This window comes from Lacticaseibacillus suilingensis, from assembly GCF_016861845.1.
Taxonomy (GTDB): domain Bacteria; phylum Bacillota; class Bacilli; order Lactobacillales; family Lactobacillaceae; genus Lacticaseibacillus; species Lacticaseibacillus suilingensis.
Genome location: NZ_BOLV01000016.1, coordinates 1 through 57,671, shown reverse-complemented (window position 1 = coordinate 57,671; position 57,671 = coordinate 1). Strand labels below are relative to the sequence as shown.

The window sequence follows — 57,671 nt, the reverse complement described above, 5'->3', positions numbered from 1 at the left end:
TTTTTGATCTGCTTCCTTCATGAAACAGCCTCGATTCGTCAGTATTATGTTTCAAGTATCACGCATCAATCATATAAAGAAAAGCGCCAGTCTCGAAGTTCCGAAAACTGACGCTCACAAACATTAGGACACATCTCTATATTTTAAGTGAATTCAACTTTGAGCTTTTTTCCCAGTGCAAAGGCAATCTTGCTCATGGTATCGAAGCTAGTATTCTGGCCATGTTCAATTCTTGCAATCGTTGACTGCGGCACATCTGCACGCTCTGCCAGTTCCCGTTGGGTCAAGCCAGCACGTTCACGCTCGTTCATCAACGCCACCGCACTCTCAAGTTTAGCAGATTCGGCATCAAAGCCTGCCTTGAATTCAGGGTCTTTAAGTTGTTCAGCGAGATAATCGTCAAAAAGAATGTTCTTTGCCATGTTACTTACCTCCCAAATTATCGTAGTATTCTGTCCTGAGTTCTTTGGCATGATTAAGTTCAGACACCGGCGTCTTCTGGGTCTTCTTCGTGAAGCCATGCGTAATCACATAATGCGGACCTTCAACGTGGAAGTACAAGCCGCGCTGGATATTAGATCCCGTTGTCCGAAGCTCAAAGATGCCATCTGAGATTTTTCTGATCCACATTTGGCGCGCCGCCACCTGCAAACCGAATTTCTGTGTCTTAGCAATAACGGTGACCAGCTTCTGCTTTTCCACCGGTTTCAAACTATCTAAGAATTCTTGGAATTCATTGTGTCCACTGGGACGCGTGTAAAACTCGAACTTAGGATTTTCCATGAGTTCAGTATACACCCAGCGAGTCATAATATCAATATATGCTATCAGCATTCTAAAATCCACATTTCAAAACTTCGTAGTCTCTAAATGAGTGAATTAAAAGATCAGCGCACTCGGGAACGCTTGTTCGAGAATCAACCATATAAGCCTTCTACTCTGCTATAATACGTATGAATCAATAAAAATTATATAGATAAGGCGGAACACACATGAAGAAAAACCTGCCACGAAAAATCATCTACTTTGATGAAACCTCCGCTGTAGATTTATTACAGGTTCGTCAAAAAGGACATCTGACGAGAACCGAGGAAACAATTCGATCTATGACTGGGAAAATTGGCGCAGATGCTGACATAAAAGCACAACTAGACGAAGGCGTCGGAGTCAATAAGCTGATGAGTCATATCTCTGGCTTATCCGCCGGCATCAACTCAATGATGGGAGCAAACGGATCTCTCAACGGAAGTAAAATTGCCAGAACCGTCATTGAGAATTCTTTGCTTTATGATTTCTTGGAGGCCGCTGAATCGAAACGGGGAACGCCATTATTAGATATTAAGGAAGGCTACGCACTCTCAATTCCGAAGGATTCAATGACTTACTTCGCAACCATAGCACCTCTAACAGAGATGATGGAGGGACATCAGCAGCTCGACAATCCAGAAATTACCATGGCAATTTCAAAAATGAACAGCGGCATCCGAAACTCTAAAGGTTACTACGAAGTAGTCGGAGAAAAAACTGATTCAAAATTTGGTAAATCCATCATCACTCAAAAAGTATTTCGTTTTAACATTGATGCTTTTAAGAACAATTACCGCATTCAGGATTTGCCTAAAATGAACTTAGTTCTGTATGCTATTCACGTCGGTACAACAAGGCTATCCCAACTCGATTTTGAAACAGAATTCAATCTTGACAGTCAGCAGTCCGAAGTCGGATTTAGCGGTTTAGCCAAGCAGGCTCAATCCCATCAGGATGCTGATTCTAACGACGAAAAATCGCTTGATGTTTTCGATGTCGTTTTAGCGGGGGTTCGCTAATGGCAAATATTCAATTATTCTACGGATCGAGCAAAGATTTCCACTCTCTACTTAATCGAAATCAAGTAGAGGACAATTACACACCATTTATGGAGCTGATTCGTCAATATAACGTAACAGTCCGCGCCAACGATACTATGGGCAACAAAGATGCTGAATTTAGCCGCGATGAAATTGACAACGTAGTAATTTTTGCTGATGACTTTGCATCGGTCACAGAACACGTAATCTCAAATTTCTCGAATATTGTACTACTTGGTCACGAGATCGAAAACTTGTATATTCAAAACCCTCCGAAACGAGTTGAATACTCTATCAGATCCAACTTTGATGAAGATGAGATTGATGAAGCAAGGTCGCCATATTTTTCACCCAGTACGACCGAAGTCACAAAACTTTACTCTCAACTACTAACCGGAAAAGTTGTTGGCCAAAACAACGCTAAACGTGAATCGTGCGTAGGATTGTATAAAGCGGCGTACCATCATCAGAAAAAACCTACCGTCATGATGTTCTACGGTCCCTCTGGCGTAGGGAAAACTGAATTAGCTAAGAACATTAGCAACTTCTATCATGGTAAGTTAACACGAATTCAGTTTTCAATGATGCAAACCGAGGAAGCCTTCAAATATGTTTTCGGTGATGAACATGCTCGGCCATCCATGGCTAGGGACTTACTATCGCGCGAATCAAACATAGTCCTTATCGACGAATTCGATAAGGTATCCCCCAGCCTATATAACGTATTTTATCAAATGTTTGATGAGGGTATTTTCGAGGACATCAATTACAAAGTGGACGTATCTAGTTGTATATTCATCTTAACGTCTAATTTCAACGATGAGGAAACTATTGCGTCCACAGTGGGCCTTCCAATATATTCAAGAATTGATCAAAAGATTAAATTTGAAAAACTAACCAAGGAGGAAATCTCCACGGTCATCTCTAATGCCTTCAAGCGAATTCTGTCAGAACTCACCCCGGAGGATCAGAAATTTATTAGCGCCTCAAAATTAGAAGAACACTATCAAGGAAATTTGCAGATTTTTTCAAACGTTCGCATGCTTGATTCATTTATCGAAAATGACGTATATACCATGTTGCTTGAGCAACAAATAACAGTTAACTCAAGTTCAGATGAATAGTAGTACCCGACCCCACAAAAAGAGCCATATCTCAAGCAATTCGCTATGAGTATATGGCTCTTTATTTGGCAGGATTTTGGCAGGGAACCAAGTAAATTCTACCCATTTCAACCCGTTTCACTTCGTCTGAAATGCCGTTAAACCAAGCTTTTCACTTCAAGTGATACCTGCATTTTATTCCCATTCAATCGTTGCCGGCGGCTTGGACGTGATATCATACACGACGCGGTTAACATGCCCCACTTCGTTGACGATCCGGGCCGAGATCTTCTGCAGCACATCCCAATCAATGCGGGCAAAGTCGGCGGTCATGCCATCGATCGAAGTGATGGCACGAATGGCAATGGTGTAGTCATACGTGCGGCCATCCCCCATGACGCCAACGCTGCGGAAGCCTGGCAGGACGGTGAAGTATTGCCAGATACTCTCTTGCAGGCCGGCCTTAGCGATTTCATCGCGCAGGACCCAGTCGGAGTCGCGGACAATTTCCAGCTTGTCCTTGGTCACTTCACCGAGGACGCGAATGCCGAGGCCAGGGCCAGGGAATGGCTGGCGCCACACGAGGTCATGGGGCAAGCCGAGGCGTTCGCCGAGGTCGCGGGCTTCATCTTTGAACAACTTGTTCAGCGGTTCGATGAGCTTGAACTTCAGGTCTTCTGGCAGACCGCCGACGTTATGGTGCGACTTGATGGTTTGGGCCGTATCGGTACCGGACTCCACCACGTCGGTGTACAGCGTGCCTTGGGCCAGATAATCGATGCCGTGCAGCTTACGGGCTTCATCATTGAAGACCTCGATAAAGTCGCGGCCGATGATTTTACGCTTTTGTTCAGGGTCGGTCACGCCAGCCAGGTCGCCGAGGAAGCGGTCTGCGGCGTCCACCTTGATGATTTTGACCCCGAGGCCTTTGCCGAGGCTGTCCATGACTTGGGCCGCTTCGTTCTTGCGCAACAGGCCGTGGTCAACGAAGATGCAGGTCAGCTGGTCGCCGATCGCCTTGTTGAGCAGCGCCGCGACCACGGAGCTGTCCACACCGCCAGAGAGGCCGAGCAGGACTTGCTGGTTGCCGACTTCAGCGCGGATTTCAGCGATTTGATCATCGATGAAGTCGCCCATGTTCCAGTTGGCTTCCGCGTGGCAAATATCGAAGGCAAAATGGTGCAGGATTTCATGGCCATACTGCGTGTTTTGCACTTCGGCGTGGAACTGGATGCCGTAGAACTTGCGGTCATCATCGTCCATCGCGGCAATCGGGCAGTTCGTGCTGGTGGCGGTGGTGCGAAACCCTGCCGGCACCGCCTGCACCAAGTCGCCGTGGCTCATCCACACGGTTTGCTTTTCAGGCAAGCCGGCGAAGACTTTGGCGGTCGGGTCGGTGACGGTGATGTCGACTTTACCATATTCGCGGTTGTCAGCGGCTTCCACGTCACCGCCGAGGCGCTGCGCCATCAGCTGCATGCCGTAGCAAACCCCCAGAATCGGGATGCCCAGCTTGAAAATCTCGTCGTCGACGCCAAGTGCGCCTTCGTCGTACACCGAGTTCGGGCCACCAGAGAAGATAATCCCTTTTGGCGCGAGCTGGCGGACTTCTTCTGCTGTGATCGTATGCGGCTTAAGTTCGGAATAGATGCCGAATTCACGAATGCGTCGCGTGATCAATTGATTGTACTGACTGCCATAATCAAGGACGATAATTTTGTCGTAGTCCTGGGCCTTGGTTGCCAAGTTTTGCCACACTCCCTTTATTGAATTGTTACTATTCTATGCAAAAAACGCCGGCGGGTCAATCTGGGATGAGAATCTGCTCAGATTACCGACTAGAATTTCCGCAGCCGCACTTCATCGATCAGATGATGGGCGGTTTTGTGCAAAATGACATCCGCGCGATTTTTGGTTGGCAGAATGTACTCGGTCAGGTTTTTCAGGTTGACATCGCGCCAAACCTGTTTGGCCATTTTGAACGCGTCTTTGCGGTCCCCGATGGCGTACTGATAGTAGTAGTTGGTCGGGTCAGTGAAGGCCGTGTCCAGCAACATGCCGAAACGTTCCAAGTACCACTGCTCGATGTTCTTAGGATCAGCGTCGACGTAAATCGAAAAGTCGAAGTAGTCGCTCACGTAAATCGGCGCCTTGCTTGGCAGCTGCAGGACGTTGATGCCTTCGACAATCAAGATGTCCGGATGGTCGATGACTTCTTCTTCCCCCGGCACAATGTCGTAGATCTGATGGCTGTACTTCGGTGCCCGCACCACACCGTTGTTGTTTTTGACGTTGTTGAGGAAATGAATCAACAAGTCCATGTCGTAGCTTTCCGGGAAGCCTTTGCGGTTCAATATCCCACGCCGTTCCAGCTCCTGGTTCGGGTACAGGAAGCCATCGGTGGTGATCAGCTGAATGCGCCGGTCCGGGTACGCCCGCGAAAGCAGCAGCTGGAGCAGGCGGGCGGTGGTGCTTTTGCCTACCGCCACCGAGCCGCAAATACCGATGATGAACGGCCGGGCGTGATACGGAATGCTCAGGAACTGACTGAGGGTCCGAGCATCGTCTTGGTAGTCGTTGTAGCGGATATGAATCAGGTGGCGCAGCGGTGAGTAGACGGTTTTGACATCGTCCATGCTGATGATATCGTTCAGCGATTGCAACTGACTCAGTTCGTCGTCAGAGACGGAAGCAAAGTTGTGGGCGTGGAAATTCGCCCACTCGTCGCGGCTGAACTTGTAGTAATTCATTTCGGATTCCATAACTGCTCCTTGAGGCTGAGATTTACTCTAGTTTAGCGCTTTCGCCGCCGGTTTTGGGGATTTCGGGGAAAACAGTTGCCTGGTTACGGGAAAAATCTGCGGCGCCGCAATAATACAGTACACCCAACTTGATGAAACGGATGCGGCGGCGGTTTTTCTGGCGACGCCGGCCTCATGCCAGTGGCTTTTGCCACAGGTGGCGGGCGCTGTTTATGATCAGCCGAGATGAGACCGACCATCAACCGTTAAAATTTTTATTTAAGATACATGTTGCCGCTTTCATTTGGCTACTTCGTTCTGGTACACTTAGGTTTCTATACCAACCCGGAAGGAAGTCATTCCTGATGAAAATCACTGCTTTCGGGGTGCGGCCAGATGAGCGCCAGCACTTCGAGCGATGGACGAAACACACTGGCGATGACATTCGCCAAACTGCAGAGCTGTTAACTCCGGAAGCCTTGGCGTTGGCCAAAGGCAGTCAAGGCATCACCAGTTTTCAAACCGTTCCCTACGCCGCCGGCATTTTCAAAGCCATGCGGCAACTCCACATTCCTTGGCTCGCGCTGCGCAACACCGGCGTGGACAATGTCGATTTTGCCGCTGCCGAGCGCGAAGGCATTCGCATCACCAATGTTCCGGCTTACTCGCCGAACGCCATTGCCGAGTTTGCTTTGGCGGATATGCTTTACCTCCTGCGTCAAACCGGCCTGGTGCAGCGCGACTTGCATGCCAATCATTACCAGGCCGCGACCCATCATATCGGCCGCGAGCTACGCACGTCCACTGTCGGCGTCATCGGCACCGGCCGCATTGGCCGTAGCTTGATTGCCAGCCTTAATGGCATTGGTGCCAAGGTGCTGGCCTTTGACCCACATCCCAAAACGGATGCCAGTTTACAGTATGAATCCGTGTCGTTTCAGACCTTGCTGAAGCACAGTGACATTGTGACGTTGCATGTGCCTGGCACGCCAGCCAATACCCATTTGATCGACGAAGCGGCACTGGCGTTAATGAAACCAGGCAGTCTCCTGATCAATACCGGTCGACCGAATTTGATTGATACCACCGCCGTCATTAGCGCCTTGCAAAGCGGCCAACTGGGCGGCGTCGGCATTGACACTTTCGAGCACGAGGCCGATGACTTGCTGGCCCTAGACCAAGCTGGCCGGTTCAATGATCCGCAGTGGCAAACGCTGCTGGCGATGCCGAATGTCATTTTGTCGCCGCACATTGCCTACTACACTGACACTGCGGTGCGCAACATGGTCGAATGCGCCTTGCAGGCGCTCCATGACCTGCAGGACCACCAGGCCAGCAACTGCGAGGTTTACCCGGAAGGCATGGCCAAAGCGGAATAAACTGAAGACCCGTCACCAATTTTGCGGTGGCGGGTCTTCGTTTGTTTGCGCTCTAGCCTACAGTGACTGTCCAACCAGCCGGCGCTGGCACATCGCCGAATTGGATGCCGGTCAGCTCATCATACAGCCGCTGTGTCACCGTTCCAATGCCACCATCCCCGAATTGATGGACTTGGTCATGGTAGGTGATGCTGTCGATTGGCGTAATCACCGCCGCCGTGCCGCAAGCCCCGGCTTCGGCGAAGTCAGCGAGGCTCGTGATGGGAATCTGTGTCTCCTCAGCATCCAAGCCAAAGCGGTCGCGGGCTAAGGCGAGCAGGGAGCACCGGGTGATGCTCGGCAAAATCGACGGCGACTGCGGCGTCAAGAACCGTTTGCCGTCCTTGGTGATGGCAAAGAAGTTCGCGCTGCCGACTTCTTCGATGTACTTGTGCTCGATTGGGTCGAGGTAAATCGCATCCCCGTAGCCATGCTCATGAGCATATTTGCCAGCTTGCAAGCTGGCTGCATAGTTGCCGCCGACCTTGCTTTGCCCGGTGCCATAATGCGCCGCGCGGTCGAAATGATCGGCCACGATGAACTTAGTCGGCACCATGCCGCCTTTGTAGTATGCGCCGACTGGCATCGCAAAAATCGTGAACAGATATTCCTTGGCCGGCGCCACCCCGATATTTGGCCCGACGCCGAGCAGCAGCGGCCGCAGGTACAGCGTCGCCCCGGTACCGTATGGCGGCACATAGTCAGCGTTGGCGGCCACCACCTGCTTAGCCGCGACGAGAAACTGATCAGTCGGGACTGGCGGCATCAAGAGCTTGCTGGCGGAATCTTGCAGCCGCTGGGCGTTGAGATCCGGACGAAACAGCTGGATGGTGCCTTTTTTCGTGCGATAGGCCTTCAAGCCTTCAAAGGCAGATTGGCCATAATGCAGCGCCGGGCTGCCGACGTTCAGCTGCAAGGTATTGCCTTGCACCAACCCGCCTTCATCCCACGCGCCGTCCTTGAAGTGCGCCTCATAGCGATAAGGCAACTCCATGTAATTAAAGCCTAATGCATTCCAATCGATATCTACTGCCACGCTGCTTCCTCCTCTGAAAGACTCGTCTGTCCGCATCGTACAAAGGAATGCGCCCACTTGCAAGCGATTTGGCCAAACCGCAATGCGTTTTTAATGATTGATCATGGTTAATCCAGAAAACCCATCTGCTTGAAATACAAATCTATTTCATCCTGTGCGGCCGCTTTCAGGCTAGAGTCCAGGAAAAACAGGGCCTCGCACACCCGCTTAAACGTGCTCACTCGGTAATAATACTGAACAGCCGCCGGAGCCTGCTTGTAGCTGGTCCAAACCTGCTGGCTGCACGCCTGTAGCTGGCCAATGACTAACGCTTCGCCACCCGGCCGCTTGGCGATACTGCACCACACCACTGCTAGGCGTTCCTCTTCATCATCGGTGAAAGCGGCAGTCGTGGCAAGCAGGACTGTGCTGACCGCCTGCGCCGCGGCCCCCAGTTCCACTGCTGGAAACGCGGGATGCTGCACCGCAGCGTCCAGGAAATCACTGCCATGCGCAATCGCATGCGCCCAGCCGTGGCCTGGCACATAACCGCGGCGATCGGTTTCGCTGGGCAGATACTTCAGCGCCTGCGCAAACCAGACCTGGCGCTGCTCATCGGTCAGAAACGTTGATTCAGCATCTGCACTTAGTATTAAGGCGCCGAGCAGCGCTGTGAAACTGCGGGTGAAGATCAAATCAGACTCGAGGCCCTGACCGGCAAAAAGGACCTCATTGCCCATGGTTTGGCGAGCAATCGCCTGCTTTTGAGCGCCGGTGAAGCCGCCGGCCATAAAACCGCGAGCCAACAGCGTATAGGTCAGGCCATCGCGGATGGCACCGTCCGGATCACCAATGTGGGCCAGTAGCCATTGGATTTGAGCATCGGTGAAAGACAACGGATTAGGCTGAGCCAGCAACTGGTCAAGTTCATTTTGCATGCATAGTCTCCTCGCTTCCTCAATGTTGCTTGGATTATACCAGATCCTTCAGCGGGCGCAAAAAGACATCCGCCGCAACGGATGTCTTCAAGCATACTTCAGTTAATCGACCCGGTTGATCAAGGCATCGTTGATGCGGTCCTTGAGTAGCTGCGTGCGTTTTGGATTGAGCTCACGCAGCTGCTGACAAATCAGGTCGATAATGGTGAGCTGGCCAAGCACCGGCAGAAAGTCGGAACTGTCACGACCACTGCCAGCAGGCGGGGCCAATGTGAAGTCGCTCGCTTGGGTCAGCTTGGTGTTCAGGTAGTTGGTAATGGCAATGATGTCCACGCCGAAGCGCTTGGCGATAGCGACGTTTTGGAGCAAATCGCGGGTATTACCAGTATTAGAAATCGCGACCACCACATCATCCGCTTGCAGCAAGGCAATATCGATAGCTTGCAGGTGAATGTCTGGGTCGAAAATCACCGCGACCCCCATCCGCGTCAGGCGAGTTTTAAAATAGTTCCCAACCATGGCGGAAATACCGGCACCGAAGATGCACACGGCATGCGCCTGATCGATGGCTTTAGCCACTGCTGCCAAATGTTCCGGCAAAACCGCTTTTTGTAGCCGTTTCAGGTACTCCACATACTCGCTGGTGGGCAGCTCGTCTTTGTCGTCCGGGGTTTCCTGATTGACCGAGATCACCGCCAAATCGCGAGCGAGCTGCAGTTTGAAGTCTTGGAACCCTTTGAAACGCAACTTGCGACAGAACCTGATGACGGTAGTTTCCGCAACTTGGGCCTTCGCCGCTAAGTCGCCAATCGATAGATGTTGCACATCTTCTGAATTGACCAGCACATACTGGGCAATTTTCCGTTCGGCTTTCGTAAGTGATGGATAAAAGCCGTTAATCGTGGTTAAAACATCCATCCTGTTCACCCCTTCACTCTCTGCTATGAATTATAGCACAGCGGAGGGACTAGCTTAGTCCTTGGTGCGATTAGCGAAGCGAACGAATGGGAAGTAGATTAGCGTCCCAATGGCAATCAAGATGATTTGCAAAATAGAAGCGCGCCAGTCACCATTCGTGGCCAGATAGCCGGAAATGACTGCAGGCGTGGTCCATGGCGTCATGACAGAGGTGCGGGCAACCAGACCAGCCGCTGTGGCGAAGTAGGCAATGGTGGTGGTCACCAATGGCGTGATGACCAGCGGAATACCCAGAATTGGGTTGAAGACCACTGGCATCCCAAACATAATCGGTTCCGAAACGTTGAACAGTGATGGCACCAAACCAACCTTAGCAATGGTCCGGTAGTCTTCACGCTTGGAAGCGAGCAGTACGGCCAAAATCAGGCAAAGGATCATACCACCGCCACCGCACCAAGCAAAGGCATCCAAGAATGGCTTGGTCACAATGTTAGGCAAGGCTGCATTGGCCTTCAAAGCGTCCATGTTTTGCTGCAGAGACGTCAGCAGCACTGGTTCGCCGATGGAGCCCAGAATGAAGGTCCCGTGCAAACCAAAGGCCCACAGGAAGTTACTCAAGAAGACATACATCAAAATCCCGGCCAAACTCTGGAAGCCGCCAACCAGTGGCGCCTGGAAGAATTTGACAATCAGATCTGGCCAATTGGTGTTCAATCCGACTTCAACGGCGAAGTCGACCACACCGAAAATCAAGGAAACCAGGAAGGCTGGAATCAAGACGTTGAAGGACTTAGCCAATGCTGGTGGCACCGAGTCTGGCATCTTGATGCGCAGTTTGTCGATTTTGTTGAACTTGCACAGCAAGGTCACCCCAATCAAGCTGGAGATAATCGCTAAGAACATGCCAGTGGCACTAGTTTCGTTCTGGGAGAAAATCGCCGCGACGGTTACATTCTTACCAGTGGCCGTGGTCACCGCCAAGCTCGCTGGCAAAAGCACGAAGAAGCTGATGACGCCGAAGACCCCACCGAAGGAAGGATCATCGCCTTTGTACGCACGAGTCAGGCGTTCGCCAATCGTGTACGCAATCAAAATCGCGAGGATGCCGAGTGTCGCATTGTAAACCTGGCCGCCAATCAAAGTCAGCTTAGCCGCCCAGGCAAACTTACCAAGGAGACCATTAGCGCCGAGCACCAGGTTATTAATCAGGACCCAAAATGACGCAATGATGGTGGCAGGCATCAACGTGATGAAACCATCACGAATCGCCATGATATGTTTCTGTTCCGAGAACTTATTCGCGCCGACCAGCAGCGCTTGAACAAAATGATTGCTGTCTTTATTTTCCATGTTTATCACACCTCCAAGGTGGTATAGGCACAATTAATTTCAAACATGCGGTTCCAAGGAAAACTGATTTGCGGCTGGAGCTTGGCCCCAGCCAATGAATGTTGCAGCGTGGTGGTAGCCAGCGCTTCAATCTGCTTGGCCACTTCGGCCCCCACGGCATCGGCCTGGTCTTTTAGGTCGAAGTAATTGAGTCCAAACCGAGGCAGCCAGTTGTCGGTAACCTCGCCGCGGACGACGCTTTGATAAAACGCATCATCCAAGAGCGCGGTCAAAATCTCATGCCAGCGTACTGCCGGCTTTGCGTTACGCTGAATCATCGCGGCACTAATGGTACTGCCCAGCGTGTTGCAATTGGTGTTCCAGCCGCGGTAAGCCGCCAGCTTGGGTAGCAAGCCTTGGGTGTCCAACATCTCGATGAGCTCCAGATCGGCGCCATTGGCATAGGCACTGTCCGCCACTGCCACGGCTTTGCCGGCATCCAGTAACCCACCAATCTGCGAAACAAAAGCGCGAAGATTGCGGTAAGTATCATAGGTGACATCGGCATGGGTACGCTGATCACGTGCTTCAATCATCTGCTTGCCTGGCGTGTTCACTGCCAAGATCAAATCAGCGCTGTCTGGGCTTAAGGCGACTTGCGCCCCAGCCGACAGAATGTGCGACTTCACACTTTCGCACAGCGGCCGATCTTCATAAAGAGGAATTTGAGTTTTACCAATCTCACTGGCATACAGCGGATAGATGCTGAAACTGCCACCGGTCAAACCTTGCACCGCCCGCGCCAGCAGGGTGTATCCTGCTTCATCGGCACCAGGATAGGTACCGATGCGTGCTTGCAGTCGCGTTTTTTTGATCAGCGGATAAACGGCGGCCTGGTCATGTGCGGTATAGCCATAAGGGGCGCTGTCATCTTGCGGAATAGCCAGATAGTCAATCACGCCGGCCCGAACCAAATCGATATTGGCCAAGTTGACCTTGAGATTATTCTCGCGGCGCTGCTCATAGTCGGCGATATCCTCTGCCGGCACGGTTCGGCTTAATTGCCGCTCTTCGGCGCGCTCGGCGTCATCCAGGCCTTCGCGGTTTTCCTTATCAATCAGCCAACCGTAGCGAAAAATCTCCGCGCCATAATCTTCATAATAAGCTGGCTCCTCATCCCCACTGCTGTAGCGCGGTGTGCGCATAATCAAGTTCGATCCGTACAGTTTCAGCGCTGGATTGGTAGTCTTCAGCCCTTTCAGAAAGGCTTCATAGTCGGCGATGTCAGGTTTGTCCGCTTCAGGATAAATCCGGGAAGGCAACAAGCCGCCATAAGCCAGCATTTCAGTGGAATACACCACCGCGTCGGCATCGACGCTTTCCGCCTTCAAGAAATCCCGTAAAGCGCTCACATTTGCTGGTAGCTTTTTGTGGCCCAGCAAGGCTGCCGGTGGCGCGACCACCGTCACGTCATCCAGCTGGGTAAACAGCCGCAAAGGATAAGCGAGATTGCATGGCCGCTCATCCAGCGGAATATAAACAATTTTGCTCACAGGTTAAGCCATCCTTTCAATCAATACGGCGATGCTATCGACATGTGCGCTGGCGGCGGCAATCGTTGGCGCGTCTGCCAACTTACCCACAGCGAAGCTATTCGGCGTCAAGCCAAACATCGTCGTGTCGTTCTCAGCATCCCCGGCCACATAAACTTGCTTAGGGTCAAACTGGCGCTGCTCGATTAGGGCTTGGACGGCTTGGCCTTTAGAGGCTTGCGGCGAAAAGATTTCCAGTGAACTGGGACTGGTTTGTTGCACATTGACTTGATTTCCTAACGCCGCCTTGAGTGCTTTGATCAGCGGCTTAAAGGTGGCGGTATCACCAAAAATCAAGTAAATGACGGGCTGGAAGCTCGGCTGTTCGATAAAGCCAACCAAGTCGTTTTTGACAATGGAAGTATCAACGAATTCAGCGACCTGTGAAGGATCGCGAGGTGATGGAAAATAGCGATGGTTGATATCGGAGACTTCGACGCGCAGACCTTGGCCAAACACAATGCCGTTTATCGTCGGGACCAGTGCATGAGGAATGGTCGCTTGACTCACTAGGTCGCCAGCTTGATCACGCACCACGGCGCCATTTTGACTGATACGATAAGCCCCAGCCACGCCGATTTGACGCTCAACATACTTGATGTCTTCATCGAGTCGGCCGGTGCAAACGACGAATTCGTTGCCGGCTTGCACATAGCTTTTCAGCCGTGCCAAGCTGGCGTCATCAATCTGATTATGGGAATCCAATAATGTCCCGTCTAAATCACAAACCAATAATTTCTTCAATATAATCAACCTATTTCTATTTAGCGTTATATGCAGCGATGGTCCTAGTGTAGCGCGCGGTAATCTGCTGCGGCCGCGTGATGGCACCGCCGACAACGGCGGAATATGCGCCCAATTCAAACGCGTGGGTGACATGTTCGGGTTCATACGTGTGACCTTCCAAGATAATTGGGGTGGTCACTGCTTGCGCCAGCTTGCTCAACAAGTCAAAATCCGGCAAATCCCGTTGCGGCGTGTACGGCGTGTAGCCTGACATGGTCGTCGAAATCAGATCAAAGCCCAGTTTGCTAGCAACCACCCCTTCGTCGAAGTTCGAGATATCTGCCATCGCCAGCCGACCCGCGGCGTGAATGGCGGCCACGAGATCTGGCAGTTGCTCATCGTGCGGCCGCTTGCGATTCGTGGCATCAGTGGCAATCACCTCTGCCTTGGTCCCGTCAATCAGTTCACGTACCTCTTTCATCGTGGCGGTGATATACACCTCCGAATCGGGGTAGTCGCGTTTGATAATACCAATAACGGGCAAATCAACTTGCCGCTGAATTTCTTGAATATCCGGCACCGAATTGGCACGAATGCCCTTAGCGCCACCTTCTTTGGCCGCAATCGCCAGCCGTCCCATGATGAAACTGCTGTGCAGCGGTTCATCCGGCAGCGCCTGGCACGAAACAATCAACTGATGATGAATCTGATTCAAGTCCATTTGACCTCCTCCTTTCACCGCATATGGTACCCTGTTTTAGTTTGGAAGTAAATATCCTTTTTATATATATTTATGGAGTATAATTGCATTATTCATCCTTGGTACCTGACAATGCTTGATAACACACGCTTTGGCGTATAAAAATAACGGCCAAATTCGACCGCCATTCTCCGTTTCTTCGTCAGAAAGGTGCCCAGCACCTTTTTAACTCAGCTGTTGCGTTAGCTCTAGTTGTTGCAGCGCCGCTTGCACGGCCGGTGTTTGCGCCTGACCTTGCGCAATGACATGCCCCTTTTCCAGCACAATAATTTGGTCTGCTTGGGCAAAGGCCGCCTCGTTATACGTATGCGTGATCATCAAAAAGCCTTGGGCCATGTCAAAAAGGTCGCGCTGCAATCCCGCTGCGATGTGCGGATCCAGACCAGTCGTCAGTTCATCAAAGATATAATAGGAATAATCCCGTAGAAAAATGCGGGCGAGCGCAAGGCGCTGCTTTTCCCCACCTGACAGCAACGGACTGTCGGCACTCACCATGGTGCCTAAACTGTGCGCAGTCAGCCAGCCGCTGAGCCCCGCCCGCTTCAACGCCGTGGTCATGGCTTCATCGGTAAAACTCTCAGTGAACAAGCTCATATTCTCGCGGACGGTACCAGTGAAAACATGCCCCGCCTGCGCCATGAAGCCAATCCGCTGGTACACGGCGTGCCGCGCCAGCTCTGCGGCTGGTGCACCAAACAACAGGGCCTCGCCTTGCGATGGCATCACCTCCCCCAACAGCAGTCGCACCAAAGTCGTTTTTCCACTACCGCTAGCACCAACCAACAGCACTTTCTGCCCCGGGGTGAGCTGGAGTTTCACGTGATTCAAAATGGTCTGGCCACCAACGGCATAACTCGCATCGATGCACGCTAGTTCGGCATGCAGTTGCGGCAGCGCCTGGCTTCGCGCCTTAGCATTAGGCGAGGCAATGAACAATTCCAGTTGCCGCGCCGCTTGAATACCGCCAATCAACGTCGGCAAGTCCTCAGTCAGTGACATCATGGGGAAACTCAGGTAGCCTGTCAGCGTGCTAAACACCACCATTTGCCCCATGTCCATCTGACCGGCGCGGACCATAATCGCCCCAACGAACCAAGCCGCCATGTAGGTCAGGTCGTTCAGAACCGAAGAAATCGCGTTGCTGATGGCTTGAATGCGCGTGTTCCGCGTTTGGGCAGCGACCAGCGCATCATCGGCCTGATCATGCTGGCGCGCCGCAGCCTGCCCAGCCAACGCGAATTTTAAAGTGGTGAACCCGCTGAGCAAGTCCGTGGCCTTGGCCGTATAGCGGTCGATGGCCGTCACCTGGGCCTCGGAAGCCTGCTGCAAAGCCTTTTTGAGCAAAAATGGAAACACGAGCGAGGGCAAGGTCAGTACCACGATCAAAAGCGTGACGCTGGGGCTGATACTGATGGTTGCCAGTGTGGCCACAATGATTTGCACGCCGAGATAGAACAGCCACAACCACTGGCCAAAGTAACTCTCAGTGATGTTATCGACTTGTTTCGTCAACTTGCCCACCATGCTACCCACGCCAACTTCACCGAACGCTGCGGGCGACAGGGCCAAGGCTTGGGCCATCAGCGCTTTGCGCGCCCGGCCCGCCGCGGCCCATTTCAAACTGGGCCGCAAGTAGCGGTCAAACGCTCCGACTGTATCCATCACCACCATATACAGGACCATCAGTCCCGCCACCGCAACCAGACTGCCAGTCCGTTTGCCAGTGGCGATATCGACGACGATTTGCAGCAGAAAACTCCAGCCCACATAGCCACACACCGCCATGACCGCTACCGTCATCGTCAGGGCGAGTTGACCCTTTTTTGCCGTTAAATATTTCAGCATCTTTCGGCTCCTGGTGCCGCCAAATACACAAAAAGCAGCCTCTGGCGAGACTGCTCCGCTCAGAGTGATCATTCGTGCACTAAGACGACACAAAACCACAGCCACCGGCAAGCCGGTGCTGACTGCAACTTTGCAATGGCGTCTTAGTTCAACACGAATGGATCCCTCTTCTCTGTTAGATTTACCTGCAGTGTAAGCTACGCGTCACGAAAAGGCAAGCCTAAGCATTAAATCACGCAAAGATGACCCGAATCCAGCTGCAGTCTGGACTCAGGTCATCAAGTGATTGATTCATTTAGGCGGTATAATTTATGCTGGTAGATTTGACAGCTTCCTTTGTTTTAGCTGCGACGACGCTTACGCCAGTTAATGCCGAGTAGACCGAGCAAGCCTAGGCCCAAAGCGGCGAGACCACTTGCAGCCACGCTACCAGTTTGCGGAAGCGTGTCATCGCCTGTGCTAACAACATCTTTGGTATTAGCATTTTCACTCACCGCTACGCCAGCCTCAGTGCTGGTGCTTGAGCCGCCGGTCTCAGTGCCACTACCATTGTCACTGTTCCCGTTATTGGCATCGCCACCACCAGTTGACAACTTGGTAAAGTGTACTGTTACATCCTCAGCGTTGGCCAGTTCGAAGATCGGATTACTCGTGTCAATGTGTTGGGCGTCCACAGTCGTCACCTCTGCCTTGTAGCCAGGAACTTCAGGCACAGTGAAGGCCTCAAAGTGATTTTGCGGTAAATAAATCAGCGTTTCCTCATCATCACGTGCGATTCCCCGATAATCTGCACCTGGCCAATACCAGTTCCAATGCCACTTCACTTCCTGAACGACATCTTCGAGCGTACCTGCAGGCAAACCCGTAAAAGTGATACGCCGAGTCGTAATCTTAGGTATTTGTTTGATACCAACGCTTCTGTACTCAATATTATTGTCATCGTTGACGGCCAATAATTCTATCTTTTCACTAGGATCCACAAGTTCATAATCCGTTGGCAGGTCAAGTTGACTGAGGTCTGCCATCGCACCCAGTTCCCCATATAAAACACTCGGGAAAAACCAATTATCTTCAAGCGTATGATCTTCAAACCAAATGCCTACGTAGCCTAGCTCACCGGCTTGCAGGTGGTAGGTATCGCTATAACCACCATTGTATTGGCGACCAAATTGATGACCTGTCATTTCACCTGCCCAGACCTGACCGTCCGGCGCCCAGAAACGGTTAAGATAGGTATCATCTCCCACCACAAGCGTTTCCAGCTGGTTTACGCCGTTGATCAATTCTCCAGAATAGTAGTGAGAAAAGCCGATACTTCCAATATCCAAGTATTTGAGCGAAGGCATGTCAATGAACACATCATAAGCTTGCAGATCCTTTGCGTACCAAGTAGAAAGATTGACTTCCTCTACACCACTTCCTTTAAGAAAACTGTCCATTACCTCCAAACTGGCCACATTCCAGTCTAATAGATTAAGGTTACTAAGCGAACTTGTGTTTTGGAAAGTGCCATAAAATGTGTAAACTGAGCTGACGTCCCAATTATCAACCTGAATTTCCGCTAAGCTACGACAGCCGCTGAACATCCATGCCATTGACGTTACTTGAGATGTGTCCCAATTATCCACCTGAAGGTCTTTTAGACTTCCATTGTATTCGAACATTCCCCTCATATTTTGTACCTGCGCAACGTCAAGCCGGTCTAAGTGCTCAATCTCGACTAAGTTAGAAAAGCCGGCAAACAAGCCTTCTGAATCCTCTGGTGCCTCAATTGCGCCATTCACGATAATTCGGGTAATCAGACTTCCGAATGCCCACCAAGGCGAACGGCTCCCCGTATCTTCGCCGATTCCTCCCTCAAGTAGCAGAGTCCCATCATCTTCCAACAACCAATCTACCGTCCCCCAGGTACCATGTTTAGGAGCAGGCGTCAGTGTGTAAGTGTCTGCGTAACCGCCATCGTATTGGTCGAAGAACTTGTGGCCGAGGTTTGTCCCTTCCCATTGCATGCCAGCCTTGATTGGGACATTAATCAAGCGGGTTTGGCTGCCTAATACCAGCTTATCAACAGATGAACGCCGGGCCTCGCGCTCAAACGGTGCTTGAGGATTATCAAATACTGCATTGCCAAAATTTACCTCGATCAAATTGATTCCGCCGAACATCCGATCTAGATTAACTTCCGGATTAAAGTGCCAAGCTGACAAGTCAAATGACTTTACGCCTGAAAATCCAAACATCCAGCCCATAGCTTTAACCCCGGAAACATTAAAATTACTAACGTCAATCGACTCTAGTCGGTTGGTGCCATAAAACATATTCCTCATCGAAGTGACATTGCTTGTATCCAAGCGTTCAAGGTTAACGAACTCAGTGACCCGGGTAAGTCCAGAGAACATGGATGAACTGTTGGCTGGGGCATAGACAGTGTCGAGGAAAGCCACCTGTTTGATGTCATCAGCGTATTCAACCCATGGTGACCCCCCTTCACTATCTGAGCCCGTGCCGCCATTAAGCATCAGTTCACCTTCCAGGCTAACAACCCACTCAACGGTACCCCAGGTGCCACGGGCAATTACTCGCGGCACAGCCTCTTCCGCGGAATCATCGCTATCCGCCAAACTATCAGCCGCCACGTCTGGGATGGCGGCTGATGTGGGTTCAGCATTCGATTCAGCCGCAACTTCGCCGTTCGGAATCTCCATAACTGGTGCATTGTGTTCAACGTCCTCGTCTGCTTCCTTCTCAACCTCAGGCTGTGCTTCGATTCCTTCGGCTTCTCCCGCTGCTGGCAAATCAAGTGCTGCCGCCGCACCATCCAGCGATGGCGTCACCAGCACCGAGCTGGTCGCTTCCCCTGGTGTTTCCCCTTCTGCATGGGCCACCACTGGCGCCATGCCAGTCAAAATGGTGGTGCTCGCCAGCACCGTCAACGCCAGCGAGGCGCAGAGGCGGCGGGTTCGTTTTTCCTTTGTCATGGGGTCCTCCCTTATCCAAACCTTATGCATTTAATAATCCCTTACAAATATAATTGTAAACGAATGCAGTCATAGCTTGTCCAGTCAGACGGGTTTGCGCGCACCAAAAAACGCCCTCCGGAGAGGACGTTGGTTAGTCGATGGTAATGTCCGGCATCGACTGCCGCGCCGCGCGATTGGCGGCAACGCGATCAGCGTAACCGGCCGCAAGTTTAGCGCCAAGCGGCAGGTCGGCTTCAAGACTTGGCAGTGTGCTGCCGGGATTGATTACAAAGGTCATCAAGCTCCAGGCGGCCAGGTACTGCTCACCGGTGTCGAGGTCTTCCCCGACCAGCTTGGTGAACACTTCCAGCGAGCGCTTGCCGCAGCCGGTAACGAAACTGGTGTAGATCAAAGCGTGGCCGATGAGCACCGGCTTCACATACACCAGCCGGTCCAAGGAGCCGGTGACCATTTTGCTGCGGGCGAAGCGATGCGCCGAGATGCTGGCGGTTTCGTCCAGCCAAGCCGCGGTTTGGCCGCCGAACAAGCTGGCGTGTTCATTCATTTGCCCCTGAAAAATCCGATGCGTGGTCACCGACAGGGTTTCCGACATCAACATAAGCTCACTTCATTTCGTAAAGGTCAGTTGGCACGTCCGCTAGCAGAGGAGACAGTGCAGGACTGGCAAAAATGGTCAGGCGATGCATCGCCCGGCTGGCAATGGTATACAGCAATTCGCGTTCGTCTTCGTGGTGGAAGTTGGCGGCATTGGCTTGCCACAGCACCACGGCATCGAATTCCAGCCCCTTGGCCAGATACGATGGCACCACGATGACGCCGGCGGCCAGGCGCTGATTTTCAGAGCGAATCAGCGTGGTCTTCACGCCGGCTTGTTGCAACTCGGCTTGCACCTGCTCTGCGGCTTCCAGGGTCTTGGCGATGATGGCCGTGGTTTGTTTGGCGGCGTTATCGATGTTGATTTGCTTGACCAAAGTGGCCAGCAGCGCCTGTTCATCGGCGCGCTGGTACACAATCGGTAGCGGACCCTGGCGGTTGAAGGCTTCGATTTTCTGGCCGGCTTTCAAAATGGCCTTGGTGAAATCGGTCACCTGCTTGGTGGACCGGTACGACCGGGTCAGCTGCACCACGCGGGTCTTTTCCGGATCAAACAGTTTGGACACATCGGCAATCAACGTATGCGAGTTTTCCTTGGTGAAAATTGCCTGGTTGAGATCGCCGAGCAAGGTGAACTTCGCTTTCGGGAAGCTGCGCTGCAGGTAAGCCAGCTGAAACGGCGTGTAGTCTTGGATTTCATCAATGAAGACGTAGCGCATGTTGCGTTCGCCGTGGCGGCCGGTCATCAGATCATACAGGTACAAATATGGCGTCGCGTCGGCCATGGTGAGCTGGCGGGCCTTGAAGGCTTCGACAAACTGGTCGACTTCTTCATCCCATTCAGCCGCGGTGAGGCCGTACTCAGCCAGGTTCAGGTAATGCGGTGCTTCGCGGAGGAAATGCACATATTGCGCCCGCACGTTCAGGAAGTGATTGCGGACGATGGACTGCTGAATGGATTGGAAAGCGTCAATGACGATTTTCCGGGCATAGAACTTGTACTCGGCGTCGGAATCCTTGAATTCCTTCTGACCATTTTCCTGCAAGCTGCGGATCTGCTCTTCCGAGAGGTTTTCGACTGTGTCTTGGACCCAGTCGGCTTTCATTTCGCTGTCCACTTTGCGATTGAGCATCGACAGCAGCCGTTCCTTGGTGGCGCTCAGGCGGTTGCCCAGGTGATAGTTTTCGTTATAACTATAGAAAATATCAGCAATGCGTTTACGCGAAATGAAGACTTTACCTTGGAACTTGATGTCGCGGAAGCGCATGTTGGCCGCTTCCAAGGTTTGCGCGTACTGTTCCGTCGCCTTGAAAAAGGCCAGACTGCCCTTGGCTTTGGCGATGGCTTTTTGCGGTTTGGTCAGCTTCGCCTCAAACTGCGAGAACAGATCTTGCACCTGAATGTTCGGCACGCGGCGCGTCACATATTGATAGAAGGTGAACTGCACCATGTTCTGTTCGCCTAATTCCGGCAGCACGTTGCCGATATAATCGGAAAACAGCTGGTTCGGGCTGAACATAATGACTTGGCTGGCAGACAAGTTGCCGCGGTAACGATACAGCAAGTAAGCCACCCGCTGGAGCACCGCCGAAGTCTTCCCGGAACCTGCAGCCCCTTGCACAAAGAGCAAATCGGCTGAAGTGTCACGAATGATTTGGTTTTGTTCGCGCTGAATCGTGGTGACGATACTCTTCATCTGGGTATCGGATTTCTCGTTCAGCACTTCCAGCAGCATCTGATCGCCGATGGTTTCGGTGGTGTCGAACATGGTTTGAATCTGGCCATTTTCGATAACAAACTGGCGCTTCAAGGAGACGTCAACGGTTTGCGGACCGTCTGGCGTTTGGTAGGTCACCTTACCCAAGCCGCCGTCATAATAGATGGAACTAATCGGCGCCCGCCAGTCGTAGATCAAGAACTTGCCGTTTTTGTTGGTGAAGCTGCCGAGGCCGATGTAGATGGTTTCGGGTTTTTCTTGGCCTTCTTGAAAATCAATCCGCGCGAAAAAGGGATTGCCCTTCAGCCGGCGCACCGTGTCCAGTTGCATGGTGGATTGACGCCAGGCATTGCTGCGCTCGTCCAGCAGCTGTTGTTGCTGTTGGATGCTGGCCGCGGTTTCGATGGTTTCAGCGTCATTGGACAGGTTAATTGAGGTGTCAGCAAAAAAGTTCTTATTCAGACTGGTTTCTTCCGCTTTGGTCCGCTCAATTTCCTGGCTCAGGCGATCATCGGCTGCGTCTAGTTCTTTCATCGTCCGATCAAGATGCGCTTGTTCGAACTGCTTTTCTTTATCCACGGGCGCGCCCCCTTAATTGAAAATAATCGTTGTACTATCATACCACTTGTGAAATATGTTCGCAATCAAAGCGGCTGCGAAGGGGAACCGGTCTTAGCCGGATGGGTAGCCTAGCTCTGGGCATTACCGACGTTCTTTGTCGGTGAGGCCAGGAGCGTAGCTAGCCACTCCGGCGTTGGTTTCCCGGAGCGCAACGATTCTCTGCAGGGAAACGGCCCGGGCAGGACAGCCTCCGCAGAAAGGGGCTGGAACGTGGTGGCCAGCGCTTTGAGCCTCTGCGAGTCTCAAAGTCGCGGCTTGTTCTAAGCCAGTAAAGACCACTGGCTAAGAACAATTTCACCACTGAGCCCCTTTCTGCTCCGGCTGCCCCGCCCTACGGTAGTTGTTGTCGTTTCTGCCTAGATACAGCGATAGACCAATCAGTATAAAATTACAGATGCTGCACAAACCGGTCGAGGCGTTGACCAGTAAAGAAAATTTTTGCAGCTTCGAGCCGTGGAGCATGAGCTCAGGAAACCCTCTTGTTATCTAGCGGGTGGTGGCGGTGGGCGGAGCTTGGGGCGCGTGGCCAGCAGTGAACCGAGGAGGACTAGTCAGACTGTGGTTTTTCAGGCTGACCAGTCCTCCTCGCGGCAATTCTGGAGACTCAGAATGAGGCTCCGGAATTAGGTCCGAGACCGGTTTTTGGCTCGGGCCGGCCGCACAGCAGGCCATGCGCCACAAGCGGAGCCCACCGCCACCTCCCGCGACCGCACAGGGGCAAGCACGCTAGGCCAAGTTGCGGTAAAATAAGCTCAACTTTGCTTGGGAGGCATGTTTTATGGAAAGTACATCCCTGCTCGTCGTGTTGTTTGCGGCGCTACTCATTCCGCTGCTGATGGCGCGGTTCAACATTCACAGCGTCCCCACCGCGGTGGCCGAGATCATCGTGGGTATCGTGCTGGGCAAAAGCCTGCTGGGCTGGGTGGCCACCAACAGCGTGCTGGAGGAGCTGCGCAGCCTAGGCGTGATTGTGCTGATTTTTCTGTCCGGGATGGAAATCGACTTTTCCTTATTTAAACCGCAGAAGAACACCACTGGCAAAATCGGCATCGCTAAGCTCGCTTTTCTCGGCTACGGCAGTATCATTCTCGTCGCCCTCGGCTTCAGCTATTTGCTCAAGCTAATGGGCCTCTATTCCCATGTCGGGTTCGCCGCGATTATTTTCGCGACAGTGGCGCTGGGCGTGGTCATTGCGGCGCTCAAAGAAAAGGAACTGCTCAGCAAACCCTTTGGCCAAACCATTCTGCTGCTGGCGGCGCTGGGCGAGGTGCTGCCGCTGATTGCCTTGACCGTTTACCAAAACCTGAACGGCACCAGCTCGCGCAGCGTCTGGCTACTTCTGTTGATTTTCCTGGCGGCGATTGTCTTGCTGCTCCGGTTCCGCAAACCTTACCAGTGGTTTGCCCAAATCGATAAAAGCACCACCCAGCTTGACATCCGGTTAGCGTTTTTCCTGATTGTCACGCTGGTCACCGTGGCAGAGTCCGTCGGCGCGGAAAATATCCTCGGGGCCTTTTTAGCCGGGATGGTGATGAAGCTTCTCCAGCCGCGCGAGGAAACCCAAGACAAGCTGACGTCACTAGGTTACGGCTTCTTCATTCCGATTTTCTTCATTATGACTGGCGCCAACATGGACTTGCGCCAGTTGCTGCAGGAACCCAAGAGTTTGGCGCTGATTCCGATTTTGCTGATTGGTTTCTTCGCCGCCAAAGTCGCGCTGGTGCCACTGCTGATGCTGCGGTTCCGCAAGCATAACGCGCTGGCAGGAACGTTTTTGACCTCCACCACCATCACGCTGGTCATCCCCGCGCTGTCCGTGGGCCGCAATTTGGGCATCATCAGCACCACCCAAAGCGGCGCCTTCACGCTGGCCGCGGTGATCACCTGCATCGTCTCGCCGATTTTGTTCAACACCTTCTACGTGGCAGAAAAAGAGGACTTCAAGAAGACCCGCGTGCACTTCATCGGGGCCAACCTCACCACGGTGCCGATTGCCCAGCAACTGAGTAAGGGCTTGTATGATGTCCACCTGTACACCGACGACCCGGAAAAATACAAAACCTACAACTCCGAAGTTGACGTCACGCTGCTGCCGCAGTTAGATGACGCCACGTTGCGCGAAGCCCAGGCTTTTGATACCGACATTGTGACCTTGGCCTACTTCGACCACACCAAGAACGTGGCGCTGGCCAAATGGGCGCTGGCAGCGAAGGTGCCGCGGATCATCGCGCGCTTCGAAGCCAAAAACGCCAGTGATTCCGAGTACGACGACCTAGCCGCGCAAGGCGTGGAAATCTACAACACCTTTGAAACCAACATTGCCATGCTCCGTAGTCTGATCGAAACGCCATCGACGCTGAAGATTTTGGAAGACACCGAAGCCGGTATATTCGAAATTGTCGTCAACAACCGGCGCTTCACCGGCCTCGAAGTCAAAAACCTGCCGTTCGTCAACGATATCACCATCAGTCAGATTTTCCGAGACAACCATTTTATCGCTCCACATGGCGACACCCAGATTCACCTCGGCGACCATATTATTTTCTCTGGGGATAAAAAAGGCATTGCGCAAATCCGCGCCCAGTTTGAGAAGCAGAACTAATGGCGGCGTGCTACAATGAGATTATTCTAATGAAATGCGGTGACCAACATGAAGCAAGGAACCACGATTTTAACGCTTGATAACGGCTACCACCTTTGGACCAACACACAAGGCGAAGGCGACATTCATTTGCTTTGCTTGCATGGCGGCCCTGGCGGCAACCACGAATACTGGGAAAACTTCGGTGAAGAACTCGCCGACCTTGGCGTCCAGGTCCACATGTACGACCAGCTGGGCAGTTTTTACTCCGACCAGCCCGACTATTCCGATCCAGAAATTGCAGCCAAGTACCTGACCACAGATTATTTCCTGGGTGAAGTTGAAGAAGTGCGCCAAAAGCTTGGCTTGGACCATTTTTACCTGATCGGCCAAAGCTGGGGCGGTGCGTTAACGCAGCTTTACGCCCTCAAGTACGGCGAGCATCTCAAAGGCGCCATCATCTCCTCGATGATTGATAACATCGACGAATATGTCGAACACATCAACCTCGTGCGGGAAGAGGCCCTGCCACCTTCCGCTGTGGCTTACATGAAAAAAGTTGAAGCTGAAGGCAACTGGAAAGATCCGAAGTACCAAGGCTTTGTCGATATTTTGAACAAAGGCTATGTCGACCGCAAGCAGCCACCGGCCATCTCTCACCTGATTGATACCACCGGCACCGCGGTTTACAACGCCTTCCAAGGCGACAATGAATTCGTCGTCACCGGCAAGCTCAAGGATTGGGACATTCGCGACCAGATCCACAACATCACCGTGCCAACCTTGTTGACCTTTGGGGAACACGAAACCATGCCAATGCGCTCAGCGCAACGTATGGCTGAAGTGATTCCGCATGCCCGTCTCGTCACCACGCCAGACGGTGGTCATCACCACATGATCGACAACGCGCCAGTTTACTTCGCCCACCTGAAGCAATTCATCCAGGACGTCGAAACCGGTAACTTTAACGATTAATCCGATTAGCCAACTTAGCGGCGCTTGCTGTTAAGTTGGCTTTTTTTAAAGCTTGGAGGATGCCCATGACTGATTTACAAACCCTCATCGCCTTGGCCGCGAAGAACCCCAACATCGTCGCCATCGGCACAGAAGGCTCCAGCAATAACCCGGCACTTCAACCAGACGCCTGGACCGACCTGGATGTCACCTTATTTTGCCAGGATCCCGCCCGAGAAAATGGTGCCACTTGGATCAAGGCACTGGGTGACCCGACCTTGGTGCAACACCTCACCCAGCAGCAGCTGTTCGACGCCTCTGCTCAATGGGAATCCTGGCTCACCCGCTACCCCGGCACGCGGCGAGTGGATTTCAAACTCGCCCCTGCCTCAGACATAACCGCATATCTCGCCGGTGATCACCTCAATGGCATCGTCTGGCGCCAAGGCCAGCCGGTTGAAGCGCGCGCCACCGACGCCGGTAGTCATTTTCTCCATGTCCCCAATCAAGCGGACTATGACGCCACCGTCAACGAGCTGGTGTGGATTGCCGGCAATGTGGTCAAAGGCCTCAGTCGGCGTAATCTCCTCTACGCCAACGAGCAATTCAATCAGCACCTGCGGCCCCAACTGTTGCTCCTGCTGGCCGATCGCGAAACCCTCAAAGAACACGGCCAATTCGACCCTGGCGTGAACGGTAAGAACCTGTGGCCGCGGCTGACCTCAGGCGAAAAGCAACAACTCGCTGCCACGTACAACCAGGCCACACTGCAAGCGACTCGAACCAGTCTGACCCAACTGCTCACTTGCGCTGACCAGCTGATTGAAGGCTTCGCCCAAGCCGGTCAGTTTGTTCGCCCTGACTGGCTGGACCGGGCCGAGGAACAACTCCACGACTGGCTTGCGGATGACACTCTGCTTGCTTAATCTCCCGGCTGACTGCTAGCAGAGGCATAACCTCTACTGTTATCGAGCGGTTTGCGGCGAGGGGCGGGCGGAGCTTGGCAGGGGGCTGGCAGTGAATCGATTAGCGACAGGAAGACTGGCGCGCTTCTTGCGCAAGGCTTCCCAGAGCTAATCGCGGCAAAGTTGAAGACAGCAATGAGCGAAGCGAGGCTGGCTTCAACTTTAGGTTGGAGACCGCTTTTCGGCTCCAACCGGCTGCACCGCCAGCTCCCCCACCAAGCGGAGCCCGCCCCTCGCCGCAACCCGCGGTCCCGAATCCAGAACAAGAATGTGCTAAACTAGAGGTAACAAAACGCGGAGGTAAGCACAATGAAAACGGTCACGGTTTACATGGTTCGCCACGGCCAAACGTGGTTCAACAAATTCAACAAAATGCAAGGCTGGTCCGACTCGCCGCTCACCGACAAAGGCATCGCCGATGGCAAGCGCGCCGGCCAGGCCTTGCGCCACATCACCTTCACCCACGCTTACTGCAGTGACACCACGCGCGCCACGCGCACCGCGGAATTCGTGCTAGAAAAGAACTTCAACAGCCCCGTGCAGCTCACCGCCACCCCGCTGTTTCGTGAGCAATTCTACGGCTATTTTGAAGGCGAAGACTCACCAAAGACGTGGTACGCAGTCGGCGCTCCGCACGGCGCCAACAGCTTCAAGGAATTGATTGAAAAATTCGGCGTCGATGCCTCCAAGGACTTCATGCACGAAGCCGACCCCTTCCATGACGCCGAAAATGCGCTGACTTATTGGAATCGCCTGCAAAAAGGCTTCAAGCTCCTGCGCGATGAAAACCAAAACGGCGACAACGTGCTTCTCGTCACCCATGGCACCACCATTCGCAGCATCATCGACAAGTTCGGCAAACCGGATGGCTGGACCGTCACCGACAGCCCGCGCAACGGCTCGATTTCGCGCATCGCCCTCACCGATGAAGGCATCAAGGTGCTCGGCTACAACGAACTCACCCTCGTTTAGGGAGGCCCTCATGGCAACTGACACCAAAGCAGTGCTCGCCCGCACCTTACGCGATATGATGGCCACCACCGCGCTGGATCACATCACGATCAGTGCGCTCACCGCCAAAGCCGGCGTGACCCGGAACACCTTTTACTACCACTTCGAGGACATTTACTCGCTGCTGGCCTGGATTTACGACCAGGAAATCGTGACCCAAATGGCCAAGTACGCCCAGATCACCGAATGGCAAAAAGCTTATCGGGTGCTACTGGACTACATTGATGATAACCGCAGTTTTTGTATTGCTTCCTTCCACTCGGTAGCGCGCGACTTGCTGGAGCAGCTGTTGGCCACCGTTGCCGACGCCTTGGTGCGCTCAGTGGTCAACGACGCTGACCCATCGCTCCCCAAGCCGTTGACCGATGACATCTGCAACTTCTTCGGCTTGGCCATTGTGGCCCAGGTCATTCAGTGGCTGATGGAAGGCATGACGGTGCCGAAAAAGACCTTGGTGCATCGCGCCGACATCATGCTCACCGGCGCCGTCCAAAACGCCATTCACAATGCGCAAACACTAGGTTAACCAAACCGCGCCGGCTGGGGCGGTTTTTCTTTGTGCGAACCAGAAACCATACCATTCCTTAAGGATTTTTTGGGCAACTCCCGCAGGTTGCCCATTTTTTTGCATGCGTTTTCTTTCTACACTTAAGACGTAAAGAAAGGTGGTCTGAATGATGAAAAAAACACACACGCTCCTCACCCTAGGTTTAATCGTCGGCGCCGCTGTCGGGGCAACGGTTTACACCTTGAAGAAAATGGACTGGTGGCATGATGACGCCAAAGACTATGCGATTTTCGAATCGCAGCGCGACTAACCCACCCGCTTAAGGAAAGAAGGCTTTTTGATGATTAAACACAAAGCAATTATGATTGGCGCGGGCTTGGCCAACATGGCCGCGGCCATCTATCTGATTCAGGAAGGCAAATGGGATGGCAGTGCCATCACCTTCTACAGTCTGGACGATCACGGCTCTAACGACGGCAGCGCCGCCACTGAGCAAGCCGCCGACTACTGGAACAAGGAACACCCGGTGGAAAACAGCCAAGGCTTCGTTGCGCGCGGCGGCCGGATGCTGAACTACCGGACTTATGTGGATCTGATGGACCTGCTGAGCCGGGTACAATCCGTCACCGAACCAGGCATGACCGCAGCGGAAGATACCCGCGATTTTGACGCCAAACACCGCACTTTCGATAAGGCGCGCCTGCTGCGGCGCGGCGATGGCATTTTGAACGCCGGCAAGTTGGGTTTGAACAATCAAGACCGCATGCTGCTAACGAAACTCGTCATGATGCCGGATAAGGACGAAGAACAGCTGAACAACGTGTCCATCGCCGACTACTTCAAGGACGATCCGCACATGTTCACCACCAACTTCTGGTACATGTGGGAAACCACCTTCGCCTTCCGCACTGCCAGCTCCGCACAGGAACTGCGGCGCTACATGCACATGATGCTGTACGAATTCACTCAAATTGAGCACTTGGTAGGCGTTAACCGCACCCGTTACAACCAGTATGAAAGCATCATGTTGCCTTTGATCAAGTATCTGCAAGACCAAGGCGTCAACATTATTTTGGATAAAATCGTCTCCGATTGGACCTTCAAGGACTCCAAGATGCAAGACGAAATCACCGTCACGGGCCTAGAAGTCACCGATGCCAATTCCGGTGAAGTCGAAAACGTGGCCATTGACGATGATACGGCAGTGATTTTCACCAACGGCTCCATCACCGACTCGGCCACGCTGGGCGACTTCAACACGCCAGCGCCAGAGAACATGGACTATGGTATTGCCGCCTCGCTATGGAAGAAAGCCGCAGCTCACTTCTACAACTTGGGCGATCCGGACAAGTTCTTCGCCGACCGTGATGCTTCCGAATGGGTCAGCTTCACTTTGACCACCAAGGACCATGTGCTACTGAATGAAATCACCCGCATCACCACGCAGGTACCAGGCAACGCCTTGAACTCCTTCTTGAGCACGGCGCCGATTACCCCGCTGGGCCAGCCTGACGTCAACATGTCCATCGTGGTGCACCACCAGCCGCACTTCACCACCCAAAAGCCAAACGAAAGCGTCATTTGGGGCTACTTCCTGTATCCACGGCGCACCGGTGAATTTGTGCCGAAACCGTACATCGAAATGACCGGGGAAGAAATGCTCAAGGAACTGCTTGGTCAGCTGAGCATGGTCGATCCTGGCCCAGTTAACATCAAGACTAAGACCGACGCCATCATGGACTCTGTGATCAACTGCATCCCGGTTTACATGCCATATGCTTCCGCCTTATTCAACAACCGCGCGAAGTCCGATCGGCCGTTGGTCATTCCGACGCATTCCACTAACCTGGCGTTCACCGGTGAATTCGTTGAGCAGCCTTACCAGATGGTCTTTACCGAGCAAAGTGCTGTCCGTTCTGGCGAAATCGCCGCGTACCACTTCGCTGGTATCCCAATGAGTCACTTGGTAGACACCCCGCGCTACGACAAGGATATTCCAACCTTGCTGCGAGCCACCAAGAAGATGTTTGAATAAGCTTTCACCTGCCGCGTCGTCAAGGCGCGGCTTTTTGATTCAAAAACCGCCGCTGGGCTTCAGCGGCGGTTGCTTGGTTTATAGGAATTGAGGATGGAACTTGAAGCTGATTTCAGGATCTGGCGCAGTATCCGTCAGCTGCAGGTGGAAAACGTTCTGGCGGTCGAATTTCTTCAGGCCGGAAGCGATGAAGATGTAGGTATCCTTCACGTTCAATTCCAGCTGAATGGTTTCGCCATTTTCAATCGGGCAGCAAGCGGCATAACCGTTGATCATCACATACACCGTGCTGGCGAGGCGATTTTTCTCGCGGGTAATGGTCAGCGTGTGCGGCGCCGCCAAGCGTTCAGCTGCGGCTGCCTCATGCGGAATGGCTTCAAAGCGGCGCCCACATTCGAGACACTGCAGCTCCGCCGGCCGGTACAGCACTGGCTGCACAGAGTTGTCCGCCATCACCATTTTCATCTGCAATTTTTTATGCGCTAATTTCACCGGAACAAATTGCGTGCTTTCACAATGCGGGCACTGCAGCCCCGCCAAACTTGGGTACGCGATGGTGGCCACTTCTTGGGCCACGGTCCCCAAAGCTTCTTGCTCGATCATGTCTACTCCCCCTGGCGCCAGGATGAATACCACGACGCCATCGATTTACGCTCATTATTTCGGCAGAGTTACGTGCCAAAAGGCCGGAGCCGAACATGCAGCTACGCTTTACCCCGAGTCCAAAGTTCGGACTGAGTGTAAAGCTAGGCTACCTGTCGGCTCCAAGACCGACTTTTGGTACCGCCCCTGCTTTTAAAAACGAGAGCTAGAATACCGCGCAGGGCATGGCTTGTCAAGCGGTCTTGACACACCGCCAGCCAATCGTTGCTACAGCAGCCTTTTAGGCACACAAAAACGCGACTGGCGTAGGGGCCAATCGCGTTTGGGTAAAGCGTTAATCAGTGGCGATATCTTTCTTCACCACAATCCGTTCGTACAGCCAAACGGTAATCAGGTAATACAGGCCGTACAGGACAATGAAGATGCCAAATGGGATATACAAGTTGTGGTAAGGCTGCTGGATCAGGCCCTTGAACAGCTGCAAGCCGAACAACACGTGCACCACGCCTAGTAAGCCAGGGAAGAAGAACAAGGCGCCGATTTCTTGGCGAATGGAGCGCCGAAGCAACTGCGGCCGCACGCCGATCTTCTGGAGCATCAGATAGCGGCCTTGGTCATAGTTGGCGCCACTGAGAATTTTGAACATCAACGTCGACGCTAGCATGGCCAGGAACGCAATGCCAAGGAAGAAGCCCATGAAGGCCATCCCCGAGAAGATACCATTGATCAAGCTGTAATAAGCAAACTTCTGACCCGCCTCATCCGCCGACTTGAAGCCATTTTGCTTAGCGGTGGTGTTGGCGAGCTTTTCAATGACGTCGTAGTTGGCGCGGAAGTCCGACACCTGGTAAGTCGTCGCCACATGGGTCTTGCCGCCAAGTGCCGCGAATTGGGCCGCCGAAGCCACGGTCACATTCTTACCAAAATCCGCTTTGGTCAAAAATTGCGTCAATTGCTGCGGCGCCATATCAGCCGCCTTGGCGAAGTTCTGAGCCGTCACTTTGGTTGGCGTCACCCCGCCGAGGCGATAGGTGGTGACCAAAAGCAGCGGGTTTTTGGCCAATTCCGCGGCATCGAAGTACACGTGCTTTTGATCGGCCTTCAGATGGTAGGCGGTTTGGCTGGTGACCCCAGTCAATTTTTTAGCTTCAGCCTGGGTGCTGGCAGTGGCGTCCACGGTCACCACATCATAGGTATTTTGCATGCTGGCCAAGGTCGGAATGTCGCGTTCAAAACCCATCCCCGTGGTAATGGCGCCCAGGGCCAAAGCAAACAGAATGGACACGACGGCCAAAATCTTGGTGTAATCACGAATCCGGAAGCTCAGCTGACTCAAGGTGAAGGTGCGCAGGTTTTTGGCGGCGAAGCGTTGGTTTTTCTTCAAAAGGCCAATCAGCCACACCAAAAGTGAGTTGAACAGGAAATACGAGCCCAGGACGATGGTCACTAAGGCTAGGGCTAAGCCGGCTATTTGCAAGGTGCCTAGCTGCTGCATCGCCCAGTAACCAATCCCCAGCAGCACCAGGGCCAAAATAGCTTGCACGGTCAGGCGCAGGGGTTTGAGCTGAAGCCGGTTAGGTGTTTGCGCCGCGTGCAGCAGTGCCAGCACCGGCGTTTTGAGTAGGTTGTGCGCATTGACGAACGCCGCCACCACAAACATCAACACGAAAAAGGCAAAGGTGGCGAGCAAAGCCGGCAGCCACAGCGCCGCGAAATGCGTTGCCGGAGCATGCAGTTGGGCCATCAGGAGCTGCCCGACCAAACCCGTCAAGCCAACGCCCACCACGACGCCCACTGCCGCAGCCAAAATGCCGACCGTGACGGTTTCGATAAAGATCAGTTGGGCGATTTTGCGGCTTTTAGCCCCCAGCATCATAAACATCGCATAATCACGCTGGCGCATGCTCATCAGAAACGAGTTCGCGTACACGATGTAAACCGTGGTGATGATGACCAGCAGCACTTCCCCGAGCCCGAAGATGAACGAGGTCATCCCCACTGATGAGTTTTGGTTCAAGAAGTCCTTGTTCGTCGCTAAAGCCATAAACATATAAAACACGGCACTGGCGATGACCAACCCGGAAAACAGGACCGCATAGTCACGAAAGCGAGATTTGATCCCGCCTAAAGCTAATTTACGTAACATTGAGATCCTCCTTACTGCTGAAAGGTGCCGAGCGTGCTCAGGATTTCCTGATAGAACTGCTCTTGCGTCTTATCGCCGTGCACCAATTCCTGCCCGATTTGGCCATCTTTGATGAACAAAATTCGTTGGGCGTAGCTGGCAGAGAACGGATCATGGGTGACCAGCAAAATCGACACGTGCTCTTGCTCATTCAAGTGCTTCATCGTGTTCAACAGCTCCCGGGCGGATTGTGAGTCCAAAGCCCCGGTAGGTTCATCCCCGAACAAAATTGCCGGCTGCTGCACTAACGCACGCGCCGCCGCGACCCGCTGCTTTTGCCCGCCAGACAGCTCGGTCGGGTAGTGGTCCAGCACGCCTTCGATGCCTAGCGTGGTGGCAATTTTGTCCACCGCCGCTTGCTGCTGTTTGTGACTGACGTTTTGCAGCGCCTTCGGCAAGGCGATGTTTTCACGCGCGGTCAGATTTTCCAGCAAGTTGAAGTCTTGGAAGATAAAGCCGACTTGCTGGGCGCGAAAATCAGACAGTTGGTTACCTTTCAGGCCGGTAACATCCTTGCCGTTGATGGCGACGCTGCCAGCAGTGGGCCGATCGAGCGTACTTAAGATGTTCAATAAGGTGGTTTTCCCGGAACCAGAAGCCCCCATAATGCCCACGAATTCCCCGGGTTGCACGTCAAAAGTCACGCCTTTGAGGGCTTGATATTGTTTTTCGCCGGCTTTCCCGTAGATTTTCGTCACGTCATGGACACTGACGACTGGTTGCTGTGTCATAATGATTTCCTCCATTTGCTTCCGGCCGCAGCCGGTTTATCTATGCTTCTATGTTACCCTACCGCTGCCGCTTGCGACCTAACGAATGGCCAGTTTGAGCTAACAGCTTTGTAAGGCATTTAACCAAATCGCAAACTTTTTCAGAAAATCGCTAGACCTGACCACAGATTCAGGTAAAATGGCTAATAGTGCCATTATTTTTCACTGCACACTCGCGACAGTCTGCGCAGCGGTTAGGAGTCCGTCATGCTACGCAACAAAGCCCCGGGCCTTAAGTCATTGGCTGTTCCAATTGACTTAAGGAGAAAAAATGCAAACTGAAAATGAAAAATCGCACTACATTCCCTGGTTCATCATTGGCTTGATGGACTTCGTGACCGTTATTGGCTTCGACGATATTATTTACAACTTCCGTAATCAAGGCCTGGTGGCGCTGTTCACTTGGGTCCTGATGACCTTCTTTTACGTGATTCCTTACAACTTGATCGTGGCGCACATGGGCTCGACTTTCTCTGAAGAAGGCGGCGGCATCACTTCCTGGATGCGCCAAACTAACGGCGATACCGTGGGCTATTTTGCTGGCTGGTTCTATTGGATCACCGAACTGCCTTACGTAGTCGATGTGGCCAACTCAGTCATCATCTCCGCCGGCTGGATTCTCAACGGCGATGGTAACATTCAATCACACATGGGTAACGCCTGGTTCGGTATTTTGTCCGCTTTCGTCTTCGTGGTCTTCATCTGGCTGGAGCACTTGTTCAAAAACAAGAGCCTGGAAGTGATGTCCACCATTGGCGGCATTGCCATGTTCGGGATGACGGTGCTGTTTGTCATCATGACCTTCGTGGGGTTGAAACAAGGCCGCGCGATTGCGACCCATCCCTTCAACCTGCAAGCCTTCATGCCCAAACACTTCTGGAGTTTCCGTTTTCTGTCAACCTTTGGCCTGTTCGTCTTTGCGATGAACGGCTCCGAAATGGCGGCGCCTTACACCGGCAACATGAAGAACCCGAGCCGCGACTTTCCAAAGGCGCTCAAGATGATTGCCATCATGACGATGTTTTTGACCTTGTTCGGCACTTTCTCGTTAGGGGTTTACTTCAACGCTCACAACTTGCCCAATGATTTGAAAATGAATGGGAACTACTACGCGTTCCAGCTGATTGGCCATCAATTCGGGCTCGGCAACATTCTGCTGTATACCTTCACGGTCACTCAGCTACTGTACGACCTGGCGCAATTGGCGATTTTGCTGGATGGCTCGACCCGGATTTTCCTGGCCGATGTCAACAAACGCTTCCTACCTAAGCAGTTGACCAAAATCAACGCCGACGGTCTGCCGATCAACGGCTACTGGCTGACCACCGCGATTTGCGGCATCATCATGGCGCTGGGCGGCCTGTTGCCGAAGATCAACGACATCTTCAACTGGCTGCTGGATTTAAATGGCATTGTCTCACCCTTTGCCACCTGCTTCCTGTTCTGGTCCTTCATGATGCTGCGGCGGCACGCCAAGGACTTCCCGACGCCGGATTATACCTATATCAAATCCGACCGGGCCGGTTTTCTGGTGGGCCTGTGGATGTTCAGTGTCACCTTTATCCTGGCGGTGATGGGCTTCTTCCCGACAGACTCGGATCCCAAGACCTTCATCACCATGTTGTCGCTGAACTTCGCGGTACCTGCTGGCATGATTATCCTCGGCTTCATGATGCCGTGGCTGGCCAAACGCCAGCAAACCAACGGGGTCGCTTTCGGGCCGCGGGCTTGGCAAGTGATTACGGTGCTGTTGGCCATTGGCTTGATGGCCGCCACCACTTATGGCATTAACTTCCGCCTGTTCCCGCACATCGCCGGTGGTGAAAAGGTGCTTCTGATTGTGGTGGCCGATGCCGTCATGCTGGGCTTGACGCTGCTGGTCACCCGGCACGGGCGCAAAGGCATTACGGCGTAACTGCCGCCTGGGCTTTAATCCCGACTCTAATGAGTCGGGATTTTTTAGCTTGGGGTCTTTTCCTGAAAACAACCCTGGTGTAAAATGGTAAAGATTTTTTAAAGGGGGCTGTGCCAAAAGGCGGTTTTGGAGCCGACAGGTAGCCTAGCCATCCACCAAGTCCGAACTTTGGACTCGGTGGATGGCGTAGCTGGCTGCTCGGCTCCGGCCTTTTGGCACGTAACTCTGCCAGAATATTCGTAGTGAATCTAGAGGCTGTGACATTTGCCACGGCCGCATTCGATTGAAACTTGGAGGAAACCTGCATGAAAACACCCGACGAGCAGAAACAATACATCCCTTGGGTCGTGGTTGGCCTGATGGATTTCGTCACCGTTATTGGCTTCGATGATATTATTTATAATTTTCAAAATCAGGGCCTCGTCGCTGTCACCTCATGGGTGCTGATGACCTTCCTGTATGTCATTCCATACAACTTGATTGTGGCGCACATGGGCTCCACCTTCTCCGAACACGGCGGCGGGATTACGTCCTGGATGCGCCAAACCAACGGCGATACCGTGGGCTATTTTGCTGCCTGGTTCTACTGGATTACCGGCCTACCTTACGTTGTGGATGTGGCCAATTCCGTGGTCATTTCCTTCGGCTGGATTTGGAAAGGCAATGGCAATATTCAAGAGAACTTGGGCAATGCCTGGTTCGGCATTCTGACCGCCGTCATCTTCGTGATTTTCATCTGGCTTCAGCATTTCTTCAAGAACAAGAGTCTGGAAGTCATGTCCACCATTGGCGGCGCCGCGATGTTCATCATGACCGTGCTGTTCGTGGTGATGACTTTTGTCGGCTTGGCCAAAGGCGATCCGATTGCGACCCATCCCTTCAACTTGAAGGCCTTCATGCCCAAAGACTTCCTCAGCTTGAGCTTCCTGTCGACGTTTGGCCTGTTCGTCTTTGCGATGAACGGCTCGGAGCTGGCGGCGCCTTACACGGCGGATATGAAGCATCCGGCCAAGGATTTCCCGAAGGCACTGAAAATGATTGCCATCATGACGATGTTCCTCACCTTGCTCGGCACCTTCTCCTTGGGTGTGTACTTCAATGCCCACCACCTGCCGAATGACCTGAAAATGAACGGTTCCTACTACGCGTTCTTAGCGATTGGGGAACAATTCGGTCTGGGCAAAGGTCTGATGTACCTCTTCGCCGTGGTGCAAGGCATCTACATGCTGGCCCAACTCGCCGTCATTTTGGACGCCTCCACCCGCGTCTTCCTGTCGGACGTGGCCAAGCGCTTCATGCCGCGGCAGCTCACCAAGAAGAACTCCGATGGCTTACCAATCAACGGCTACTGGATGACCACCATTTTATGTGCGGTGATCATGGCGCTGGGTGGCTTGCTGCCGCAGATCAACGACATTTTTAACTGGCTGCTCAATCTGAACGGCATCGTCTCCCCGGCTTCCACTTGCTTCTTGTTCTGGTCTTACCTCATGGTGCGTCTGCATCAGGACCGCTTCCCCAAGCCCGCGTACACCTTCTTGAAAAACCGTACCGTCGGCATCGTCGTCGGCGCCTGGATGCTGGGCATTACCGCGGTGCTGGCAGTGCTGGGCTTCTTCCCAACTGATGCCTCAGCGGATATTTTCGCCTTGGAATTGACCCTGAACATTTTGGTCCCGATCGGCATGATCGTGCTTGGCTTCATGATGCCATGGATTGCCAAACGGCAGAACCAACAAAACGGCAATGCCTTCAGCCCCAGCACTTGGCTGGGGTTGACGGTGGTGATCACCGTCCTACTCTTGGGACTGGTGAGCTACGGGATGGCTACCAACTTACTGGTCCACGCCGCTCCCCTGCTCAAATGGGGCGCCATCATCGTGGTCGATTGTGCCTTGCTCTTTGTCACCTTATCCGCGACGCGCAATGGTCGCCGTGGCATCACCGAAGACTAAACCACACGCAAACGGGAGTGCCGAGGCACTCCCGTTTTTGGTTGCAGATGAAGAAGGTTAACGCGTTGCGCGCACTTTCCGTCGGCGCAAGACGGCCACCGTCGCAATGGCGAGCATACCCGCAGCTACCGATGCCGCGATGGGATAGATGTTTGACATGAGCAACACCTCTTTTCTTGTATGGTGTTAGTATGCCAAGCAGATGCGAATAGAATGTGAAAGCTAACCTGTAAAATAATGACCATTCTGTCGCTTTTCTGAGGCACGAAAAAAGGCCCGCCAAGCGGACCTTCAATCTGACTAGTGATTAGCTTTGACCAACCGGAACCCGGCCCATGGCTTCAGGCTCGCCAGCAGGAACATTTCCTCAGGGACAATCCGGCCCACGACATTGACTCGGCCATCGTTCACCATGGGCTTCAGCGCAATCTGCAAGCCGCCGGCATAGCGGTCATAACCAACATTATCAATCAACAGGTCGCCTGCTTTGATGGGCTCGGTGTGATGCGCCGGAAAATCGCTGGCCGGCTGCTTGCCGCGCTCGTTGGTACTGCGAATTTGGTAAGCACTGTGATCACCGCGGTAAGTCTGCCCTTCAGCAAACACCACCGCTTCTTCTGCCGCGGAAATCCCAGGCGTAAGTTCAACGTGAATGCCTGGCTCCGGCGCGTTGAACTCATCCGCCGCCGCCTTGAGTTCCGCCTCGCTGGCCTAGGCATTGGCAATGAGCAAATCATCAATCGTATCCAGCATCTTATAGTGGGCGACCTGAGTTTCAATCGGTAGCGTCCGGTGGTCCTCAATTGTGCACATCCCATCTTGCACCGGCCAAGCGCCAAACGTGCCACTAGGCGCGTTGATAAACGCCGCCGTGTTCAACCGGTACTTGGTGTAAATCGCCGTGGCCTGGTTGAAATAGTCCACACTGAGGCCAGTATAGCGCCGCGGATAGAAGTTGTGTGACCCCATCAAGTTTTCGCGGTTCGGCGAGAAGGTCATGATGTTGTCCACATACGGGGTGCCTTGGGACATATTGATTTCAATTTTCAGGTTGTAAGGATTACGCGTCATTCGCGCTTCTTCCAAGCCGGAAAAGCCTTCGTCCAGCCGCACGCCATACGCGCCTAAATCATGGAAAAAGCTGAGGTCATCGTAACTGACGCCAAGTTGGGCAAACAACGCCGGGTTCATGTCCACCATGACCTCCATGCCCAATTCGTTCGCCTTGCCGATCACACGTTTGAAGTTGCCGACCACTTCTTCTTGGTCGCCGTTGATCTGAAGCAGCGACGTGAAGACCCGCTTGTAGCCATATTTCGCGGCCAGTTCTAGATACGCCGCGTCCTTTTCATACGTTGAGCGTTCTGGATAAACTGAAACGCCTAATTTTTTCATGTGCCATCATCCTTTCGTCCCGATTGTAGCACATTGGCCTACACCAATATAGCGGTTTCACGAAATGGTGGGCACTAATCGGTGGGCTAATCCGCCGACCGCCGCAGCCTTATTAGTCGCACTGCGGCCGGTAACGCTCGAGCCGATAGCTACACCCTGGGGCTCGAAGCCAAAGACCAGCTTCAAGCCCCAGGGCTAGGCTACCGGTCGAGCTAAAACCACCAGCCTCCGCAGCCTTAAATAACGTGTTACACTGTAGGCAAAACTTATTGTTGCGTTTAGGAGGTAGAAAAATGACATCTTACGCCTTAATCTACAATCCACATGCCGGGCATAACGGCGCCACGGCCGTCGCCGAACATATTGCTCATCGCATCAAAGCCGCTGGACACACCGTGATCAACAAACCCACCAGCCACGCTGGTGAAGCCACTGACCTCGCTTACACCGCTCAGGTCGATGTTGTGGTGGCCATTGGCGGCGACGGCACCATCAACGAAGTCGCAGCTGGGTTGGTCAAACGCCGCACCCCGCCGCTGCTCGGCATCATCCCACAAGGCACGGTCAACAATCTGGCGCGCGTGCTGCATGTCCCCCAACTGGTTGATTTAGCCTTAGTTAATCTCCTTGAAGGCAAGCCGCAACCCCTGGATATCGGCATCGTGAACGACAAGGTGATGATTTCGACTCTCACCTTAGGCGTTTTGGCCAACGCCGCTGTTTCCGTCTCACAAAAAGAAAAGCAGAAATTCGGTCCTTTTGTCTACCTCGCCCGCGGTCTGCACAGTCTCGGCAAAAACCAGCACTGGCCGCTGATCATCAAAAGCGCTGGCGAGACCTGGCAGAAGGACACCGCCTTTTTGCTGGTCACCATGACTAATTCTGTCGGCGGTTTTCTCAACTTTGCCCCGCAAGCCAAACCAGACGACGGCTTATTTCACGTCTTCGTTGCCCCGCGCATGACATGGCGCCGCACCCTGCTCCTGTTGCCCTACTTCTTAACGGGTAACTTCAGCAAACTCCCCGGCATGACCTATTTCGCGACAAATGAACTGACCATCACCAGCACTAAGGCCAAATTACGCAGCCGCATCGACGGTGACCCCAGCACCAAACTGCCCCTGAAGATGCACGTCGCCGCCGGCAAACTGCAAGTGCTCATCAAGCCTTCCATCCTGCGGGAATGGGCCAATGGCGTTAAAACCGAAACTTCAAAGTGACCAGTCCATGATCCAGTAGACTCACCCTCTCAATTAGCGGATGTAGCATCGCTCAATGCTGCATGGACTAACAAACCTTAATGCGGACCAGTATCACCTTACCGTTCACCACACTGTAGGGCAGGGCAACCGGAGCAGAAAGGGGCTAAGTGGTGAAATTGTTCTTAGCCAACGGTTTTTGTTGGCTTAGAACAAGCCGCGACTTTGAGACAAGCTCTGCTTGGCTCAAAGCGCTGGCCACCACGTTCCAGCCCCTTGCTGCGGAGGTTGTCCTGCCCGAGCTAGTCCATCAAACTTGGCCTCACTTCACTGCCTTGGTATTTCTCCGGTAAACATGCTAAACTGAACCTAGATATAGGAAAGGAGCTAACTCGCGATGCGTTTAAAAGTTGTTGCCACGCAGTTAATTGGATAATCAGCGTTTTTTGGCGCGACTTGCGAGTTGGATCTACGGAACCAGGATTATTTGGGGAAGCTGATGACAGCTTCCCTTCTTTTGTCTTTTTTCAAGGCGCGCCACAGGAGGATTTATGGATCAATTACAACCAGAAAAAGTAATCATCACCGGCATTTCCAAGATGCAGGACAATTTTGACTATTCCATGCAAGAATTGGCAGAACTCGCCAAAGCCAACCACTATGACGTTGTCGGCGAAACTCGGCAGAACTTGGACCGAGCCAGTGGCGCCACCTACTTTGGCATCGGGAAAGTCGACGAAATCGCCGAACTGGCGCGGGCCAACGACGCCACTACCGTTTTGGTGAACGACGAGCTCAGCCCGTCGCAGCTACGCAACTTAGAAAAGCAAATGAAGCTGCATGTGGTCGACCGCACCCAGCTGATTTTGGAAATTTTCGCCAATCGCGCCGCTAGCAAGTCGGCCAAGGCCCAAGTTGAAATCGCCCAGTTGCAATACGCCTTGCCACGTCTTCATCCCAGTGCCAACAAACTGGATCAACAAGGCGGCGGTGGTGCTGGTGGCTTAGCCAACCGCGGGGCTGGTGAAACCAAGCTCGAAATGGACCGACGCGTGCTCAATAAACGCATCGCCCGTTTGCGCCGCGAACTCAAAGAAGCTGACATCGGCGCCGAGGTGCGCCGCGCCAAGCGCACCGAAAACAAACTGCCGGTCGTGGCTTTGGTCGGCTACACCAACGCCGGCAAGTCGACGACCATGAACGGCTTACTGGATCTGTTCGCCGATCACCCGGAAACCAAACAGGTCTTTGAAAAGGACATGCTGTTTGCCACTTTGGACACCAGCGTGCGTCAGCTGACCCTGCCGGATAATCGCAAGTTCCTGCTCTCGGATACGGTTGGGTTTGTGTCCAAGTTGCCGCATAACTTGGTCGACTCGTTCAAAGCCACTTTAGCCGAAGCCGCCAATGCCGACCTGCTCATTCAGGTCGTGGATTACCACGATCCGCATTATCCGGAAATGATGAAAGTCACCGAGGACACCTTGCACAGTATCGGCATCGAGAACATTCCGATGATTGAAGCCTATAACAAGGCCGACTTGCGGGCAGACACGCGTTTCCCAGAAGAAAACGGCAATCAGCTGATTTACTCAGCCCGCGACCAGGCCTCGCTCCAGCGTTTGACTGAGATGATAACCAGCCGGATTTTCGCCGACTCGCAGGTCAATACCTACCTCATCCCCTTTGCCCAAGGCAGCGTGGTTGATTTCATCAACCGCGAAACCGGCGTCATCGACACCGCCTATGAAGAAAACGGCACCCGCATCAAAACTACGGTTAACCCCATTCAAGCTGGCAAATTGCGCCAGTATCTGATTGAAGACTAACATGACAAAAACCAGGTCCTGTCTCACCGTTAAAGCGGTTTGGCAGGACCTGGTTTTGGGTTACTCTCGAATTTCTCTAACCAGTGCGGCGGGCCGTTGCAAGGTGCCAGTTGCTTTGGCTAGCAGCACCCCACCTAAGAGCCCCAGCAGCATGAATGGCACAAAGTCCATGGCGTACTGATACCACGGAATAAACCGCGTCGCCCAACCAGTAACCGCCTGGATCCAAGCCCAGTTCGCTGCGGGTTGAGGCAAGGCATTGAGCGCATCCAGTACTGCCGGAATCACCGTTAAGCCGACTGTGGTTTTATAAATCAGGCCGTTTTTGCCAATGAACGGGTGCAATAGCCCCAAGATGATCAGCGCAATCGCCAGTGGATACAGCAACATCAGCACCGGCGTTGACCAAGCAATGATTTGATTGAGTCCAATATTCGAAATCAGAAAAGCCCCGAAGCAGGTCAGCGGCAAAAAGCGCTTGAAGCCAATGTGCGGAAACCGATGACCCAGGTCCTGCGACAGTGACGTGACCAGTCCAATCGCCGAGGTCAAACAGGCCAGCACCGTCATCGCCGCCAATAGACCGGTGCCAATCAAACCGGTGTAATGCGTCATGATGGCGGTGAACGCCGGTCCCCCAGTGGCCGTGGTGGCGGTGAACCGCAGCGACAACACACCGAGCGCAATCAGCAGCGCGTAGATGATCGCCTCCAGCCCCATCGCCAGCGCCCCCACCTTGGCGACATCCTGGCTGCGGCGCCACGGCGAGGTGACGCCGAAGAAGCCCAGCGCCGCCACAATCGTCACCCCAAAGCCTAATCCAGCCAACGCATCCATGGTGTTATAACCTTGCAAAAAGCCATTGGTCAACTGACTGCCAGCGGCGGTGGCATGCGTTGCGGCCAGCAACTGCGGGCCATCACCTTTGATGATGAAGGCTGCCGCGAATGCCGCCCCGAGCAGCAACAGCAACACCGGATTGAGAAACTTACCCACGTAATCGGTCATTTTGGACGGCTGGCGCGAGAAGAAATAGGTTAAGGCAAAGTAACCTGCCGAAAAGAGCAACAGCGCCAGTTGCAGGTGGTTCTTACCGATAAAGGGCTGCACACCCATTTCAAAAGCCACCGTTGCCGTGCGCGGCGTGGCAATCAGCAAGCCCAAACTGGCATGGGTGGCCACCAGAAAGAATAAGGCGAATCCTTTCCCCACTGGCCGCGCCAGATGAAACATGGAATCCGATTCGGTCATCGAAATGGCCAAGATTGCCATCAGCGGCAAGCACACGGCGGAAAGCAGAAAACCAACCGTGGCTGGCAGCCAGTTGCCCCCAGCTGTTTGACCAAGGTGAATCGGGAAAATCAGATTGCCGGCCCCGAAAAATAAACCGAACAACATGGAACCTAACACCAGATACTGGCGTTTCGTTAATTTGGGTTGGGTCATATCAGTGCCTCCATTCGAATTGCGGGGACGAAAAAAAAGCCCCTAGTAGCTTAACTACTAAGGGCGCTGAGCGCGGTACCACCTTATCTTGTCAGTTCGTCACCAAACTAACCTCAGAGCGTACGGCCAGAAAACTGGCGATATGCCGTAGCTGTAATGGGCGCACCCAGCCGCGACTCTTCGCCGCGGCGACTCATAGCCTACTTTCGCTGCTTGATCAACACCGTTTCCCACTAACCACGGCTCCCTGAGCTGATGACGACAACTACTCTGCTACTCTTCGTCTTTGTTGAGAGTTAGCATAAATGAAATTTCGGTGAGTGTCAACCTCAAATTTTAACAATAATCCGAATTACCCTACAAACGACTTCACCAGCACTGGGCAGTTTGCTCGCCAGTTCATCACTTTCATGGGATACTATCGTCGGCAACCGGCCTCGTAAGGAGGGGTGTTGTATTGACGATGCTATTTGTGGCAAGCATCGCCCCCGTGGTGGGGATAGTGACCGAACTATTCGCCGACTGGTTGGCTCGGCGACGATGATCGTCCCGGTTGTCGCTAACCCACACGCTTACTTATAAGTGAAAAAGAGCCATCACTCGTGCGTTGAGTGATGGTTCTTGTGTTGCATTGAAGCGTTATTTGGCTTAGCGCTTAAACGCCAAGGTCACAATCTGATAAGGATGCAGCTCAACTGACACCGCTCCGTCTGCGTTGGCGGTGAGGTCACGCACTGGGCTTTCGTCCAGCCGCACCTCTTGGGCCTGAGTATAAGCAAAGTTCGGTGTCACGCTGACGGTCGTTGCCGCGCCAGAGAAATCATGCAGGCGGATGATCACCGCATCCCCGGCTTCGCTTTGCTTGATGGCATCCACGCCAGCAGTCGGGCTGGCTACCGTGAACAATGCGGGCAGGCTCGCCGCGACGCCGGGCAGCACCACCGCTGGGTCATTCAGCGCCGCCGCGGCTTCAACCACGCCGCCTGCCAAGTAGTCGCCTTCGTGTGGTAGCAGGCTGTAGGTGAAATCATGCTGGCCTTGATCGGCGTCCGGATCCGGATAGACCCCGGCTTTGATCAACGACAAGCTCAGCCCGGCTGCCGTGGCGGCATAGCCGTATTTGCAATCATTGAGCAGCGCCACCCCATAGTCACGCTGGCTCATGTCGGCCCACTGGTGGCCGACGACTTCAAATTTGGCTTGTTCCCAAGAGGTGTTACGGGCAATCGGCCGGGTCATATTGCCATACTGGATGTCGTAGCGGGCCACATCGGTCATGACATTGAGATCAAAACTGGTCCGGAGCAGGAGCTCATGTTCGTGCCACTGGGCGCTGGTGACAAAATCGAGCCGCCGGGAATCCAGCGGAATTTTCAACGTCTGGCTCACTGTCGAATGATGGAAGTTGTAATGCATCGCCACTTCATAACCAGCTTCGTCGGCGGTGACGGTGATTTGGTCTGCCGCCAGCTCTTGGGACTTGGCCGGGTAATCGGCATCAATATTCCAATTATCAAACGCCGTTGGCCGATCTTCATACACCCGCAGCACATTGCCCAAACCGCCTGGCGTTAGCACCTCCCGCTGATGGTCACGATCGAACAGCCGCGTCAGTTGACCCTTGGCATTCCAGGCCAGCTCGTAATGCGGGGTGGTCAGGTGATCCACAGCCAGGGTCTGCTGGTGTAGCGTCTGTTTCACTGGAACAAAATGCACCTTGCGACTGCTAAAAGGCGCAATCGCCACTTGCGGCAGCCGCCAGCCGCGGCCTTCACGCAGGGCCGCAATTTGGTTACCGCTGTTGTCTTCGAAAATGCCGGCTTCAGGCTGGGCAATATACACCGTGAGATGGGTCAATTGCGTGGGATTAAACAAGGTGTACTGATCGGAGGAACCAGCGGGCAGCCGGTCGGCAATAATGTTAGCCACTAGCTGCCGGGCTTCAGCGTACAAGGCATTGGCATCTTCATAGACTTCACCAATCGCCGAGCCGGGCAAGACATCATGGAATTGATTGCGCAGCAGAATTTCCCAGATGCGATCAAAAGCCGTCTTCGGATAGGCGACGCCCTGCTGCACCCAAGCGGTGGTGGCAATGATTTCAGCCCGCCGCACGGCCAGTTCGAGCTTGCGGTTTTGCCGCTTAATGGCCGCCTGCGAGGTGTAGGTGCCGCGGTGGTATTCTAAGTAGAGCTCACCGTTCCATTCCGGATAGGGCGTCTGGTTAGCCGTAAAGGTTTGCTGCAAATCGCTGAAGAAGTCCGCCACGGTTTTGTTTTGGATGTGCGGCATCCCTGGCAGCCGATCGATGACCTGAATGTTTTCAATCATTTCCTTGGTCGGGCCACCGCCGCCGTCCCCGAAACCATAAGGCATCAGCAGGACATTGGTCAGGTCCTTATCCTGGTAGGCACGATACGAATCCATGATCACATGCGGGGAAATTTCGCCATTGTAGGTGTACTTCCACTCTTTCGGATTGGTGTAATCGTAAGTCCGCTCGGTGGTGGTGATGAATTCGGTCAAAACGCGGCTGCCATCGAGGCCGGTCCACATGAACACGTCATGCGGCATCCGGTTGGTATCGTTCCACGAAATTTTGGTGGTGGCAAAGCGCTCGATACCAAAGCCTCGCATGATCTGCGGCAAGGCATAGGAGTAGCCGAAGACGTCTGGTAACCACAGCACCGTCTGGCGGTGATGAAACTTCGCTTCGAAATAACGCGTGCCATACAAGAACTGGCGGGTCAGCGCTTCGCCAGAAGGCAGGTTGGTATCCGGCTCCACCCAGGTACCGCCATCTGGTTCCCAGCGGCCTTCTTTGGCGCGCTGCTGAATGGCTTTGAACATCGTCGGGTCATCTTGTTCAATAAACTTATGGACTTGCGGCGTGGAATAGAAGAACTTGAACTCAGGATACCGGTCCATGAGGCGCAGCGCCGTGGCAAAAGACCGGCGCGCCTTTTCCCGAGTGTGGCGATACCGCCAGAGCCACGCGACATCGATGTGGGTTTGGCCAATCGCATCGATATTAAAGGCCAGTTTACTGCCGTGATGCGCCGTGATGAAAGTCTCAATCAAGGCCATCACCTGACCGCAAGCCTCATCTAACGCGGCCGGCGTCAAGGTGGCCCAGAAGAAGTGGCTGAAGGCCTGCTTCACCAGCCGCTGATAGTCATAGCGCAGCGGATCATCGGCATGCAATTCCGGAATCAGATTCACGATGTTGGCCAGATAACGGTACGCCTGCCGCGCCAGCCGGTGCTCAGGACCGAACGCTGCTTGGTTGAAGACAAAGTGCTGGGTCTTTTTTGGCCCGCCGCCTTCCAAGCCACTCCACATCAGCAAATGACAGACCACCTGCTGCCCGGCGTATTCGGGGCCAAAGAAAATTTCCTCATGGTTGCTATCCACCGCTTGACGCACTTGACCGTTCACAAACAGCAGCCCTTCAAAACCCGAGTTGTTGCCATCCCCGGTGCGCCCAACGTCCAGTTTCGCCACGGTGGCTTCGCTGGCCGCTGGCACTGGCACGGTAAAGCGGAGCCAGTGATAATCGTCCCTTCCGGACCAATGATCACCAAGCTGAACCGCCTGCCACTGCGCCTCGGCTGGCGGCAAGGTGCGGTGATCCGCCCTGGTTTCATGCCACAACGCCAAATCAGAGAGGTCCTGAAAGTCCGCATACAACGCCTGATCGAGCAAACGCAACTGCTGATTGACCTTACGTTGATCAAATTCTGCTGTCATTGTTTTCTCCTCGAATTCTTAAATTACGCCCAGTATAGCGCAGAACTTTTGGTAACAACACATTGACATAGCAGGAATTTCGGGATTCAAAAACGGCGGTGCAAAGGCACCACCGCCTGATTAGGGATGCATATTCCAGCAGAGTTACGTGCCAAAAAGCCGGGGCCGAGCAGCTAGCTACGCCATGCACCGAGTCCAGAGTTCGGACTAGGTGCATGGCTTGATCAGCCTGTAGCGCGAAGCGCGTACAGGCTGACATGCGTTAGAAAGGCTACCTGTCGGCCCCAAAACCGCTTTTTGTCACAGCCCATCTAATTCAATCGATGGTCGATGATGCGCGACCCGACCGACAATGCGTAGTTCACGATGAAGTACAGCACTGCCAGCGCCACGAACATCGGGATGGTGTAGTTGACGTTCTGGCCATAAATAATCTGCGCATGCTGGGTGAGTTCTGGCAGCAAGATAATCGTTGCCAAGCTGGTATCCTTCACCAGCGAAATGAACTGCGATACCAACGGTGGAATCATTTTTTTGAAGGCTTGCGGCAAAATGATTTGAATCATCGCTTGCGAGTAGCTCATGCCATTACTGCGCGCTGCTTCCATTTGGCCCACCGGCACTGCGCCGATCCCAGAGCGAATGATTTCGGCCAGCATGGCGGATTCGAACACCGTCATCGCCACGATTGAGGCCGGAATCACCGACAAGCGCAGCCCGATATTCGGCAAGGCGAAGTAGGTGAAAAACAGCAAGAGCAGCAGCGGCAGATTGCGAATGAGGTCGATGATGAACCCGACAATCGCGCTGAAGTATTTGATTTTCACGTACCGAGCAATCCCCAGCAAGGTGCCAATCAAGAAACTGAAGAAAATCGACACCACGGACACTTCAATCGTGACCCATAACCCCCGCAAGAGGTAACTCAGGTTGACGGCTGAATAAGCGTTAATAAAATTCTGCATCCTGACTCCCCCTTCCTAGGCTGTGTGCCAACGTTTTTCCAGATACCGCATCGCATACGACATCGGCATCGTAATCACCAGGTACAGCACCCCAACGGCCAAATAAGTATCAAACGTGTTGAAGGTGGCATTGGCAATCAGCTTGCCTTGGTACATCAGGTCAAAGCCGGCGACAAACGCCAGTACCGAGGAATTTTTGACCAGGTTGATGAACTGGTTGCCCAAGGGCGGAATCACCAGTTTAATCGCCTGCGGAAAGACCACATGCGTCATCGCCTGCATATAGGACAAGCCGTTGCTACGCGCACCCTCCATTTGGCCATTCGGCACGGATTGAATACCGGCGCGCACCGTTTCGGCGATAAAGGCACTGGTGTAAATCGTCAGACCAATGGTGCCGGCAGTGAAGCCGTCCATTTGCATAATGAACTGCGGCACGATCACATAAAAGGCCATGGCAATGACCAACAGCGGAATGTTGCGAATGAATTCCACGTATGCTTTGCCAATCACCCGCACCCATTTGTGCAGGGAGATTTCCATCAAGGCAAATGCCGTGCCGATAATCAAGCTGGCAATCAAGGCAATCACACTAGCTAATAAGGTGTAGCCAAGGCCAGACAGGAGGGCATCCCAGTTACTAAACATAATCTTGAACATTAGCCCACCTCCTTAATATCAAAGCCTGGCACATCACCAAACCATTTGTTGATCAGCTTTTCGTAAGTGCCATTTTGCCGCAAGGTTTTGAGGGCCTTGTTCATGGCGTTGGTCAGCTTAGTTTGGCCCTTATTCATGGCAATCCCGTATGGCTCTTTAGTGAAGGAGCCGCCCACGACGACATAGCGGGGATCTTGTTGCGACATCCCATACAAAATGCCGTTATCGGTGGTCAGGGCATCGCCTTGGTGTGACTTCAGGGCGGTGAAGGCTTGCGCATAGTCCGAGAGCTGCAACACCTTGGTGGCCGGCGCGACTTTGCGAATGTTGTCCACGGAGTTGGAGCCTTGCACCCCAATCACCTTGGTGCCAGCGGTCAAGTCCTTTACCGACTTGATTTTGCTATCTTTCGGCACCAGTAGCGACTGGCCGGCGTTGAAGTAGGAATCCGAGAAGTTCAACACTTTTTGCCGCTCCGGCGTGATGGTCATGGTGCCGATCACCGCGTCCACGTTGCCACCTTTGAGCATCGGCACCCGGGTATCAGAGGTGATTTGCACCAGCTCCGCCTTCCCTTTGCTGCCTAAAATTTGCTTGGTGAGCGCCTTGGCCATATCGACTTCGAAGCCCTTGATCGACCCGGTCTTCACATCCATCAACCCAAACAGCCGGGTGTCGGCTTTGACGCCCCAAACCAGGGTGTCGGCCTTTTTGGCGCGGGCCAAGGCGTCTTGATCCGCTAAGGGTTTCCCGCAACCTGCCGCCACCACGATTAAGAGCCCCGCGGCGAGCAGGACGCTCATGCGTTTGAAAAGTTTTTTCATGCGCGCCCCTCCTAGTGATTCAAAATCTTACTGATGAATTCCTGGGCCCGTGGTTCCTTAGGATGATCGAAGAAGCCCTTCACATCGGTGGCATCTTCCAAGATTTGGCCATCTGCCATGAAGACAATGCGATCACCCACGCGCTTGGCAAAGCCCATTTCGTGGGTCACCACGACCATCGTCATGCCTTGCTTGGCGATTTTCTGCATGACATCCAGCACATCACCGATCATTTCCGGATCCAGCGCGGAGGTCGGTTCATCGAACAAAATGGCCCGCGGCTTCATGGCCAAGGACCGCGCGATCGCGACCCGCTGCTTTTGGCCGCCTGACAGTGCGGCGGGGAACTTCGGCGCCTGATCGGCCAAGCCAACCATGTCGAGCAGGGCCATCGCTTCTTTTTCCGCCTGCGCCTTGTCGGCTTTGAGCACCAAGGTAGGGCCGAGGGTGATGTTTTCTAGCACCGTTTTGTTGGCATACAAATTAAAGTGCTGGAACACCATGCCGACATTTTTGCGAATCTTGTTCATATCCGTTTTACGGTCGGCTAAATCATAGTCGTTGACGATCAATTGCCCGGAAGTAATCAACTCAAGGCCGTTAATGGTCCGCAGCAAGGTACTTTTCCCAGAGCCGGACGGGCCGATGATGGTGACCACTTCCCCGCGATCGATCGTTAAATTAATATTCTTTAACGCGTGGAACTTGCCGTAGTACTTCTCGACGTCATGAAATTCGATCATTGACATCTGGATTCCCCCTTTTGCGCAATTAAGGCACTGCACAGACAATGCTTGTTTCCAGCATACGCTGGTCAACGCCCGGTTGGCAAGAAATAAGCCTTTTGGACGGGCCTTGGTTCACCCCATGACCGGTTTGGTTCACCTTGGTTAATCATCTGGGTAATTGCCTTTAATTGCGTTTAACGTATTTAGATTAAAAACAGCTGTCTGTGTGGTTCGGACAAATCAGCATAAAAAAAACGCCAACTCTATCAGTTTTAATAAATAATACTACCGATAGCGTTAGCGTTTTGCAAATCAATTTTGTTGGCCTGTCACATCCGCGCGTGGTGAGTAGGCAATCTGCACCACAATTTCATAGGGGTGATTTTCCTTTAACAAGCCGTGCCGGCCTGGCCGCTGATGCTCGCCGCCTTGCAAGAAGACGTGTCCCGCAGCGAGCTGATAATCCTTCAGTGCCGCCTTGACGGGCATCAACCCGACCTGGGTCACATCCCCTAACGAGACCGCGTTCAAGGCATTCAAGCCACCGAGCACCTGCACCTGATCGCCTTGAATGTCCAAGCGGTAATAAGGCAGTTCCACGGGGCCGCCCATTGCCGACACCGGCTTGTGGGTTTTCTGGGCCACCCGCTGAATGGCATGGGCATCTAGGCCTTGATAATTCGTCGTGATGGTCCCAGCCGTGGTCAACAGTTGGATCAAATTGGCGAGATTTTCCTGTTGCTTCGGCGTGGTGGTGAGGACGGTGGGCAGTAGCTCCTGCTGGGCAAAGACCCCACTGGCGGCACCAATCTGGTGGCCCTTGGTCAGTGCCGCTTCCGCCGCTTTCATGCGCTCAGGATTGCCGCCCAGCCGTTTTTCAATCAGCGGGGAAATATCCAGCTTGGTGGTTTTATTGGTGAAGTAATACAGCACATTCAACGCGATAAAATACAGCAACACGAAGAACAGGAGCAAAAACAAGACGCCTTGGATCCGGTAACCAGCATAACGCAGCGAACGAATAGCCAAGTACAGGACGTAGAGATTGGCCACGCCAGCCACCACGGTGAAGGCCTTGCCTTTCGCTTTATCTTGAATGTTGAAATAGCCTAAAAAACGGTTGAGTAAATCCAACACTGTCAGCATGGCTTAGCCTCCTTCCTACTCTTGATTGTTGTTATCCGCCGTACTGGAGGAACTGCTCGAGCTAGCGCTTGAGGCGGAGGAGCCGGACGAGCCGCTGGCCTGTGTGTTTCCACTGCCAGAGGAGCCGCTGCTGGCAGTGGAGCTGCCTGAGCTACTCTCATCCTGACTGGAACTGGAGGCTTCAGGTTGGCTACTGGAACCAGTTTCAGGGGCGCTAGAAGCACTGGATTCACTGCTACTTGCCGCGGGTTCACTGCTGCTACTAGAACTGCTTGATTTATCGGCCTTGCTTTGATTGATACTGGAGATCAGCGCACTTTGTGAGGCCTCAGATTTGGGGGTACTCGTCGGGTTGACGGTATTGTTGACCCAGTTATACCCGCTGACTAACACAATGATGGAAACAATGGCCGCTGGCGATAACAGCGGTGGCGTCCGATAAGCCATAAGCGCCCTCCTTTTCAAACTAATTATATCGATTGTAACCTAAATCTGGCCAGCCACGCCTTAAGAAAAGGCAAAAACGCCATGAGGTCCAGCTACTTGCCGGCCATCACCGCGTTTAGTTGTTCGCTACTTGTTTTTGCGCGCAGTCAGCACACAGGCCATATAGTTCGAAGTTGTGGCTTGCGATTTTGGCGCCAGGCAATTGATTTTCGAAATAGTCTAACGGGCACATTTTCAACTCTTGCACCCGATGACAATTCGTACAGATGAAGTGGTGATGATGCGGATGCTGGAAATCACACTGCAACTTCACGATGGCCTGTTCGTTTTGGACATCACTTTCCAAAATGCCAAGCTTCTCGAATTCTTTCACATTGCGGTAAATCGTGTCATGTGAAAGCCCGGGATACTGCTGGCGCATGTATTTGTCCAGCGTGGTGACTGGCACAAACTGCTCAGACGCCGCCAAATAAGCGACCAAATCCCGCCGCTGCTTGGTGACCCGCATCCCGCTTTGCTTCATCTTATCAATAGCGATTGTTGTCTGTGACATCTTAGCCCTCCACCGTTAATCAGAACAATTACGATTAGTCAATACAGTCTAGCATAGGCAAGAAAGAAGTTCAAACCAGGCTGCGGAGCCGAGCGCACTTAGGGGGACACATAGCATAGCGTAAGGCATTACCGGCGTTTTTTGCCGGTGAGGCCATATGCGTAGCTATGTGCGCCCCCGCTGCTCGGCGCAGCGCAACTACGAAGGCTGCGGAGTGAGAACGGGCTTAGCCGGATGGGTAGCCTAGCTCAAGGCATTGCCGCCGGTTCTTGACGGCGAGGCCTTGAGCGTAGCTAGCCACTCCGGCGTTGGTCTCACGGATCGCAACTACAAAGGCTGCGGAGCCGAGCACACATAGCCCGACAGGTAGCCTAGCTCGCGCCCTCAGCGTCCCTGCTCAGCCTCCTGCTTCACCTGCAACTGCTGGAAGAACTGATCAATCGCCCGCTTAGCCTCTGGCCACTTATCATTGGTGACCACCGTGGCCACTCCCGCCAGCGCCGGCGGCAGAGTCAGATCGCGACGATACTCATCGCTTTGCAGACGCTGCGTAATCATCGCCGGTTCGTCGCCGCGGTTGAGCAACCGCTGCTTCAGCACATGCGGCTGCTCCAGGGTGAGAAAGAGGACTGCAGGTTTGGGATCAAGTTGCTGCACATAACTGATGGCGCCAGCGGTATCAAGCACGATGCTGGCGTAATTGGACTGGGCAAAAGCCCGATCCAACGCTTCATACGAACTACCGTAACTATAGCCCGCGTACGTGACATGCTCGATGTAATGATTTTGAGCAAAACTGGTCGGCGTTTCAAAATAATAGTCCACGCCATTCGTCTCGCCAGCGCGCATCGGTCGCGTGGTATGCGTAATGACCCGCGCTACCTGGTAATGCGTGTGTAAATACGTGCTGACGGTGGTTTTGCCGGTCCCGCTGGCCCCGGTAATAACAATCAGTTGATGTGCCATGAGTGCCCTCCTAATTCCTTCTATTGTAACAGAAACCTAGCAGAAAAATTGGGCAACAAAAAACCCGCACACGGCGGGTTTCTTCATTGTGAGTGTTTATTTGTGAGTTGCTAATTATTAGAGGCGACGAGCGTATGCTGGGCTCCAACCGGACAAGGACGCGGTGTGGACAACATCGCCAGGCTTTGGTGCGTGGACATACTGACCACCGCCGATATAGATCGCAACGTGGTATGCTGGTGAACCCCAGAAGAGCAGATCGCCAGGCTGAAGGCTGGAAAGTGAAACCGAGTGGCCAAGGCTGGATTGAGCAGCGGCATTGTGTGGTAAGCTACCAAGACCGGAAAGCCGAGCAGCTAACATCACTAAGCCGGAGCAGTCAAGCCCAGAAGCACTAGCACCGCCCCAAACATACGGCGTACCAACGAAACTCAAGGCTTTCTGAACGAAGGCGCTCTTACTCCCATCGCCATAGCTAACGGTTGACTGCATCCCGGTGCTAGAATTACTTGAAGCTTTAGCACTGGTCTTGACCGGCGTGGCAGCAGCAGTCGTGGTTTGGGTCTGGGCTACCAGAGCCGCAGCGGCCGCAGCCGTCGCCTTGTTCACGTTGCTCTGTAAAGTGGTCAGCTGAGCTTTGTTGTCATTAATCTGCTTGGTCAATGAATCAGCATCCTTAGTAGCTTGGTCCTTCAAGCTAGTGAGCTGGGTCATATCGTTATCAAGCTTGGTCTTGGTAGCAACCAATTCCGTTTTCTTGGTTTCTTGAGCTGACTTCAAGGAAACTTGTTTTGCTTCTGCTTCCTTAACCGCGTCCAACGCGTTTTGGCTGGCTTCGTTCAACTTGTTAATGGTGAAGCTCCGAGAAACCAGATCAGAAAAGCTCTTAGCGTTTAGCAAGAAGTCAAAGTAGACGTTCCCAGTGGCTGACTCGCCAACTTCTTTTTGTAGCGAAACTAACTGCTTTTTCAGCACGCTCTTGCGGCTCTTAACTTCGACTTCGGCCTTAACAATCTGGGCTTGGTAGCTATCGATTTTAGCCTGCGTGGTCGTAATGTTGGCTTTGGCTGTGTCAATTTCAACCGTCTTGTCACTAATCTGGTTGTTGATCTTCATGACATTGTCTTGCGCCGTCTGTAACTTAGCCAACAATGCATTCGTGCTAGTTTGATTTTTGGTAACAGCGCTTTTAGCATCGCTGACGTCATCAGCAGATACATTAGCTGCGGTACTAAATGCCCCCGACCCGATCAATGTCGCCGCGGCGACGATGGTTAATGTCTTTGCAAACTTCATTCAACACTCACTCCTCAATGAATTAACTGTAGATGAGTGTATCAGCTGAACATTACAGCACTGTTACAGTACCGTTAACAAACTAAGTCGCTAAGGACACGGAATGTTGCATTATGACAAATGAAACATCGCCCCATTATTCCAGCTATGTACAAATACAGTTTTGCGAGTACAAACGTGTGGACTGGTGGGATTCCCGAGCTGTTACTATTTCACAAAGATTTTCAAAAATAACGTCCATGCAAATTCGAGTTTTGACCAAACATGAGCAAATAAATGCAAGTAAATGAAAACGAGCCGCCACCGCGACTCGTTTAAAGAGGAACTGTTACAATTAACGCCCTGACTTACCTTTTTTAACCGGCACGACTTCCAAATGCATCTGAAATTTTTCGGTGGCATCCATCACGGCAATGGCAAAATGATCATCGGCAAACCAGCTGACGGTTAATGTTTCGCCGGTGGCATCATCCAAGCCGTGCATGTCGATGGGTTGTTTGAGGGCAAAAGCCAAAACCTGCTCGGACAGTTCATGGAGGTCCGGCAACGTACTGGCGGCCAGCTCCGCATTCAGCAGCTTCAGCGCCTCTTTACCTGCTTCTTCGTAACTTAATAACGGCTGCGTATCTAAGCCAGCGTAGAAAACCGCTAACGACTGCGCTTGATAAGTCGCTCCGACCACTGTGTAAGCCATAGGCATGCCCTCCTTAACGATTACATCAAGTATAGCATCCTGCCTGCACGGCGCGCCGCTGAATTCGCCTGGTGTCGCCGAAAAAAATTAGGCGGTAATCTTGACCAAGAAGTACTTCTTCTTCCCACGCCGCACAATGACAAATTGCCCGTCAAAGTGGCTGCTAGGATCGATGACCGCGTCCAAATCACGCACTTTCGTCCCATTAATGGTAATGGCGCCGTTTTGCACGTCTTCCCGGGCTTGCCGGCGAGAAGCCTCGATGCCAGTGGTGTCCACCAGCCAGGTCACGATGTTCTCGCTGGCCGCTGGCGCATTTTTGGTCGGGAACTGTTTAAAACCTTGGGTGATTTCTTCGGCCGTCAAATCCTGCACATCGCCAGAGAACAACGCCGCAGAAATGGCCTCAGCCTGGTCAACCGCTTTTTGCCCGTGCACAAACTTGGTTACTTCTTGCGCGAGGCGGCGCTGGGCTTCCCGCTTTTCAGGATGCGTCTTGGTGGCTTCGACCAGATCAGCGATTTCTTCCTTATCCAGGAAGGTGAAGAACTTCAGGAACTTCTCCACATCCGCATCATCTTGGTTAAACCAGAACTGGTAGAACTCGTAAGGGCTGGTCTTTTCCGGATCCAACCACACGGCGCCGCCAGCGGATTTGCCAAACTTGGTCCCATCAGACTTCAGCATCAGCGGGTTGGTCAAGCCGTAGACCTTAGCGTCGGCGCCTTCAGTCTTGTGAATTAAGTCGATGCCGGCAGTAATGTTGCCCCATTGATCGGCGCCGCCGAGCTGGACTTGCACATCTTCTGTCTTGTACAGTTCCAGGAAGTCGATGGATTGCAAAATCTGGTAGGTAAATTCGGTGTAGGAAATCCCGTTTTCCAGGCGGCTGGCCACAACTTCCTTATTCAGCATCTGATTAACTGGGAACAGCTTGCCGTAGTCGCGCAGAAAGTCTAGCATCGACAGCTTGGACAACCAGGTGTAGTTATCGATAATGCGGAAGTTATCGGTGCCGAATAACCGCTCCATTTGGGCTGTGAGCTTCTTTTTATTTTCATTAATGGTGGCCATGGTCTGCAGCACCCGTTCAGAGTTACGGCCAGAGGGATCGCCAATCGATCCGGTGCCGCCGCCAATCAAGATGACCGGCTTGTGCCCCATGAGCTGGAACCGTTTGAGCATCATGAAAGGAATCAGGTGCCCAACATGTAGCGAATCCCCGGTTGGATCCGTGCCAACATAAATGCCGACATGTTTTTCCGAAGTCAGCTTCCGCAAGCCTTCCTCATCCGTTAATTGATTCAGCGCCCCGCGCCATGCTAATTCATCCAAGATATTTTCTGCCATGATATCCTCCTGTTTTATGACCAAAAAAAGTCCCTGCTTGCATTTGCAAACAGGGACGAAAAGTTTCCGCGGTACCACCCACATTATGGCCAAGGCCATCACTCTTGATGGATAACGGCCATCAGCCAAGACCACAACGGTAGGTGTAATTCGCAAACCAGAGAAGATCGACTCGCACCGGCCGCCGACTCGCTGAGGCATCCCCTGATCTGCTACTGAAACTACTGGTCAAATATTGAAATCAGTATCCCATGCTCTGGGGTAAAAGTCAATCAGTGCCGCGGTTCAGTAAGGCAGCGTGGCCTAATTGGCAGCCCGTTTTTCCAGCAGCGTTGTCAGCCGTTCCAGCCGCGCGATGGTGTCATCAAGCGTCAGGTAATAATAGACAATGTTGCCGACTTGGCGACTATTGACCATACCCAGCTCATGCAATTGCTTCAGGTGATGCGACGTTGCCGGCTGCGACAAATCAATCATTTCGGCCAGATCATTGACCTTCATGCCATGAACCGTCGGATTTTGCCCGAGGATCATCAGCAATTTTTGCCGACTGGCATTAGCAAGGGCAGCGAGATGCCCACTATCTTGATGCAATTCTTTCAAAGCGGCCGTTTGGACCGGGGACAAATCGTTCACGCTAATCCCCTCCTCGTTATGAATATAATCACTATAGCGTTTATAATAACTCAATTTAAAACCGGGTGAACATTAAATTAAGGCCTCAATTTTCAAGTCAAGTGCAACGATGATAACGAATTCTTGATAGTGGTCTAGGCTGTTACGCCATGCATCGGT

47 protein-coding genes, 1 pseudogene and 1 other annotated feature (1 of these 49 running past the window's edge) are annotated in these 57,671 nt (G+C 53.1%); of the genes and pseudogenes, 14 read left to right on the top strand and 34 right to left on the bottom strand.

The annotated features are described in order from the left end of the window. The 3 genes from JUF11_RS10170 to JUF11_RS10160 all read right to left on the bottom strand — a co-directional run. A protein-coding gene (locus JUF11_RS10170; RefSeq protein ID WP_204119515.1) for a DNA methyltransferase crosses the window boundary here: on the bottom strand, nucleotides 1-21 show its beginning. 2,745 nt of this gene lie to the left of the window's left edge; only the first 21 of its 2,766 coding nucleotides appear in the window; it begins with the start codon at nucleotides 19-21; the stop codon falls past the left edge of the window. 122 nt (nucleotides 22-143) lie between these two features. After that, nucleotides 144-422 carry a helix-turn-helix domain-containing protein gene (locus JUF11_RS10165; protein ID WP_016363707.1) on the bottom strand — a complete coding sequence of 93 codons (279 nt, stop codon included), beginning with the start codon at nucleotides 420-422 and terminating at the stop codon, nucleotides 144-146. 1 nt (nucleotide 423) lies between these two features. Next, nucleotides 424-783, bottom strand: a complete 360-nt coding sequence (locus JUF11_RS10160) for a type II toxin-antitoxin system RelE/ParE family toxin (protein WP_125580175.1) — start codon at nucleotides 781-783, stop codon at nucleotides 424-426. Between the two features lie 209 nt (nucleotides 784-992). Between JUF11_RS10160 and JUF11_RS10155 the strand changes: the two genes are divergently transcribed. Together JUF11_RS10155 and JUF11_RS10150 are read left to right on the top strand one after the other, a co-directional pair. Next, nucleotides 993-1,826: a DUF6414 family protein gene (locus tag JUF11_RS10155; protein ID WP_204119514.1), complete on the top strand. Its 834-nt coding sequence runs from the start codon at nucleotides 993-995 to the stop codon at nucleotides 1,824-1,826. After that, nucleotides 1,826-2,971, top strand: coding sequence for an AAA family ATPase (locus JUF11_RS10150; protein WP_204119513.1), 1,146 nt, complete (start codon nucleotides 1,826-1,828; stop codon nucleotides 2,969-2,971). Before JUF11_RS10155 ends, JUF11_RS10150 begins: the two co-directional genes overlap by 1 nt. A 174-nt stretch (nucleotides 2,972-3,145) precedes the next feature. On the opposite strand, the gene guaA is transcribed toward JUF11_RS10150, so the two are convergent. Together guaA and coaA are read right to left on the bottom strand one after the other, a co-directional pair. Further along, nucleotides 3,146-4,696, bottom strand: coding sequence for a glutamine-hydrolyzing GMP synthase (gene guaA, locus JUF11_RS10145; RefSeq protein ID WP_204119512.1), 1,551 nt, complete (start codon nucleotides 4,694-4,696; stop codon nucleotides 3,146-3,148). A gap of 92 nt (nucleotides 4,697-4,788) precedes the next feature. After that, entirely contained in the window at nucleotides 4,789-5,712 is a 924-nt protein-coding gene (gene coaA, locus JUF11_RS10140) for a type I pantothenate kinase (RefSeq protein ID WP_204119511.1), read from the bottom strand. Between the two features lie 344 nt (nucleotides 5,713-6,056). Between coaA and JUF11_RS10135 the strand changes: the two genes are divergently transcribed. After that, a complete protein-coding gene (locus JUF11_RS10135) occupies nucleotides 6,057-7,070 on the top strand; it encodes an NAD(P)-dependent oxidoreductase (protein ID WP_204119510.1) in 1,014 nt (337 codons plus the stop codon). A 52-nt stretch (nucleotides 7,071-7,122) separates the two neighbouring features. On the opposite strand, the gene JUF11_RS10130 is transcribed toward JUF11_RS10135, so the two are convergent. From JUF11_RS10130 to helD, 11 genes are all read right to left on the bottom strand, one after another. Beyond that, entirely contained in the window at nucleotides 7,123-8,145 is a 1,023-nt protein-coding gene (locus JUF11_RS10130) for a branched-chain amino acid aminotransferase (protein ID WP_204119509.1), read from the bottom strand. Nucleotides 8,146-8,252: 107 nt separating this feature from the next. Then, on the bottom strand, nucleotides 8,253-9,062 hold the full coding sequence (locus tag JUF11_RS10125; protein WP_204119508.1) for a DUF2785 domain-containing protein: 810 nt from the start codon (nucleotides 9,060-9,062) through the stop codon (nucleotides 8,253-8,255). Between the two features lie 102 nt (nucleotides 9,063-9,164). Then, complete coding sequence (locus JUF11_RS10120) at nucleotides 9,165-9,980, bottom strand: MurR/RpiR family transcriptional regulator (RefSeq protein WP_204119507.1); 816 nt, start codon at nucleotides 9,978-9,980, stop codon at nucleotides 9,165-9,167. A gap of 54 nt (nucleotides 9,981-10,034) precedes the next feature. Continuing rightward, complete coding sequence (locus tag JUF11_RS10115) at nucleotides 10,035-11,330, bottom strand: PTS sugar transporter subunit IIC (RefSeq protein ID WP_125579990.1); 1,296 nt, start codon at nucleotides 11,328-11,330, stop codon at nucleotides 10,035-10,037. Between the two features lie 5 nt (nucleotides 11,331-11,335). Then, on the bottom strand, nucleotides 11,336-12,862 hold the full coding sequence (locus JUF11_RS10110; RefSeq protein ID WP_204119506.1) for a DUF4127 family protein: 1,527 nt from the start codon (nucleotides 12,860-12,862) through the stop codon (nucleotides 11,336-11,338). 3 nt (nucleotides 12,863-12,865) lie between these two features. Continuing rightward, nucleotides 12,866-13,645 (bottom strand): Cof-type HAD-IIB family hydrolase, encoded by a 780-nt coding sequence (locus tag JUF11_RS10105; RefSeq protein ID WP_204119505.1) that lies wholly within the window; start codon nucleotides 13,643-13,645, stop codon nucleotides 12,866-12,868. 16 nt (nucleotides 13,646-13,661) lie between these two features. After that, a complete protein-coding gene (locus JUF11_RS10100) occupies nucleotides 13,662-14,348 on the bottom strand; it encodes an N-acetylmannosamine-6-phosphate 2-epimerase (RefSeq protein WP_204119504.1) in 687 nt (228 codons plus the stop codon). Nucleotides 14,349-14,552: 204 nt separating this feature from the next. Continuing rightward, nucleotides 14,553-16,232 carry an ABC transporter ATP-binding protein gene (locus JUF11_RS10095; RefSeq protein ID WP_204119503.1) on the bottom strand — a complete coding sequence of 560 codons (1,680 nt, stop codon included), beginning with the start codon at nucleotides 16,230-16,232 and terminating at the stop codon, nucleotides 14,553-14,555. Between the two features lie 341 nt (nucleotides 16,233-16,573). After that, a complete protein-coding gene (locus JUF11_RS10090) occupies nucleotides 16,574-19,210 on the bottom strand; it encodes a BspA family leucine-rich repeat surface protein (protein ID WP_204119502.1) in 2,637 nt (878 codons plus the stop codon). Between the two features lie 133 nt (nucleotides 19,211-19,343). Then, on the bottom strand, nucleotides 19,344-19,811 hold the full coding sequence (locus JUF11_RS10085) for an acyl-CoA thioesterase (RefSeq protein WP_204119501.1): 468 nt from the start codon (nucleotides 19,809-19,811) through the stop codon (nucleotides 19,344-19,346). A gap of 4 nt (nucleotides 19,812-19,815) precedes the next feature. Next, nucleotides 19,816-22,104, bottom strand: coding sequence for an RNA polymerase recycling motor HelD (gene helD / locus JUF11_RS10080; RefSeq protein ID WP_308439936.1), 2,289 nt, complete (start codon nucleotides 22,102-22,104; stop codon nucleotides 19,816-19,818). An 820-nt stretch (nucleotides 22,105-22,924) separates the two neighbouring features. Here helD and JUF11_RS10075 point away from each other — a divergent pair. The 7 genes from JUF11_RS10075 (at nucleotide 22,925) to JUF11_RS10045 (ending at nucleotide 30,200) form a co-directional block, all read left to right on the top strand. Next, nucleotides 22,925-24,748, top strand: coding sequence for a monovalent cation:proton antiporter family protein (locus JUF11_RS10075; protein ID WP_204119500.1), 1,824 nt, complete (start codon nucleotides 22,925-22,927; stop codon nucleotides 24,746-24,748). 48 nt (nucleotides 24,749-24,796) lie between these two features. Next, nucleotides 24,797-25,702 (top strand): proline-specific peptidase family protein, encoded by a 906-nt coding sequence (locus JUF11_RS10070; protein ID WP_204119499.1) that lies wholly within the window; start codon nucleotides 24,797-24,799, stop codon nucleotides 25,700-25,702. A gap of 65 nt (nucleotides 25,703-25,767) precedes the next feature. Then, nucleotides 25,768-26,607, top strand: coding sequence for an aminoglycoside 6-adenylyltransferase (locus JUF11_RS10065; protein ID WP_204119498.1), 840 nt, complete (start codon nucleotides 25,768-25,770; stop codon nucleotides 26,605-26,607). Between the two features lie 348 nt (nucleotides 26,608-26,955). Further along, nucleotides 26,956-27,618, top strand: coding sequence for a histidine phosphatase family protein (locus JUF11_RS10060; protein WP_204119497.1), 663 nt, complete (start codon nucleotides 26,956-26,958; stop codon nucleotides 27,616-27,618). Nucleotides 27,619-27,628: 10 nt separating this feature from the next. Then, the gene (locus JUF11_RS10055; protein WP_236000552.1) at nucleotides 27,629-28,183 is read left to right on the top strand and encodes a TetR/AcrR family transcriptional regulator C-terminal domain-containing protein; all 555 of its coding nucleotides are present in this window, start codon (nucleotides 27,629-27,631) and stop codon (nucleotides 28,181-28,183) included. A 151-nt stretch (nucleotides 28,184-28,334) separates the two neighbouring features. After that, entirely contained in the window at nucleotides 28,335-28,475 is a 141-nt protein-coding gene (locus JUF11_RS10050) for a hypothetical protein (RefSeq protein WP_204119495.1), read from the top strand. A 30-nt stretch (nucleotides 28,476-28,505) separates the two neighbouring features. Next, nucleotides 28,506-30,200, top strand: a complete 1,695-nt coding sequence (locus JUF11_RS10045; protein WP_204119494.1) for an oleate hydratase — start codon at nucleotides 28,506-28,508, stop codon at nucleotides 30,198-30,200. A 78-nt stretch (nucleotides 30,201-30,278) separates the two neighbouring features. Here the strand turns inward: JUF11_RS10045 and JUF11_RS10040 are convergent, their stop codons facing one another. The 3 genes from JUF11_RS10040 to JUF11_RS10030 form a co-directional block, all read right to left on the bottom strand. Further along, nucleotides 30,279-30,803 (bottom strand): hypothetical protein, encoded by a 525-nt coding sequence (locus JUF11_RS10040; protein WP_204119493.1) that lies wholly within the window; start codon nucleotides 30,801-30,803, stop codon nucleotides 30,279-30,281. Nucleotides 30,804-31,137: 334 nt separating this feature from the next. After that, nucleotides 31,138-32,949, bottom strand: a complete 1,812-nt coding sequence (locus JUF11_RS10035; RefSeq protein ID WP_204119492.1) for an FtsX-like permease family protein — start codon at nucleotides 32,947-32,949, stop codon at nucleotides 31,138-31,140. A gap of 11 nt (nucleotides 32,950-32,960) precedes the next feature. Continuing rightward, nucleotides 32,961-33,719: an ABC transporter ATP-binding protein gene (locus tag JUF11_RS10030; RefSeq protein ID WP_204119491.1), complete on the bottom strand. Its 759-nt coding sequence runs from the start codon at nucleotides 33,717-33,719 to the stop codon at nucleotides 32,961-32,963. A gap of 310 nt (nucleotides 33,720-34,029) precedes the next feature. Between JUF11_RS10030 and JUF11_RS10025 the strand changes: the two genes are divergently transcribed. Together JUF11_RS10025 and JUF11_RS10020 are read left to right on the top strand one after the other, a co-directional pair. Continuing rightward, a complete protein-coding gene (locus tag JUF11_RS10025) occupies nucleotides 34,030-35,673 on the top strand; it encodes an APC family permease (RefSeq protein ID WP_204119490.1) in 1,644 nt (547 codons plus the stop codon). Nucleotides 35,674-35,978: 305 nt separating this feature from the next. Beyond that, nucleotides 35,979-37,628 (top strand): APC family permease, encoded by a 1,650-nt coding sequence (locus tag JUF11_RS10020; protein ID WP_204119489.1) that lies wholly within the window; start codon nucleotides 35,979-35,981, stop codon nucleotides 37,626-37,628. 300 nt (nucleotides 37,629-37,928) lie between these two features. Here JUF11_RS10020 and JUF11_RS10015 read toward each other — a convergent pair. Then, nucleotides 37,929-39,023: pseudogene (locus JUF11_RS10015) on the bottom strand (DUF871 domain-containing protein). Between the two features lie 293 nt (nucleotides 39,024-39,316). On the opposite strand from JUF11_RS10015, the gene JUF11_RS10010 reads away from it, so the two are divergent. Then, on the top strand, nucleotides 39,317-40,243 hold the full coding sequence (locus tag JUF11_RS10010) for a diacylglycerol/lipid kinase family protein (protein ID WP_204119488.1): 927 nt from the start codon (nucleotides 39,317-39,319) through the stop codon (nucleotides 40,241-40,243). A 530-nt stretch (nucleotides 40,244-40,773) separates the two neighbouring features. Then, nucleotides 40,774-42,051 carry a GTPase HflX gene (gene hflX / locus JUF11_RS10005; RefSeq protein ID WP_204119487.1) on the top strand — a complete coding sequence of 426 codons (1,278 nt, stop codon included), beginning with the start codon at nucleotides 40,774-40,776 and terminating at the stop codon, nucleotides 42,049-42,051. A gap of 60 nt (nucleotides 42,052-42,111) precedes the next feature. Here the strand turns inward: hflX and brnQ are convergent, their stop codons facing one another. The 14 genes from brnQ to JUF11_RS09935 form a co-directional block, all read right to left on the bottom strand. After that, complete coding sequence (gene brnQ / locus JUF11_RS10000; protein WP_204119486.1) at nucleotides 42,112-43,497, bottom strand: branched-chain amino acid transport system II carrier protein; 1,386 nt, start codon at nucleotides 43,495-43,497, stop codon at nucleotides 42,112-42,114. A gap of 56 nt (nucleotides 43,498-43,553) precedes the next feature. Next, nucleotides 43,554-43,787 (bottom strand) — a binding site (T-box leader). Between the two features lie 358 nt (nucleotides 43,788-44,145). Next, nucleotides 44,146-47,247 carry an alpha-mannosidase gene (locus JUF11_RS09995; RefSeq protein WP_204119485.1) on the bottom strand — a complete coding sequence of 1,034 codons (3,102 nt, stop codon included), beginning with the start codon at nucleotides 47,245-47,247 and terminating at the stop codon, nucleotides 44,146-44,148. Nucleotides 47,248-47,558: 311 nt separating this feature from the next. Further along, a complete protein-coding gene (locus JUF11_RS09990) occupies nucleotides 47,559-48,212 on the bottom strand; it encodes an amino acid ABC transporter permease (RefSeq protein WP_204119484.1) in 654 nt (217 codons plus the stop codon). 15 nt (nucleotides 48,213-48,227) lie between these two features. Next, complete coding sequence (locus tag JUF11_RS09985; protein WP_204119483.1) at nucleotides 48,228-48,872, bottom strand: amino acid ABC transporter permease; 645 nt, start codon at nucleotides 48,870-48,872, stop codon at nucleotides 48,228-48,230. Then, nucleotides 48,872-49,696 (bottom strand): transporter substrate-binding domain-containing protein, encoded by an 825-nt coding sequence (locus JUF11_RS09980; RefSeq protein WP_204119482.1) that lies wholly within the window; start codon nucleotides 49,694-49,696, stop codon nucleotides 48,872-48,874. The genes JUF11_RS09985 and JUF11_RS09980 overlap by 1 nt, the downstream gene beginning before the upstream one ends. Nucleotides 49,697-49,707: 11 nt before the next feature. Beyond that, on the bottom strand, nucleotides 49,708-50,445 hold the full coding sequence (locus JUF11_RS09975; protein ID WP_270235126.1) for an amino acid ABC transporter ATP-binding protein: 738 nt from the start codon (nucleotides 50,443-50,445) through the stop codon (nucleotides 49,708-49,710). A gap of 291 nt (nucleotides 50,446-50,736) precedes the next feature. Continuing rightward, entirely contained in the window at nucleotides 50,737-51,570 is an 834-nt protein-coding gene (locus JUF11_RS09970) for a DUF6681 family protein (RefSeq protein WP_204119481.1), read from the bottom strand. 15 nt (nucleotides 51,571-51,585) lie between these two features. Then, nucleotides 51,586-52,017 (bottom strand): hypothetical protein, encoded by a 432-nt coding sequence (locus JUF11_RS09965; RefSeq protein WP_204119480.1) that lies wholly within the window; start codon nucleotides 52,015-52,017, stop codon nucleotides 51,586-51,588. 115 nt (nucleotides 52,018-52,132) lie between these two features. Beyond that, nucleotides 52,133-52,570: a Fur family transcriptional regulator gene (locus tag JUF11_RS09960; protein WP_204119479.1), complete on the bottom strand. Its 438-nt coding sequence runs from the start codon at nucleotides 52,568-52,570 to the stop codon at nucleotides 52,133-52,135. 384 nt (nucleotides 52,571-52,954) lie between these two features. Continuing rightward, entirely contained in the window at nucleotides 52,955-53,536 is a 582-nt protein-coding gene (locus JUF11_RS09955) for a nucleoside/nucleotide kinase family protein (RefSeq protein WP_204119478.1), read from the bottom strand. 117 nt (nucleotides 53,537-53,653) lie between these two features. Continuing rightward, on the bottom strand, nucleotides 53,654-54,832 hold the full coding sequence (locus JUF11_RS09950; protein ID WP_204119477.1) for a C40 family peptidase: 1,179 nt from the start codon (nucleotides 54,830-54,832) through the stop codon (nucleotides 53,654-53,656). A 334-nt stretch (nucleotides 54,833-55,166) separates the two neighbouring features. Then, entirely contained in the window at nucleotides 55,167-55,526 is a 360-nt protein-coding gene (locus JUF11_RS09945) for a hypothetical protein (RefSeq protein ID WP_204119476.1), read from the bottom strand. A gap of 87 nt (nucleotides 55,527-55,613) precedes the next feature. Then, a complete protein-coding gene (tyrS, locus tag JUF11_RS09940) occupies nucleotides 55,614-56,876 on the bottom strand; it encodes a tyrosine--tRNA ligase (RefSeq protein WP_204119475.1) in 1,263 nt (420 codons plus the stop codon). A 303-nt stretch (nucleotides 56,877-57,179) separates the two neighbouring features. Then, nucleotides 57,180-57,512 carry an ArsR/SmtB family transcription factor gene (locus JUF11_RS09935; protein WP_236000546.1) on the bottom strand — a complete coding sequence of 111 codons (333 nt, stop codon included), beginning with the start codon at nucleotides 57,510-57,512 and terminating at the stop codon, nucleotides 57,180-57,182. Between the last annotated feature and the right edge of the window lie 159 nt (nucleotides 57,513-57,671).

What these genes read in the sequence shown, in the direction of transcription:
- JUF11_RS10165 (WP_016363707.1), bottom strand. Translation starts at nt 422, where the DNA reads ATGGCAAAGAACATTCTTTTTGACGATTATCTCGCTGAACAACTTAAA.
- JUF11_RS10160 (WP_125580175.1), bottom strand. Translation starts at nt 783, where the DNA reads ATGGAAAATCCTAAGTTCGAGTTTTACACGCGTCCCAGTGGACACAAT.
- JUF11_RS10155 (WP_204119514.1), top strand. Translation starts at nt 993, where the DNA reads ATGAAGAAAAACCTGCCACGAAAAATCATCTACTTTGATGAAACCTCC.
- JUF11_RS10150 (WP_204119513.1), top strand. Translation starts at nt 1,826, where the DNA reads ATGGCAAATATTCAATTATTCTACGGATCGAGCAAAGATTTCCACTCT.
- coaA (WP_204119511.1), bottom strand. Translation starts at nt 5,712, where the DNA reads ATGGAATCCGAAATGAATTACTACAAGTTCAGCCGCGACGAGTGGGCG.
- JUF11_RS10135 (WP_204119510.1), top strand. Translation starts at nt 6,057, where the DNA reads ATGAAAATCACTGCTTTCGGGGTGCGGCCAGATGAGCGCCAGCACTTC.
- JUF11_RS10125 (WP_204119508.1), bottom strand. Translation starts at nt 9,062, where the DNA reads ATGCAAAATGAACTTGACCAGTTGCTGGCTCAGCCTAATCCGTTGTCT.
- JUF11_RS10120 (WP_204119507.1), bottom strand. Translation starts at nt 9,980, where the DNA reads ATGGATGTTTTAACCACGATTAACGGCTTTTATCCATCACTTACGAAA.
- JUF11_RS10115 (WP_125579990.1), bottom strand. Translation starts at nt 11,330, where the DNA reads ATGGAAAATAAAGACAGCAATCATTTTGTTCAAGCGCTGCTGGTCGGC.
- JUF11_RS10100 (WP_204119504.1), bottom strand. Translation starts at nt 14,348, where the DNA reads ATGGACTTGAATCAGATTCATCATCAGTTGATTGTTTCGTGCCAGGCG.
- JUF11_RS10095 (WP_204119503.1), bottom strand. Translation starts at nt 16,232, where the DNA reads ATGCTGAAATATTTAACGGCAAAAAAGGGTCAACTCGCCCTGACGATG.
- JUF11_RS10090 (WP_204119502.1), bottom strand. Translation starts at nt 19,210, where the DNA reads ATGACAAAGGAAAAACGAACCCGCCGCCTCTGCGCCTCGCTGGCGTTG.
- JUF11_RS10085 (WP_204119501.1), bottom strand. Translation starts at nt 19,811, where the DNA reads ATGTTGATGTCGGAAACCCTGTCGGTGACCACGCATCGGATTTTTCAG.
- JUF11_RS10075 (WP_204119500.1), top strand. Translation starts at nt 22,925, where the DNA reads ATGGAAAGTACATCCCTGCTCGTCGTGTTGTTTGCGGCGCTACTCATT.
- JUF11_RS10070 (WP_204119499.1), top strand. Translation starts at nt 24,797, where the DNA reads ATGAAGCAAGGAACCACGATTTTAACGCTTGATAACGGCTACCACCTT.
- JUF11_RS10065 (WP_204119498.1), top strand. Translation starts at nt 25,768, where the DNA reads ATGACTGATTTACAAACCCTCATCGCCTTGGCCGCGAAGAACCCCAAC.
- JUF11_RS10060 (WP_204119497.1), top strand. Translation starts at nt 26,956, where the DNA reads ATGAAAACGGTCACGGTTTACATGGTTCGCCACGGCCAAACGTGGTTC.
- JUF11_RS10055 (WP_236000552.1), top strand. Translation starts at nt 27,629, where the DNA reads ATGGCAACTGACACCAAAGCAGTGCTCGCCCGCACCTTACGCGATATG.
- JUF11_RS10050 (WP_204119495.1), top strand. Translation starts at nt 28,335, where the DNA reads ATGAAAAAAACACACACGCTCCTCACCCTAGGTTTAATCGTCGGCGCC.
- JUF11_RS10045 (WP_204119494.1), top strand. Translation starts at nt 28,506, where the DNA reads ATGATTAAACACAAAGCAATTATGATTGGCGCGGGCTTGGCCAACATG.
- JUF11_RS10040 (WP_204119493.1), bottom strand. Translation starts at nt 30,803, where the DNA reads ATGATCGAGCAAGAAGCTTTGGGGACCGTGGCCCAAGAAGTGGCCACC.
- JUF11_RS10035 (WP_204119492.1), bottom strand. Translation starts at nt 32,949, where the DNA reads ATGTTACGTAAATTAGCTTTAGGCGGGATCAAATCTCGCTTTCGTGAC.
- JUF11_RS10030 (WP_204119491.1), bottom strand. Translation starts at nt 33,719, where the DNA reads ATGACACAGCAACCAGTCGTCAGTGTCCATGACGTGACGAAAATCTAC.
- JUF11_RS10025 (WP_204119490.1), top strand. Translation starts at nt 34,030, where the DNA reads ATGCAAACTGAAAATGAAAAATCGCACTACATTCCCTGGTTCATCATT.
- JUF11_RS10020 (WP_204119489.1), top strand. Translation starts at nt 35,979, where the DNA reads ATGAAAACACCCGACGAGCAGAAACAATACATCCCTTGGGTCGTGGTT.
- JUF11_RS10010 (WP_204119488.1), top strand. Translation starts at nt 39,317, where the DNA reads ATGACATCTTACGCCTTAATCTACAATCCACATGCCGGGCATAACGGC.
- hflX (WP_204119487.1), top strand. Translation starts at nt 40,774, where the DNA reads ATGGATCAATTACAACCAGAAAAAGTAATCATCACCGGCATTTCCAAG.
- brnQ (WP_204119486.1), bottom strand. Translation starts at nt 43,497, where the DNA reads ATGACCCAACCCAAATTAACGAAACGCCAGTATCTGGTGTTAGGTTCC.
- JUF11_RS09995 (WP_204119485.1), bottom strand. Translation starts at nt 47,247, where the DNA reads ATGACAGCAGAATTTGATCAACGTAAGGTCAATCAGCAGTTGCGTTTG.
- JUF11_RS09990 (WP_204119484.1), bottom strand. Translation starts at nt 48,212, where the DNA reads ATGCAGAATTTTATTAACGCTTATTCAGCCGTCAACCTGAGTTACCTC.
- JUF11_RS09985 (WP_204119483.1), bottom strand. Translation starts at nt 48,872, where the DNA reads ATGTTCAAGATTATGTTTAGTAACTGGGATGCCCTCCTGTCTGGCCTT.
- JUF11_RS09980 (WP_204119482.1), bottom strand. Translation starts at nt 49,696, where the DNA reads ATGAAAAAACTTTTCAAACGCATGAGCGTCCTGCTCGCCGCGGGGCTC.
- JUF11_RS09975 (WP_270235126.1), bottom strand. Translation starts at nt 50,445, where the DNA reads ATGTCAATGATCGAATTTCATGACGTCGAGAAGTACTACGGCAAGTTC.
- JUF11_RS09970 (WP_204119481.1), bottom strand. Translation starts at nt 51,570, where the DNA reads ATGCTGACAGTGTTGGATTTACTCAACCGTTTTTTAGGCTATTTCAAC.
- JUF11_RS09965 (WP_204119480.1), bottom strand. Translation starts at nt 52,017, where the DNA reads ATGGCTTATCGGACGCCACCGCTGTTATCGCCAGCGGCCATTGTTTCC.
- JUF11_RS09960 (WP_204119479.1), bottom strand. Translation starts at nt 52,570, where the DNA reads ATGTCACAGACAACAATCGCTATTGATAAGATGAAGCAAAGCGGGATG.
- JUF11_RS09955 (WP_204119478.1), bottom strand. Translation starts at nt 53,536, where the DNA reads ATGGCACATCAACTGATTGTTATTACCGGGGCCAGCGGGACCGGCAAA.
- JUF11_RS09950 (WP_204119477.1), bottom strand. Translation starts at nt 54,832, where the DNA reads ATGAAGTTTGCAAAGACATTAACCATCGTCGCCGCGGCGACATTGATC.
- JUF11_RS09945 (WP_204119476.1), bottom strand. Translation starts at nt 55,526, where the DNA reads ATGGCTTACACAGTGGTCGGAGCGACTTATCAAGCGCAGTCGTTAGCG.
- tyrS (WP_204119475.1), bottom strand. Translation starts at nt 56,876, where the DNA reads ATGGCAGAAAATATCTTGGATGAATTAGCATGGCGCGGGGCGCTGAAT.